Raw genomic sequence first — 57,671 nt, forward strand, 5'->3', positions numbered from 1 at the left:
GACGCGGGACGTCTTCAGGACGGCGAACCGTTCCTGGCCGGCACCGCGGTCAGCCCCGTGGTGCGCATGTCCGCAACCACGGCCACCGAACTCGGTGTGACACCGGGAGATCCGGTGACGGTGAGCACCGACCGCGGTGCTGTCACGCTGCCGCTCTCGATTGCCGAGATGCCCGACCGGGTGGTGTGGGTGCCCACCAATTCCCCGGGATCAGCGGTCCATCGCCAACTCGGGGTAACCGCCGGAGCACTGGTCTCGATCAGGCGGGCCGAGTCATGACCTACCCCGACCCCACCCTGTTCGGTCACGACCCGTGGTGGCTGATCCTGGCCAAAGCGCTCGGGGTGTTCGTCTTCCTGCTCCTCACGGTGCTCTCCGCGATCCTGATCGAACGTAAGGTGCTGGGCCGCATGCAGCTGCGGCCCGGCCCGAACCGGGTCGGCCCCTGGGGACTGCTGCAGTCATTGGCCGACGGCGTGAAACTCGCTCTCAAGGAGGGCCTCACCCCCGCCGGCATCGACAGGCCCATCTATCTTCTGGCGCCGATCATCTCGGTGATCCCGGCGTTCATGGCGTTCGCGGTGATCCCGATGGGCGGCGAGGTCTCGGTGTTCGGTCACCGCACCGCGCTGCAATTGACCGATCTCCCCGTGGCGGTGCTCTACATCCTCGCCGTCACCTCCATCGGGGTGTACGGCATCGTGTTGGCCGGCTGGGCGTCCGGATCCACCTATCCCCTGCTGGGTGGCCTGCGGTCGAGCGCCCAGGTGATCTCGTACGAGATCGCGATGGCCTTGTCGTTCGCCGCGGTGTTCCTCTACGCGGGCACCATGTCCACCTCCGGCATCGTCGCGGCCCAGGATCGCACCTGGTACGTATTCCTGCTGCTGCCGTCGTTCGTGGTGTATGTGACCTCGATGGTGGGCGAAACCAACCGGGCCCCTTTCGATCTGCCCGAGGCCGAGGGAGAACTGGTCGGCGGATTCCACACCGAGTACTCGTCACTCAAGTTCGCCATGTTCATGCTCGCCGAGTACGTGAACATGACCACGGTCTCCGCCCTGGCCACCACGATGTTCCTCGGCGGCTGGCATGCACCGTTCCCGTTCAACCTGATCGACGGCGCCAACAGCGGCTGGTGGCCGCTGCTGTGGTTCACCGCCAAGGTGTGGGCGTTCATGTTCCTGTACTTCTGGCTTCGGGCGACCCTGCCCCGGTTGCGTTACGACCAGTTCATGGCATTGGGCTGGAAGGTGCTCATCCCCGTGTCCCTGGTCTGGATCATGGTCGTCGCGGTCACCCACAGCCTCCGCGAGCAGGGCTACCACAACTGGGCCACCGGCCTGGTGACCACTGCGGTGGTAGTCGTCGCGGTGCTGGCCGTCGCGCTGTGGAAGGCACTGCGGGGCAGAACTGTTCAGCCGATACCGCAGCAGAGCACCGGGGCCTATCCGGTACCGCCGCTGCCGAACGCTGGGAAGGAGGCCGTCGATGCCTAAATTCCTCGACGCCCTGGCCGGATTCGCGGTCACGTTCAGTTCGATGTTCAAAAAGACACTCACCGAGCAGTATCCGGAGAAACCTGGTCCGGTGGCACCGCGCTATCACGGCCGCCATCAGCTCAACCGCTACCCCGACGGCCTTGAGAAGTGCATCGGCTGCGAGTTGTGCGCCTGGGCCTGCCCGGCCGACGCCATCTTCGTCGAAGGCGCCGACAACACTGACGCCGAACGGTTCTCGCCGGGTGAGCGCTACGGCCGGGTGTACCAGATCAACTACCTGCGCTGCATCGGTTGCGGATTGTGCATCGAGGCATGCCCGACACGCGCCCTGACGATGACCAACCAGTACGAGATGGCCGACGACAACCGGGCGGATCTGATCTGGGGCAAGGACAAGCTGCTGGCCCCGCTGCAACCCGGCATGCAGGCGCCCCCGCATGACATGGCGCCGGGCAGCACCGACGACGACTACTACCTCGGCCGGATCAACCCCCTGACCGAGGACGTCCAGTGAGCCCCGACGTCGTGCTACTCGCCGCGAGCACGTCGACGTCGGAGGCAGTTCTGTTCTGGATCCTCGGGATCGTCTCGGTGCTGGGCGCCATCGGAGTGGTAGCCGCGCCGAAAGCGGTGTACTCCGCGGTCTTCCTGGCCTGCACCATGATCTCGCTGGCAGTGCTGTATATCGCCCAGGGCGCCCAGTTCCTCGGGGTGGTCCAGGTGGTGGTCTACACCGGCGCGGTGATGATGCTGTTCCTTTTCGTGATGATGCTCATCGGAGTCGATCTGTCCGAATCCTTCGCGGAAACACTGCGCGGCCAACGTCTTGCGGCGCTCGCCGCCGGTACCGGATTCGGGATCCTGTTGATCGCCGGGATCGGCAACGTATCGGTCACCGGCTTCACCGGGCTGGCGCAGGCCAACAGCGGCGGCAATGTGGAGGGGCTCGCCGCGCTGATCTTCACCCGCTACCTGTGGGCGTTCGAACTGACCAGCACACTGCTGATCACCGCGGCGCTGGGCGCGATGGTGCTCGCACACCGGGAACGCGTCGAGCGCCGCAAGACCCAGCGCGAACTGGCCGTCGAACGGTTCCAGGCCGGAGGGCATCCGACCCCGCGGCCCAACCCCGGTGTCTACGCCCGCCACAACGCGGTCGACGTTCCGGCCCGGCTGCCCGACGGCTCCGACGCGGCGTCGTCGGTCAGCGCCATTCTGCCGCACCGCACGATGAGTAACTCGGCGAACGGGGAGGGGTGATGCCGTGAATCCCGACAACTATCTGTACCTGTCGGCGTTGTTGTTCACCATCGGCGCGTCAGGAGTGCTGTTGCGACGCAATGCCATCGTGATGTTCATGTGCGTCGAACTCATGCTCAACGCCGCCAATCTGGCGTTCGTGGCGTTCTCCCGCATGCACGGTCAGCTCGACGGCCAGGTGGTGGCGTTCTTCACCATGGTGGTTGCCGCCTGCGAGGTGGTGGTGGGCCTGGCGATCATCATGACGATTTTCCGCACCCGCCGTTCGGCCTCGGTCGACGACGCCAGCCTGCTGAGGCACTAAGGGCGACATGACGATTCCCATATGGCTCGTGATCGCCCTTCCCGCCGCCGGAGCCGTTGTGCTGTTGTTGAGCGGCCGACGTTCCGATCGGTGGGGACATCTGCTGGGTTGCGCTACGGCGCTGGGCGCGTTCGTACTCGGGGCAGTGCTGTTCGCCCAGATGCTGGGCCGCGACGGCGAGCACCGTGCGGTCGGCGAATCCCTGTTCTCCTGGGTGCCGGTGGCCGGCCTGCAGGTCGATTTCGGATTGCAGCTCGATCAGCTGTCGGTGTGCTTCGTGCTGCTGATCACCGGCGTCGGGTCCCTGATCCACATCTATTCGATCGGGTACATGGCCGAAGATCCTGATCGGCGGCGGTTTTTCGCATACCTGAATCTGTTCTTGGCAGCCATGCTGCTGCTCGTCCTCGCGGACAACTACCTCGGCCTGTACGCCGGGTGGGAAGGCGTGGGCCTGGCCTCATATCTGCTGATCGGGTTCTGGTCGCACAAGCCCTCGGCCGCCGCCGCGGCCAAGAAGGCGTTCGTCGTCAACCGCGTCGGCGACATGGGACTGGCCATCGCGCTGATGATCATGTTCGCCACCATCGGGTCGATCTCGTTCGCCGGGGTCTTCAGCGCCGCACCGTCATTGAGCGAGTCCACGCTCACCGCGATGGGACTGCTGCTGTTGTTGGGTGCCTGCGGCAAATCAGCCCAGGTGCCGCTACAGTCCTGGCTCGGAGACGCGATGGAGGGCCCGACCCCGGTTTCGGCGCTCATCCACGCCGCCACCATGGTCACCGCAGGCGTCTACCTAATCGTGCGGTCCGGGCCGATCTTCGATCTGGCCCCGGGCGCCCAGACCGGTGTGGTCATCGTCGGCGCCGTCACGCTGCTGTTCGGTGCGATCGTCGGCTGCGCCAAGGACGACATCAAGAAGGCCCTGGCCGCGTCCACGATGAGCCAGATCGGCTACATGGTGTTGGCCGCCGGGCTCGGACCGGCCGGTTACGCGTTCGCGATCATGCACCTGCTCACCCACGGCTTCTTCAAGGCCGGTCTGTTCCTGGGCGCCGGGTCGGTGATGCACGCCATGGACGACGAGGTGAACATGCGCCGCTACGGCGGGCTGCGCAAGCTCCTGCCGATCACGTTCGCCACCTTCGGGCTCGGCTACCTGGCCATCATCGGGGTACCGCCGCTGGCGGGCTTCTTCTCGAAAGACAGCATCATCGAGGCGGCGCTGGGTGCCGAGGGCATCCGGGGCGTGATCCTCGGCGGGGCAGCAATTCTCGGCGCCGGGATCACCGCGTTCTACATGACCCGGGTGATGCTGATGACCTTCTTCGGCGAGCCGCGCTGGGATGAACAGGCACATCCGCACGAGGCCCCGGCCGTGATGACCTGGCCGATGATCCTGCTCGCGGTCGGCTCGGTGGTCTCCGGCGGTGCGCTGGCCGTCGGCGGCACGCTGTCGCATTGGCTCGAGCCGGTGGTCGGCGCTCACGAGGCGCACCACGCGATCCCGGCGTGGGTGGTCACGGTGATGGTGCTCGCGGTCGTCGCGGTCGGCATCGCGGTGGCCTACCGGATGTACGCGCGGCGGCCGGTCCCGGCCGAGGTGCCCGGCGGGTCTGCGCTGACGGTGGCCGCGCGCCGCGATCTGTACGGCGACGCATTCAACGAGGCGGTGTTCATGCGAGGCGGCCAGACCCTCACCGAGGCGCTGGTCGCCGTCGACGACAAGGTGGTCGACGGCACCGCCGGCGGGCTGGCCGCACTGGTGAGCCGAACGTCGAATGGACTGCGCCAGTTGCAGACCGGCTTCGCCCGGTCCTACGCGTTGTCCATGCTCACCGGGGCGGCTCTGGTGGTGGCGACGATCCTGGCGGTGCGACTGTGGTGAGCACATTTCCGTGGCTGACGGCGCTGTGGGCGCTCCCGACGGTGGGGGCCGCGGTGGTGATGCTGCTGCCGGCCGCGCAACGGACACTGGCGAAATGGCTGGCACTGGCGATCTCGCTGGCAGCACTTGGCCTGGCGGGCGTGATCGCCGTCGGCTTCGATCCGGCCGGCGAGCAGTATCAGTTCGTCGAATCCCACCGCTGGATCCCGTCGTTCGGTACCGGTTACATCCTCGGGGTCGACGGGATCGCCCTGGCCCTGGTCGTTCTCACGGCGGTGCTGCTGCCGCTGCTGATCATCGCGGGCTGGAACGATGCTGCCCGCCAGACCGGGCTGGGCGGCCGGGGCGTGCAGGCCTACCTGGCGCTGACCCTGGCCGTCGAGGGCATGGTGTTCATGTCTCTGGTGGCTCTGGACATCCTGCTGTTCTACGTGTTCTTTGAAGCCATGCTGATCCCGATGTACTTCCTGATCGGCGGGTTTGGCGGACACCGAGCTCAAGCTTCCAAAGCAGCGGTGAAGTTCCTGCTGTACAACCTTTTCGGTGGCCTGGTCATGCTGGCCGCGGTGATCGGCCTGTACGTGGTCACCGCGGGCAGCGACGCATTCGCATCGGGCACCTTTGATTTCCGGGCCATCGTCACGGCGGTCTCCTCGGGCGAGTTCGTGATCAACCCCGCGGTGGCGAACTTCTTGTTCCTGGGTTTCATGTTCGCGTTCGCGGTCAAGGCACCGCTGTGGCCGTTCCACCGTTGGCTGCCCGACGCCGCGGTCCAGGCGACCCCGGCCAGTGCGGTGCTGATGATGGCTATCATGGACAAGGTCGGCACCTTCGGCATGCTGCGCTACTGCCTGCCGCTGTTTCCCGATGCCTCAACCTATTTCCGTCCGCTGGTCATCACCCTCGCGGTGATCGGCATCATCTACGGTGCCGTCCTCGCGATCGGTCAGACCGATGTGATGCGCCTGATCGCCTACACCTCGATTTCGCACTTCGGTTTCATCATTCTCGGCATCTTCGTGATGACCAGTCAGGGCCAGGCCGGGTCGACGCTATACATGATCAATCACGGGATCTCCACGGCCGCACTGTTCCTGATCGCCGGGTTCCTGGTGTCGCGACGCGGCTCCCGCTTGATCGACGCCTACGGCGGCGTGCAGAAGGTCGCCCCGGTGCTCGCCGGAACGTTCCTGGTGGCCGGCCTGGCGACGTTGTCGCTGCCGGGTCTGGCGCCCTTCATCAGTGAATTCCTGGTTCTCATCGGCACATTCACGCGCTACCCGGTGGTCGCGGTGTTCGCCGCCACCGCGCTGGTGTTGTCCGCGGTGTACATCCTGTGGATGTACCAGCGGATGATGACGGGTCCGGTCCGCGACGGACTACTCGACGGTGACGACGGTGTGCGTGGCTTACATGATTTGGTGCCACGCGAACTCGTCGTCGTGGCACCGTTGATCGCGCTGCTACTGGTGTTGGGCATCTATCCCAAACCCGCGCTGGACGTGATCAATCCGGCCGTGCAGCACACCTTGACCACCATCGGACAGAGCGATCCGGTACCGAGCGCACCACCGACCATCGCCGAGGGGGGCCGCTGATCATGGTGACGCCGAGCATCGAGTACGGCCTGCTCTCCCCCATGCTGATCGTGTTCGGGATCGGGGTGGCCGGTGTGCTGGTCGAGGCCTTCCTGCCCCGTGCGGCCCGGTATCGGGTACAGGTCACCCTTGCGCTGGGTGGTTTGGTGGCCGCAGTGGTGGCGGTCGCGCTGCTGGCCCGCGAGCTGCACGGCACCCCCGGCAGGCCCGCGGTACTGGGCTCGGTGGTGCTCGATGCCCCGGCGTTGTTCTTGCAGGGCACCATCGCCCTGGTCGGCATACTGGGCATCCTGCTCATCGCCGAACGCCAGCCTGCCTCAGAGACTTCCGGCGATCCCCGCGGTCTGGACGGCTTCGCACCGCAGGCGTCCGCGGTACCGGGAAGTGTGGCCGAGAAGCTGGCTACGAAGACCGGCGTGATGCAAACCGAAGTCTTTCCGCTGACCATGTTCGCCATCGGCGGCATGCTGCTGTTCCCGGCCGCCGACGATCTGCTGACCATGTTCATCGCGCTGGAAGTGCTGTCTCTGCCGCTGTATCTGCTGTGCGGGCTGGCCCGCCGCCGCCGACTGCTGTCGCAGGAAGCGTCGCTGAAATACTTCCTGCTGGGCGCATTCTCGTCGGCGTTCTTCCTGTACGGCGCGGCCATGCTGTACGGCTACGCCGGGACGCTGGACCTGAACGGCATCGCCAACGCCGTTGTCACCAAGGCACCCAACACCCCGCTCGCGCTGATCGGTATCGCCCTGCTGCTGGTCGGGGTGTTGTTCAAAGTCGGTGCTGTTCCCTTCCATTCATGGATCCCCGACGTGTACCAGGGTGCCCCCACCGCGATCACCGCGTTCATGGCCGCGGCCACCAAGATCGCCGCGTTCGGCGCCATGCTGCGGATCTTCTACGTCGCGGTACCGCAGTTGCGCGACGATTGGCGGCCGGTCCTGTGGGCGATCGCGATCCTGACCATGGTGGTCGGCACCATCACAGCCGTCACCCAGACCGACGTCAAACGCATGCTGGCCTACTCCGCGGTCGCACACTCGGGTTTCATCCTCACCGGTGTGATCGCCGCCAACCCTTCCGGGGTGTCCGCGACGCTGTTCTATCTCTTCGCGTACGGCTTCAGCACGTTGGGGGCATTCGCGGTCGTCGGTCTGGTCCGCAATGCCACCGGCGAGGAGGCCACCGGGATGGCCCAGTGGGCCGGGCTGGGTCGACGCTATCCGATTGTCGGCGTGGTGTTTTCGCTGTTCCTGCTGGCGTTCGCCGGGATTCCGCTGACGAGCGGGTTCGTCAGCAAGTTCGCGGTGTTCAAGGCCGCGGGTGAAGGTGGGGCGATCCCGTTGGTCATCGTCGGCGTCATCGCCAGTGCTGTGGCGGCGTACTTCTACGTGCGCGTGATCGTGCTGATGTTCTTCACCGATCCACCCGACGACGCACCCGAGGTGGTCGTCCCCAGCGGGCTCACCACCGCCGTCGTCACCGTCACCGCGGCCATCACGTTCGCGCTCGGTGCATTGCCCCAGCCGCTGCTCGATCTGGCCAACAACGCCGAGACCTTCCTGCGCTGAGCACGTCGCGCGAGCAGACACATATGTACCCGACACGCCCGGAAATCAGGGACATTTGCGTCTGCTCGCGCGGGGAAAACGATGACGACCGTCCTGACAGCTGACCACGGCGCGGTCCGGGTCCTCACCCTCCATCGCCCAGAGGCGCGGAACGCTTTGGGCAGTGAGTTGATCGAGGAGCTCTACCACGCCCTGGACGACGCCGATGCAGACGAGACGGTGCGAGTCATCGTGCTCACCGGGACCGACCCCGCGTTCTGCGCCGGTGTCGACCTCAAACAGGCTCAGACGCTGGGCATGGAGTATTTCGCGAAGTTCCGGTCCCACAACTGCATCACCAAGACCGGCGAGCTCCGCACCCCGATCATCGGGGCGATCAACGGCGCGACGTTCACCGGCGGGCTGGAGATGGCCCTGGGTTGCGACTTCCTGATCGCCTCTGAACGCGCGGTGTTCGCCGACACCCACGCCCGGGTCGGGATACTGCCCGGTGGTGGGATGACGGCACGGCTCCCTCATGTTGTCGGCGCCGCGATGGCCCGCCGGCTCTCGATGACCGGAGAAGTCGTCGACGCCGCCCGCGCCGAACGCCTGGGTCTGGTCACCGAGGTGGTACCACACGGGCGGTTACTGGACCGGGCGCTGGAGTTGGCCGGTCAGATCGCCGAGGTTCCGGGCCCGACCATGGCCGGCCTCAAGGAGATCTACGCACGCGGCAGCGATCCCCTCATCAGGCCGGCACTCGCCGCCGAGCAGGCCATCGCCGGTGCGCAGACGCGCGACTTCGACGGCCTCGGCGAGCGTTATCGCGCTGTGGCCCAACGGAACCGAGGGCAGATCGACGACTAGCCCGCCCGAGCGGGTTCGATGATCGTCATTCCCGGCCCCGTGGGTGCATCCATGGCGGCCATCGCCGCACCCGCGTCGTCCAGCCCGACCCGCCGGGTGACCAACAACTCCGGCTGCAGCGCGCCGGACGCGAGAAGGTCGAGCATCGCCGGATAGTCGACGGCGGGCATACCGTGCGACCCGAGGATTGAGAGTTCCTGGGCGATCACCCGGTCCATCGGGAAGGCGGTCTGCGCCGCGTCACCCAGCAGCAGCCCCACCTGGACATGCCGGCCCCGGCGGCGCAGCGCGCAGACAGAGGCTGCCGCGACGGCGGGATGGCCGATGGCATCCACCCCGATGTGCACACCGCCTCCGGTCCTTTGAACGACTTCGGCTGCGACATCGGGGATCTCGGTACCGTTGATCAGCTCGTCGGCTCCGAGGCGACCGGCGGTGGCGAGCGCCTGCGCGTCGCGGTCGACGGCAACAACCCTGGCACCGAACGCTTTCGCGATCATCACCGCCGACAGGCCCACTCCTCCGCACCCGTGAACCGCCACCCATTGGCCGGGCCGCACCCCGCCGTGGGTGACCACGGCTCGGAACGACGTCGCGAAGCGGCACCCGAGCGACGCCGCCGCGACGAACGAGACGCTGTCGGGCAGCCGCACGAGGTTGGCCTGGGCCCGCGGCACCGCGACCCGTTGCGCGAACGAGCCCGGCAGGGTGAACCCGGGCTGCAGCTGGTTCGGGCAGACCTGGGCATCACCGGCCGCGCAGAATTCGCAGTGCCCACAGCCCAGGACGAAGGGTGCGGTCACCCGGTCACCCGCCTGCCAGCCCGATACGCCAGGACCGACCGCCACGATGGTTCCGGCGAATTCATGCCCGGGGATGATCGGCAGGGCTACCGGATCATGCCCTCGCCAGGCGTGCCAGTCAGACCGGCACACACCGGTGGCCGCGACCTCGACGACCACTCCGTCGTCGGGACATTCGGCGTCGTCCATCTCGACCACCCCGGGCAGCACACCGACCTGGGAATACATCACAGCACGCACAGCTGTGATCGTAGGCCGCCGCCCGCCAGGCTCAGCGATGCCGCTTGACGATGAAGCCGACGGTTCGCGCGCCGAGTCCCGGTAGTGCCGGTGTCGACATCTCCACCTGCCGGCGGGCCTGTTCGACGACGGGTGTCTCCGGGTCGAGCACCGACAGGTAAACCTCGTGAGCAGCAAGGGAATTCACTGCCACATCGGTATAGCCGTCGACCACCTCGCAGTGCGTCGGGTCCGGCCCGTTCTCGAAGAGCCAGGTGGGCGCATCGGCCAGACCGTCGTAGGCAGCCGCGACCGCGTGGGCGAACTCGACGTGATCACGCTGGTTCGGCGCACCGGGCGCCCACGCCGGACCGCTGTAGATGGTGATCACCACATCGGGCCGAAGCGCGACGATGGCCTCCGCGATCTTCGCGCGCAGCTCAGGGGTATCGCGGATGTTGCTGTCCGGAAAGTCCCAGAACGCCACGTCGTCGACCCCGACGATGGCGGCCGACCGACGCTGTTCCCCCTCCCGCAGCGGCCCGGCCTGCTCCGGAGGCATGCCGGCGATACCGACCTCGCCCCGTGACGCGAGCGCGTAGTGCACGGTCTTGCCCGCGGCGGTCCACTTCGCGACCGCCGCGCCGACCCCGTACTCGGGGTCATCCGGGTGCGGCACCAACACCAGCGCGGTCTGCCAATCGGCGGGAAAAGGTCGCACCGCCACCGCTAGCTCACCCGCGTGTTGTGGGCGGAGCGGATCAGCCAGCGCCCGTCGTGTTCGACGACGACATAGCTGATGATGCCGCTGCGGTCTTCCGGCTGCGCTCCCGCCTGCACGTGGTCGGGCCAGTCCCAGCGAGTGTGCACCAGCGCCACGCCCGGGGCGATCTCGGCGATGGCCTCGACCCGCTGGGTGTAGTTGCGCTTCTGGCGGACAACGGATTCCGGCACATCCAGGTGCCCCTCGACATTGTCGTCGCGCGAGGTCCACCACAGGCCGCTGTGCGCGACGAAGTCGGCATCCTCGGTGAAATACCGGCCCCAGCCCTCCATGTCGTGCGCTACCCACAGGTCGGTGGCGGCACTCATGACGGCCCTGATGTCCTGTTGATCCTTCGCGTTCACCAGACCAGTGTCGGACCGCAACATTGGTTCATGTCAACCCCAGCCCTGCGGCCGATAGGCCGCGCCCGGATGCCCAGGAACCAGCAACGGCCCGGCCCCGCCGAGCCGCTCGCGCAGGGTGGTCCGCTCAGCCTGGTCGGGTAGCCGGCCGCGACGACGCAACTCGGGTACGACATGGCGGGCGAAATCGACAAAGGTGCCCGGCGTCGTGACGTAGGCCAGGTTGAACCCGTCGACACCGGCTTCGTCGACCCACCGCTCGAGTTCATCGGCCACCTCGGTGGGTGAACCCACCACGACCGGGCCCCGACCACCGAGACCGACCTCGTGAGCCAGTTCCCCCGCCGTCCAGTTCCGGTCCGACGTGGTGAACGATGCCAGCGCAGAACGATTGGCCTCGGTCTGGACGTACTTCAGAGGTTCGTCGGGCCCGAGCTCGGCCAGATCCACGCCGGTCCAGCCGCCGAACAGCGCCAATGCCCCGGCTGCGCTGACAAACTGCCGGTACTCGTGCAGCTTGGCGACAGCCAGTTCCCGGGTCTCGGCGACGATCGGCGTCACCATCGTGAACACCTTGATGGACCGGGGATCTCGTCCGTGTTCGGCCGCGGCCGCACGCAGCGCCTTGACCGGCTTGGCGACGATCTCGGGCGTCGGGCCCGACACGAACACCGCCTCGGCGTGAGCCGCGGCGAACTTGACCCCTCGCGGCGAGGCGCCTGCCTGGAACAGCATCGGGGTGCGCTGCGGAGACGGTTCGCACAGGAACGGCCCCGGGACGCTGAAGTAGCGGCCCTTGTGCTCGATGTCATGGACTTTCGCCGGATCGGTGAACACGCCTCGTTCCCGGTCGCGGACGACGGCGTCGGGTTCCCACGATGCCTCCCACAGCTTGTAGCAGACCTCGAGGTACTCCTCGGCGATCTCGTAGCGCTCGTCGTGCGGGATCTGGGCATCCAGCCCCAGATTCCGGGCGGCACTGTCGAGATAGGAGGTGACGATGTTCCAGGCCACGCGGCCGTCGGTCAGGTGGTCGAGTGTCGAGAACCGCCGTGCCAGCGCATAGGGCTGCTCGTAGGTCAACGACACCGTGACACCGAACCCCAGGGTCTCGGTGACGGCCGCCATGGCCGAAACGGCCAGTGTCGGGTCGTTGACCGGTACCTGTGCGGCATCGGCCACCGCGGCATCCCGCGATGCGCCGTACACGTCGTAGACGCCGAGCACGTCGGCCAGGAACAACGCATCGAAGCCGCCGGCCTCCAGCGTGCGGGCCAGATCCGTCCAGTACTTGAGCTCGCGGTATCGGTAACCCTGGTCTTCGGGGTGGCGCCACAAACCCGCGGACTGATGTCCGACGCAGGCCATGTCGAAGGCGTTGAGATAGATCCTGCTCATCGCGCGTCCCCGATCTCATCCCGATGCGTTTCCCGCGCGAAATAGGCCGCCGCGAACGTGATCGCCGTCAGCACTACGAAATATCCGACGATCAGCCACGGGGTGCCGCCACCTGCGACCAGCAGCGCCGCCGCGATCAGCGGTGCGAAACCGCCCGAGAGCACGGCACCGATCTGATACCCCAACGAGGCACCGCTGTAGCGCACCCGGGTGTCGAACAATTCCCCGAACCAGGCGGCCTGCGGCCCGTACATGGCGTCGTGAGCGATGTTGACACCGAACACGATCGACAACATGATCGCGATGTGGGACCCGGTTCCCGCCGCGACGAAGAACAGGATGAGGGCCACCACACCGGCCACCGCACCGAACAGATACGGAGGCCGCCGGCCGATCCGGTCGGACAGCATTGCCCATGCCGGCGTACTGACCAGGCCGATGGCCGACGCGATCAAGACTGCCGTCAAGCCGACCTGACTGCCCGCGGACGACGAATCCTGCAGGTAGGTCAAGGAATACGTGGTCAGCAGGACAAACAGGGCGATCTGCGAGAACCGCAGCCCGGTGGTGATCAACACATTGCGGGGTTGGGTGCGCAGCACCTCCAGCACAGGCAGCCGCGCCACCTCACCGCGGTCTCGGACCTCGGTGAAAACCTCGGCGTCGGTGAGCCGCAGCCGGATCACCAGACCGATCACGACCAGGACGGCACTGAGCAGGAACGGGATTCGCCAACCGTAGGCGAGGAAGGCTTCGGGGCCTGCGACGGTTCTCGTCACGTAGAAGATCGCCGTCGAGAGCAACATGCCGGCCGGGGAACCCAATTGGGTGAAACTGCCGAACAGGCCGCGGCGACCTGGCGGTGCATGCTCCACCGAAAGTAGTGCCGCACCGCCCCATTCGGCGCCCACCGCCAGGCCTTGCAGCAGCCTCAGGCCGACCAGCAGCACGGGCGCGAGCAGCCCGATCTGGGCGTAGGTCGGCAGGAGTCCGATCGCGAAGGTGCTCAGCCCCATCCCCACGAGCGCGGCGACCAGAACCACCTTGCGCCCCAGCCGATCTCCGTAGTGACCAGATATCAGGGCGCCCAAGGGCCGGGCACCGAACCCCGCGGCGTAGGTCGCGAACGAGGCCAGCGTGCCCGCCGTCGACGAGATGTTCGGGAAGAACAACGGTTTGAAGACCAGGGCCGCGGCCGTGGCGTACAGGTAGAAGTCGTACCACTCGATCGTCGTGCCGACCGCACTACCCAGCGCGACGGTGCGCGCACTCGGCTTGGCGGGGGGCGCTGAACGCGGGTCGGTAATAGTCACGTGGCCGCAGGCTATGCGGGGTCGGACCGGCCCGGAAGATTTGTCCTCAGCCTGACGCAAAGGCGTCGGACGTTACTTTCCGACGGTAGCCCCGTGCACCAGGATCGCCGCCGTCTGCGCCACCCACTCGTCGTCGAGTTCGCGTTCGGGCCACAACAGCATCCGCAGCATGGTCGACCCGCCGATGAGCTCCACCAGGCGGTCCGGGTCGACATCCGGTTGGACCTCACCCCGCACGATGCCGTCGACGATCCGGGCGCGCACGGTGACGAAAGTCCCGGCGAACCGCTGCATCACCCGGGCGTTCAGGTCGGTGTCGGCGACGACGTCGGCGACCAGTCCGGGCAGCGCCGCACGCATCACCGGACTGGTGAACACATCGCGGGCGGCACCGATCATCGCCCGGATGTCTGCGGCGATGTCGCCCGCCGGCGCCGTCAACGCGGTCGCGGCAGCGGGGAACACTGCCTCGTGCACCAACTCCGCTTTGCTCGACCACCGGCGGTACAGCGCGGTTTTCGTGGTCTGTGCCCGCTCGGCGACCGCCGCCATGGTCAGGTTCGCGTAGCCGATTTCGACAAGCAGGTCCGCGGTCGCCTGCAATATGGCAGCGTCAATGCGCGGGTCGCGGGGGCGTCCCGCTCCGGCACTCTTGCCAACTGATGATGGCTCTGCTTTCATAACGCTACTAACAGTATCGTAATTGTGGCCGTAAGGAACAGTTGAATGGCAAACGAGGCCGTGGACGCTCCTGTGGAGAACGTCGACCACCTGCAACGCTCCAGCCGTGACGTCACCACCCTGCCAACGGTGCTGTCCAAATGGCTGTCCACCGTGATGCCGGGCGGCATCGCCCCTGAGATCACCGTGGAGAGCGGAGTCGACTCCAACGGCATGTCCTCGGAGACGATCATGCTGACCGGGCGCTGGGACGAGAACGGCGAGCCGAAGGAGCAGAAGTGGGTGGCCCGCGTCGCCCCCACCGCCGACGACGTCCCGGTGTTCTCGTCGTACCGGCTTGATCACCAGTTCGAGGTCATGCGTCAGGTCGGCGAACTCACCGATGTGCCGGTCCCCAACGTGCGCTGGATGGACACCACCGGCGAGGTGCTGGGCACTCCGTTCTTCCTGATGGACCGGGTCGACGGCCAGGTGCCGCCCGACGTCATGCCCTACACCTTCGGCGGCAACTGGTTCGCCGATGCCCCACTCGAACGCCAGCGCGAACTGCAGGACAGCACGGTCGAGGTGCTCGCGAAACTGCACGCGATCCCGGACGCCGCAGAACGGTTCGGGTACCTGTCCGAGATCGATCCACCCGGCGACACCCCGCTGCACCGGCACTTCGGCTGGCTCAAGGGCTGGTACGAGTACGCGGTACCCGATATCGGCCGTTCCCCGTTGGTCGAGCGGGCGCTGCAGTGGCTTGAGGACAACTTCCCCGAGGACGTGGCGGCGACGGACTCCGTGCTGATCTGGGGCGACTCCCGCATCGGCAACGTGCTCTACGACAACTTCCGGCCGGCTGCAGTGCTGGACTGGGAGATGGCCACCATCGGCCCTCGCGAACTCGATGTCTCCTGGATCATCTTTGCGCACATGGTGTTTCAGGAGCTGGCGGGCATGGCGGGGCTGCCGGGCCTGCCCGACGTGATGCGCGAGGAGGATGTCCGCGCCACCTACCGCGAGTTGACCGGGGCAGAACTCGGCGACCTGCGCTGGTTCTACATCTACTCGGGCGTCATCTGGTGTTGCGTGTTCATGCGCACCGGCGCCCGGCGGGTGCACTTCGGTGAGACCGAGAAGCCCGACGACGTCGAAACGATGTTCTACCACGCGCCGTTGTTGCGGCGTCTGATCGAGGAGTCCTAAATGCTCGGCCCGATGGACGAATTCCCGGTCCACCAAGTCCCCCAGCCGATCGCCTGGCCCGGGTCTTCCGACCGGAACTTCTACGACCGTTCGTATTTCAACGCCCATGACCGCACCGGCGACATCTTCGTCATCACGGGCCTGGGCTACTACCCCAACCTCGGGGTGAAGGACGCCTACTTCCTCGTACGGCGCGGCGATGAGCAGACGGCGGTACACCTGTCCGACGCGATCGATCAGGACCGGCTCAACCAGCACGTCGGCGCTTACCGGGTCGAGGTCACCGAGCCGCTCAAGAAGATCCGCATCGTGCTCGACGAGACCGAGGGCGTCGCCGCAGACCTCACCTGGGACGGGCTGTTCGATGTCGTCCAGGAACAGCCGCATCTGATGCGCCAGGGCAACCGGGTCACCCTCGACGCCCAGCGCTTCGCCCAATTGGGTTCCTGGAGTGGCCATCTCGAGATCGACGGCCAGCGCATCGACGTCACCCCAGACACCTGGATCGGCTCGCGCGACCGGTCCTGGGGCATCCGCCCGGTCGGTGAGGCCGAACCGGCCGGACGTCCGGCCGACCCGCCGTTCGAAGGCATGTGGTGGCTGTATGTGCCGATGGCTTTCGACGACTTCTCGATCGTCTTCATCATCCAGGAGGACCCCAGCGGGTTCCGCTCGCTCAACGACTGCAGCCGCGTCTTCAAGGACGGCCGCGTCGAGCAGCTCGGCTGGCCGCGGGTGAAGATCCACTACCGCTCCGGCACCCGGATTCCGACCGGGGCCACCATCGAGGCCACCGCGCCCGACGGCACGCCCGTCCGGTTCGACGTGGAATCCAAACTGCCCGTGCCGATTCACGTCGGCGGCGGCTATGGCGGCGACGTCGACTGGATCCACGGCGTGTGGAAGGGCGAGAAGTTCATCGAGCGCCGCACCTACGACATGAACGATCCGGCGGTTGTCGGCCGGACCGCGTTCGGCGTGATCGACCACGTCGGACGGGCCCTGTGCACCGAGGGCAACGGTGCGCCGGTGGAAGGCTGGGGCCTGTTCGAGCACGGCGCACTCGGCCGACACGATCCGTCCGGCTTCGCCGACTGGCTCACCGTCGCCCCGTAGCCACTTTCAGGCAGCCCAGAACAGCGCCGCCGCGCCGATCGCCTCTACGAGGCAGTAGAACCAGTTGGGGTAGAAGGCCGTCCGTTCGTCGAACACCGCCGAGACGGCACGGCCGACTGCCATTCCGGCCAGTGCGGCACCGACGGTGATCAGTACCCCGGTGCGCACCTCCCCCGGCGCCACAGCCGCGTATGCCAGCACCGCGGCGATGGCAAGACCGAAGCCGCCGTACACGCCACGGACTTCCGCGCGGGCCGCGGCAGTCCTCAGGTCGTAGTCGAAGGGACGCAGAATCGCCTTCGGAGCTGCCAGCGCGTACACACCCATGCCGAGGAAGAACACCCCGGCCACGACGATCACTGCGATGACCACGGTAAGCCTCCTGTTCACGTTGTCCCGCTCAGCATGCAGACTGAACCCGTGCCTGCGCTTCCACAAACCTGCTGCCCCACGGTGTGGCTGTGGCCGGGGCAGGCGCTCTATTCCGGGCCCGGTCTCGGTCTGCAGCCGCATTCCGGATCCGTGTGGTGCTTGGCCGTCGGGGTCGACGGACCGCTGACGGTGACGGTGCAGGGCACCGCGATCGTCGCACGCAGTGTGTTGATTCCACCGCGGCTCACCCATCACCTGTCGATGCAGGGTGGGTTGGTGTCGTGCTATCTCGATCCCAGTTCGCAGCGCAGCGCGTCGTGCCGTGAGCAGTTCGGCTTCCGCGGCGGCATCGGCGTCGGTCACGCCGCCGAGGCCGTCCTGACGGCGAGGCCGGGCGACGACGATGCCGCCCGGCGCTGGCTGGACCTGGCCGCACCGGATACACCTCATCGGATCGATCCCCGGATCGAGCTGGTGGCCAAGCAGATTCGCGAAGATCCGGCGGCAGCGGTGTCGGCGCGTGAGTTCGCGGCCGCCGCGGGGTTGTCCGAATCGCGATTCCTGCATCTGTTCCGGCGTGAGGCCGGCACCAGCCTCCGCCGCTACCGGATGTGGAGCCGGCTCGTGTCAGCGGGCGCCGCCGTGGCAGCAGGGCAGAATCTGACCACAGCGGCGGCCGATTCCGGATTCGCCAGCCCGTCGCACCTGGCCGACACCTTCAAGACCACGTTCGGGCTGTCGGCGACGCAGCTGCTGACGACGGGCCTGCGCATCCGAACCCCCTGACGAGCGACCGCGCAGGTACGCGAGATACGGCGTGTCGGCGTACAGACACGGTCGCTCGCGGTGATCAGGCCACGGCGACGGGTGCGCGGCCGAAGACCATCGACTCGTCGATCCGGTCGAAGCGGTGGTCGATCGCGTCGAGCACATAGTTGTGCCGCACGTGCCAGGGCCGTTTGGTGCCCGAACGCGGCAACGCGTGCTCGGAACGCTGGATGTAACCGGCCTCCAGATCCCACGTGCGCTTCTCCGGCATGGGCGCCGCGCCCTTGTGCGGATAGGCATGGGTGTAGCCGTGAAGACCCATGTACGCCAACAGGTTCGCGAAGGCCCGGGCGGTCATGTCGGCCCGCAGCGTCCACGATGCGTTGGTGTAGCCGATGCACCAGGCCAGGTTCGGAACGTCCTCGAGCAGGAACTCCTTGTAGACGAACCGCTCGGTCGGCTTGACCTCCTGCCCGTCCACCGTCAGCCTGATGCCGCCGAGCGCCTGCAGTTGCAGGCCGGTCGCGGTGACGATCACGTCCGCGTCCACCCGCGCACCGGATTTCAGCACGATGCCCGCGGCGTCGATGTGATCGATGTGATCGGTGACGACCTCGACCCGGCCGTCACTGATGTGCGCGAACAGATCACCGTCGAGCACAAGGCACAACCGCTGATCCCACGGGTTGTAGCGCGGCTTGAAATGCACGTCGACGGGATAGCCCTCCGGCAATGCCGCCACGATCTGCTTGCGCAGGTAACTGCGACCGAGACCGGGGGCCTTGCGGAAGAAGAAATAGCTCAGCACGTGGATCATCGCGTTGCGGAACCGCACAACTTGATGGGATAGCTTGCGCGGCAGAATTTTCCGGATGGTCTGCACCGACGGAACAACGCGGTCCGCCGCCACCATGTAGGTCGGTGACCGCTGCAGCATCGTCACGTGGCCGGCCTGTTGCGCCAGCGCGGGCACCAAACTGACCGCGGTGGCCCCGCTGCCGATCACCACGACTCGCTTGCCGGAGTAGTCCAGCGATTCGGGCCAGAACTGCGGGTGCACCACGTCGCCGCCGAAGTTCTCCATCCCGGGGAATTCCGGTGTGTAGGGCTCGTCGTAGTTGTAGTAACCGGTGCCGAAGAACAGGAACCGGGCCCGGTACGTGACGGCCTGACCGTCCTGTTCGGCCTGAACGGTCCAGGTGTCGGTGTCCGAATCCCAATCCGCCGACAGCACATGGGTGTTGAACCGGATGTGGCGATCGATGCCGTGCGCCCGGGCAGTCTCGGTCAGATAGTCGCGGATGTCGTCACCGTCGGCCACGTTCTCCGGCTTGGTCCATGGCTGGTACGGGAAGCTCAGCGTGAAGATGTCACTGTCGGAGCGGATCCCCGGGTAGCGGAACAGGTCCCAGGTGCCACCGATCCGCTCCCGGCGTTCCAGCACGGTGTAGGTCAGCCCGGGGCTCTTCTCATGGACGCGGTAGGCCGCGCCCAACCCTGATATCCCCGCCCCGATGATGAGCACATCCGAGTAGTCCGGATCCGCAGCGCGACGTGCACCGTCCATGGCGAACCTCCTTTGGTCCCGCGCAGTACCACCACCCTATGTGCTCAGTCGCGCAGTGCGTCGACGATCTGGGCAAGTGAATCCACCGCGATCGGACCCGGTTGGTACAGGCAGATCCGGTCGGACACCCCGCCCACGCGGTCACGGATGTGGGCGGCGATGTCGGCTGGACTACCGCAGGCCGCGATGGTGTGCAGCACCTCGTCGTCGATGAGCGAACCCATCTCCTGCCACCGGCCCTGCTTGGACAGTGCGTTGAGCTCGGGCTGCAAATCGCCCCAGCCGTGCACCTCCAGCACAGGGCGATAGGCCGGGGTCGAGCCGTAGAACGCCAGCAGCCGTCGCGCCGCGTCGTGGTCGTCGCCGGCCGACACGATGATCTCCGGGACGATTGCCAGCTCGCGCTGGTCACGGCCGGCGGCGGCGAGCCCGTCACGCACCGCGGGCAACGTCGCCTCCTGCAGGAACCGCTTGGACCCGAACGGCATCACCAGCAGGCCGTCGGCGAACTGCGCGGTGGCCCGGGTCAGCCTCGGCCCCAGAGCGCCGACATAGATCGGCGGCGGACCGTACGGATTGTCCCGGGGAGTGAACGTCGGAGTCATCAGGGTGTGCCGGTAGTACTCGCCGCGGAAGTCGAGCCGCTCGCCGGTGTCCCAGGCCGCGAAGATCGCCCGCAATGCCGCGACGAACTCGGACATCCGGGCCACCGGCCGGTCGAACTCCGCACCGAACCGCTTCTCGATCTGGGTGCGGATCTGGGTGCCGAGCCCGAGGGTGAACCGCCCACCAGACAGGATCTGGTGGTCGATGGCCTGGTGTGCCAGGTGAATCGGATTGCGGGGGAACGCAATTGCCACATTGGTCATCAGGTCGAGATCCCCGACGGTGCTGGCCAGCGTCAGCGGGGTGAACACATCGTGTGGCCCCTCGAACGTGAACACCCCGGTGGCACCGGCCTCACGTAGGGCTGCGGCACGGCCGATCGCGTCTTGCGGCCCGAACAACGCTGTCATGACCTTCACGCGTGAGAGCCTAGACAGGTGAGCATCCCAACCAGCACCGACGTCGTCGTTGTCGGCGCCGGCTTCGCCGGCCTGTCCGCCGCCCGCGCCCTGGTCCGGCTCGGGCACCAGGTGGTGGTGTTGGAAGGCCGTGACCGCGTGGGCGGACGCTCGTCGACCACCGAGATCGCCGGGGTGCCGGTCGACCTGGGCGGCACATTCGTCGGCCCCACTCAGGACGCGGTGCTGGCGCTGGCCGACGAGCTCGGGTGCGCCACGGTGCCCACCTACGACCGCGGCAAGAACCTGATCCGGTGGCACGGGAGGGTGCGGGCCTACCGCAGCACCATCCCTCGCCTGTCGATGATGGAACTCTTCGACGTCTCCCGCATCCAGTGGCGCTTCGAACGGCTCTGCCGGCTGATCCGGGTCAATGAGCCGTGGAAGAGCCCGAACGCGCAGAAACTCGACGAGCTCACACTGGAGGAGTGGCTGCGCTCGGCGGGAGCCAACGCATCGACGCGCAACCTCATGGCGATCATGTCCCGGGTCACCTGGGGCGCCGAACCCGACGAGGTGTCGATGCTGCACGCCGCCCGCTACGTCAAGGCCGCGGGCGGGCTGGACCGCATGCTCGACGTCCGCGGCGGCGCCCAGCAGGACCGGTTTCCGGGCGGTACCCAGCAGATCGCGTGCAAGATCGCCGAGGAACTCGGAGATCGGGTGGTGCTGAGCTCCCCGGTGGGCCGCATCGAACGCCGGCCCGACGGCACCGTGGCGGTGAGCTGCGCGGCCGGCGAGGTGCGGGCACGCGCGGTGATCGTGGCGATCCCGCCCCAGCACCGGACCGGGATCGAGTTCAGCCCGCCGCTGCCCGAGCCCTACGCCGACCTGGCGGCGAACTGGCCGCAAGGCAACCTCAGCAAGGCCTACGCCGCCTATGACCGACCGTTCTGGCGTGCCAACGGCTGCTCGGGCGAGGCATTGTCCGATGAGGGGCCGGTGTTCATCACCTTCGATGTCAGCCCGGGCGACGGTGGCCCCGGCATCCTGCTGGGGTTCACCGATGCCCGCACGTTCGACCGGTTGTCGCCGGATCAACGACGCGAGCAGGCCCTGTCCGGGTTCGCGACCCTGTTCGGCGATGCGGCGCTACAGCCGACCGATTACGTCGACCACTGTTGGAGCACAGAACAATTCGCACCCGGTGGGCCGACTGCGGCGGTGCCGCCGGGCTCGTGGACGCAGTACGGCCGGTGGCTGCGCGAACCGGTGGACGCCATTCACTGGGCCGGCACCGAAACCGCAGATGTGTGGACCGGTTTCCTCGACGGGGCGGTGCGGTCGGGACAGCGAGCCGCAGACGAGGTGGCCGGGCTGCTGGCCGGCTGATTCCGCATCAGCCGATACGGCGCTGTGGCGCAACGGATTCGGTAAGACGACGCAGGTGGGCGCTGACCTCGCCCGGCCGCTCGAGGATCGCGCAGTGACCTCCCGACAGCTCCACGAACGAGGCGAGGTTCGGCGCGTCGGTGGCGATGCGGCGTGAGGCGACGATCGGCAGCAGCCGGTCTTTGGTGCTGCCGATCACCAGCGTCGGGACGACGAGGTTACGCAGCGAGATGTGCGTGGGCCCCAAACTGTCCACGAGAGCGCGGGCCCAGCCGCCACGACTGGCCGGTGGCGTGGCGGCGAAAAGTTGGTGCACGAACTCGGCGACCCACGGTTCGGCGTCGCGGCCCACGGCCAGATAGGCCACAAACCGCTTGTTCGGCCCGTCGGCGAGGCGGGGCACCGGCGTGGCACCGAAGGTCTTGAGGAAGGTGCCGGCCGCGCGGATGCGCGCCGCCGACAGCGGGGCGGGGACGGGCGCCAGTTGCACATGGCGCAGCAGGTCCCCGGTGGTGGTGTTGATCAGCGCGACCGCGTCGGCGCGGGCCGCCACCCGGGTCGGATAGCGCTGCGACCATGAGGTGATCGCGATGCCGCCCATCGAATGCCCCGCGATGATGGCCCGCTCACCGGGCTTCAGCGTGGCGTCGAGTACCGCGTCCAGGTCGGCGGCGAGGTGATTGAGGCTGTAGCGGCGACGTCCGTGCGGAGTCTCGCTGCGGCCGTGCCCGCGATGGTCGTAGGCGATGACGCGGTAGTCGGTGGCCAGATCGGCGATCTGGTGGGCCCAGACCCCGATGGCACAGGTGATGCCGTGGGCCAGCACGATCGGGTAGCCATCCTGGGGCCCGAACACCTCGGCATGCAGCCGCACTCCGTCGATGGCGCGAACCTCGACGTTGCGTCCCGGTGGTAGCTGAGGAAGGGTCATGCTGCTCCGATCATAGGCGTCGTCGCCAAGTGAAACTGGTGATTCATGAGCTTGCCGCGCCGGCGATCAGCACGGGTTTGACCACGTCAGCGGCCTTAGCGGCAGCCCAGGCGCGGTCGAAGTCGTCGAACGGGTACCGGCTCACGAACTTGTCGAGCGGAAGTTCGCCACAGCGGTGCAGATCGACGAGGCGCGGGATGAAGGTCTGCGGTTCACTGTCCCCCTCCACCACGCCGCGCACGGTCAGGCCCTTGCCCATGATGGCCGCGACGGGCAGGTCGGCGGTCAGCGCACCGAGGCCCAGCAGCGCCAGGGTTCCGCGCTCACGCAGCACGCCCACCGCCGCGGCGAGAACATCGGGCCGCGCGGTGGTGTCGACCGCGGCGGCTGCTCCCCCGGTCAGCTCGAGGATGACCGCGGCGGTGTCGGATGCGGTCGGGTCGATCGTCGCGGTCGCGCCCAATTCGCTTGCCAGCGTGCGCCGCTGCGCGATCGGGTCGACGGCGATGATGGTCCGACACCCCGCGATGCGGGAGCCCATGACCGCCGAAAGCCCGACAGCGCCGGCGCCGAACACCACGAGCGCGTCCGCGGGTCGCGGCGCGAGCACATTGAGCACGGCGCCGACACCGGTCTGCACGCTGCAACCCAGCGGCGCCGCCAGCGCCGGGTCGATCGGCTCGGGCAGGACCACCGCGTTGCGGCTGCCCGCGATCGCATAGGTGCAAAAGCTGGACTGGCCGAAGAATCCGCCCCCGATGGGCGCACCGTCTGCGTACAGCGCGCTGGACTCGTCGCGGCGGCCACCGCGCATGTTGAGGTCGGTCGACCGCTCGCAGTACGCCGGAGCATCAGCCTGGCAGTTACGGCAGGCGCCGCAGCTGGCGAAGGTGAGAACCACCTGGTCGCCGACCCGTGGCCTGGCATCCTGCCCGACCTGCACCACGGTGCCCGCGCCCTCGTGGCCGAACACCATCGGCAGCTTGCGGAAGCGCGCGGCCACACTCACGTCGGTGTGGCAGATGCCCACCGCGTCGATGCGGACCAGCACTTCGTCGCCGAGCGGTTCCCGGATCTGAACGTCGGTGAGCCGTGGATCGGCTCCGGCGTCGAGCACCACCGCGGCGCGGGCGTTGAGCATCCGGTGATGCTAACCACCGATTTGACACCTGTCACAATTGGCTGGCGACCCCACCTGAAGGAGACCCCGATGCGTGCAGCACAGATCACCCGGCTCGACGGACCCGACGCTGTGCGGGTGGCTGAGGTGGCGGAACCCACTTCTGACAACACCGTGGTGATCGACGTCCACGCGGCCGGCGTCGCCTTCCCGGACACCCTGCTGACCCGTGGGCTCTACCAGTACAAGCCGGACCTGCCGTTCACCCCGGGTGCCGAGGTCGCGGGCGTGGTGCGTAGCGCCCCGGCCGATGCCCATGTCCGCGCCGGCGATCGCGTGCTGGGCCTGACCATGTTGTCCGGCGGCATGGCCGAAGTCGTGGCGCTGCCCGCCGAGCGGGTGTTCGCGCTGCCGGACGTGGTGTCTTTCGAGGCCGGCGCAGGCATCCTGTTCAACGACCTGACGGTGCAGTTCGCGTTGCGCACCCGCGGCAGGCTGGCCGAGGGCGAGACCGTCCTGGTGCACGGCGCGGCAGGCGGGATCGGCACCTCGGCCCTGCGCCTGGCGCCGGCGCTGGGGGCCTCGCGCACCATCGCGGTGGTGTCCACCGAGGAGAAGGCCGAGATCGCCAGGGCCGCAGGCGCATCGGATGTGGTGCTGGCCGACGGATTTCGCGACGCGGTAAAGGAACTCACCGGCGGTCGCGGCGTCGACGTCGTCCTCGACCCGGTCGGCGGGGACCGGTTCACCGACTCGCTGCGGTCGCTGGCCGTGGGTGGACGCCTGCTGGTCGTCGGGTTCACCGGCGGCGAGATCCCCACGGTCAAAGTCAATCGCCTGCTGCTCAACAACGTCGACGTGATCGGCGCCGGCTGGGGCGCCTGGACGTTCTCGCACCCCGGCTACCTGCAGGAGCAGTGGGCGGAATTGCAGCCGCTGCTGGCCTCCGGCGCGGTCGCCGCACCGCAGCCCGAGGTGTACCCGCTGGAGCAGGCGGCACAGGCCATCGCGTCGCTGGAGAACCGCAGCGCCAAAGGAAAAGTGGTGTTGAAGCTGCGCTGACCTCCGACGCAGACCACGCCGATCCGCAAAGTCGAGTAGTCGACTACGCGTGTCCCGGAAAGTTCGGCCCGCCAATACTTTAAGCGGGCACGGACGCCCCCCGGTTCGCCGAAAGGAACGGCCATGGACGAACAACAGGTTCCGTTGTCGCGCCAACTGTGCGCCACGATGGCCATCCACTACAACCTGCTCAACAAGAGCGAGAGTTACCGGCAACGGTGCGATCAGTTCGAGAACAGGGCGATGGCGTACGAGTCAGGGATGCGCGCACCCAGGCGCGGCATCGTGACCATTCCCGTCGTCGTCCACGTCCTCCACAACCCGGCGTCGCCGGCCGAGAACATCAGCAAGGAACAGATCGACAGCCAGATCGCCGTCCTCAACCAAGATTTCCGGGCCACCAACCCCGACCGGGTAGGTGTGCCGGCCGTCTGGACGCAGCTGATCGCCGACTGCGAAGTCGAGTTCGAGCTGGCAAGCATCGACCCTGAGGGCAACCCGACCGACGGCGTCACCCGCACCGCGACGGACAAGACGTTCTTCACCGCCGACGATGAAGACGTGAAATCGAGTGCGACGGGCGGCGCCGACGCCTGGCCGTCCTTGGATTATCTCAACCTCTGGGTCTGCGGTGAGCTGCGCAGCGGCGGGCAGGCCATCCTCGGTTACGCGCAATTCCCCGGTGGGCCACCCGAAACCGACGGCGTCGTGATCGCGCACACGTTCTTCGGCACCACCGGCACGGTCAGCGCCCCGTACGACCTCGGACGCACCGCGACCCACGAGATCGGCCACTGGCTGAGCCTGCGCCACATCTGGGGCGACGACGGATCCGGATGCAGCGGTGGCGATTTGGTGGATGACACACCCAATCAGGCCCGGGCGAATTTCGGCAGGCCCACGTTCCCCCACGTCACCTGCAGTAACGGCCCAAACGGCGACATGTTCATGAACTACATGGATTACACCGACGACGCGGGGATGTTCATGTTCACCGCGGGTCAGTCAGTTCGCATGTCGGCGGCGCTGGAGGGCCCGCGTGCCTCGTTCGTGGCGCGCACCGCCGCCCCGGCCGAGCCGGCGCAACCCCGGGTTCTGGTCGGCGCCACGGTCGGCAGCAATGGAGCCGAAGCCCCGCAGGCATCGCCGGAACCTGCCGTCGCCACCGCCCCGGCCACCGACACGGCCGACGCGGAGGTCGGTGAGCTACGTCGCGAGGTGGCACAACTGCGGTCCGTCCTGGCCCAGATCGCCACCCTGGTCGCCCGCAGCTAGCCGGAGCAGGCAGATGCGATGAAACTTGTGCTGTTCGACCTCGGCCAGACCCTCGAAGACGGCGATGTGCTGTTACCCGGGGCGTTCGAGGCGCTGACCGACATCGCCGAACTCCAAGACGGTGACGGCAACCCCGTGCTGCTGGGGCTCGCCTCGGACTTCGACGAACCCGCGCAGCAGTACTACGACATCCTCGAAAATCTCGGCATCCGCGCCTTTTTCGAACCGGTGGACACCCACGTCACGCTGTCGGGTGAAGTCGGTGTACACAAGCCGGCCAGGGAGTTCTTCGTCAAGGCCGTCGCCAAGGCGAACCCCGCGCTGACATTCGCCGACGTCCTGTTCATCACGGAGAACCCCGCGCACATCGCGGCCGCTCGCACGCTGGGCCTCAACGCCGTGCAGGTCCGGCCGCCCGGCGGAGGTGGTGGCGATATCGGATCACTATCCGAACTGCTGCCCCGGGTGCAGGAGTTCGCCGGTGCCGACTGGGTCCGATTGGGCGACACCGTACTGCGCCGCGACGCGGCACGCTCCGCATCACGAGCCCGCCCGGCGCAGCTGCGCCTGGTGGTTCAGCACGGCCGGCTCTACCAGAAGGCTCATCCCGACGTTGCCGTGCTCTCGGACAAGGGACGCTATCTGGTGGTCGACGTGGGCCCCGACCCGTCCGATGACGTTACCGACGACGATTTCCCGTGCTACAGCGTGCGCGACGTGCCCTGGGGCAGCGCCGTTTTCGAGACCAGACGGCGGATTACCCGCGAGCCCGACCCGGCGGTACAGAAATACGTCGACGCCGTGTCGGCCGAACGGTACGAGCTCGATCTGCGCAAGCTGGTCGAGTTCGGCACCCGGCATTCCACCAGCGCGCAGTTCGGCCAGTCGGCCGACTGGGCACAGTCCGAACTCGAAGCCGCGGGCTACCGCACCCGCACTCAGACCATTGACGTGGGAGGCAGGACCAGCCGCAACGTGATCGCCGAGCGCGACGGCTCGGCGCCCACTCCGCGGGACGTGGTGCTGGTGACCGCACACCTGGATTCGATCAATCTCGCCGGTGGCCCGGCCGCGCCCGCGCCCGGCGCCGACGACAACGGGTCTGGCAGCGCAGGTGTCCTGACCATTGCCCGCGCCGTCCAACATCATTCGGGCCGGCACGATGTGCGCTTCATCCTCTTCGGCGGCGAGGAGGAAGGGTTGTTCGGAAGCCTGGCCTACGTTGCGGGCCTGAGCGCGACCGAACGGTCACGGATCCGCGCAGTGGTCAACATGGACATGATCGCGACGCTCAACACCGCGGACCCCACGGTGCTGCTGGAGGGGGCCGCAGTGTCGCAGCGGGTGATCGACGGACTGGCCGACGCGGCACACACCTACACCGGATTGACCGTGCAGACCAGTCTCAATCCGTTCAACAGCGACCACGTGCCGTTCATCGATCAAGGGATTGCGGCCGTCCTGACCATCGAGGGCGCCGACGGCGCCAACGACCACGTTCACAGCGCCGCCGACACCATGGAGTTCATCGACATTCACCTGGCGGTCGAGATCCTGCGCATGAATGTGGCTTTCGTGACCGCGGCGCTGGGCTAGGCGTCTGTCACATTGTTGCCACGCGCGTCGTCCTTTCGGGCGAACATGAAATCGGCGACAACGCCGCAACCGGCCTCGAAGGGTGCCCGCCGTGATCGATGAAACTCAGATCCTGGGGTCGTGGACGCATTCGCACGAGGAGGACCGCGGAGCGACCCAGACCTTCCGGCCGGCGGACTATCCGCTGCCGCCGTCACGCGGGCGAACAACCTTCACCCTGCTGCCCGACCACGGCGCCGTCGTCGGTACACCGGGACCCGATGACCGCGGCGCACGTCGCTCCGGCAGCTGGTCCGTGGAGCATCAACCCGGGCGCGATGTGCTGACGATCTCGCTGCCCGACTGGAACGAGACGTTCTCCATCGTGACCGCGGAGGCCCGGCAACTCGTCCTCACCCCGATCACGCCGGGAGGTTGAGGCCGCAAGCAATCGGGGGCGGCGCGGAATAGCAGCGACGTGGCCGGTGTTGCGGGGTGCGTGAGTGAGCAAGCTGAACTGAGCCCGACTGACTGGGTACGCGACCAGACCCAACGCATCCTGGAACAAGGCACCACCGACGGAGTCGAGGTGCTGGACCGCCCGATCGTGCTGTTCACGACCACGGGCGCCAAGTCAGGCAAGAAGCGGTATGTACCGCTGATGCGCGTGGAGGAGGACGGCCGCTACGCGATGGTGGCGTCCAAGGGCGGTGACCCGGAGCACCCGTCCTGGTACTTCAACGTCAAGGCCAACCCGGCCGTGACAGTGCAGGACGGCGACAAGACCGCGTCGCTGACCGCTCGTGAGCTTTCCGGTGACGAGCGCGAGCACTGGTGGAAGCTGGCCGTCGAGGCCTATCCGCCGTATGCCGAATATCAGACCAAGACCACTCGACAGATTCCGGTCTTCATCGTCGAATGACGGCTACCACCATCCGAGGGCGTCGGACATCTGCCGCGCCAACTCGGTGGTGAGTGTGCGCACGTAGGCCGCCGACAGGTGGTGGGCATCGTGGTAGACCAGCACGTTGCCCTCCACAGCGCGGCAGATGGTGGGCCGGCACACCGCGTCGCTGAGGTCGAGGACCTTCATCAGCGGATAGTCGGCCAGGTAGTCGAGGGTCGGGTTGCGCTGGGCCAGGGCGTCTTCCCGCGGCAGCCCGCAGGAATCGGCATCGCCGCCCTTGGCCAGGCAGTCCACCGGTGAGAAGAACCATCCGTCCCGGATCATCCACGGCGTGTCACGCATGCCGAGCATCGGAATTCTATTGGCGGACAACTCATCCCAGATCCCGAGGTAGTAGTCGGGCACGTAGTCGCCCGGCCTGTTGAGGATCGGTCGCGTCGAGGTGAAGAACACATAGTCCGGCCGGTCTGCGATGATCTGTGCCAGTGCGTTGTCCGACCAGGTCCGGCACGACGGGTATGCCTCGAAGGATCCCGCGATGATCGGCACGCGTTTGGTGGTCAAGGGGCAGCCGAACTTCATGTAAGTGGTCACCTTGAAGCCGTGTTGACGCCCGATCTGATGCAGGGCGGTCAGCCAGTGCTCCGAATGCGACCCGCCGGCCAGCGCAATCGTGCGGGTGCCCTTGGGATCTCCGTACACGCAGGTGATGACCTCGGCACCGGTGAATCCCGTGACGCAGTGGTCGATCGACGACGGCGGGATGTCGTCATCGGCCTCCAACACAGTCGGACGCATCGGTAGCTTGGCGACCCGGCGATTCTCGATCAGCGCCTGTGCGCCCGGATAGTCGCGAATCGACAGCATGCCAAGTTCCGCGCCGCTGGCCCGGGCGAGTACGACCTGGCCCTGCCACATCAGCGACGTCGCCACGAGCACCATCACGACCAAAACGACCACGGCACTCGAGACCAGTCGCACGTCGGTCTCCCGGCGCCACGGCAGCTGGACCCACCGCGCGGTGAGCAATGCCAGCAGTACCGCCACCAGCAGGACCACTCCGCCGTCGACCAGGCCGACGGCGTCGTCGTTGATGGTGGCCAACCAGAAGATCAGCAGCGGCCAGTGCCACAGGTACAGCGGATAGGCCGCCGCCCCGATCGTGACCAGCGGGGTGCTGCGCAGAAATTCGTTCGTCCTCGGCGACGTCCCCTGGGCCGCGCTGACGATGACCAGGACGGTGGCCGCTACCGGAATCAACGTCCAGATGCCTGGAGACTGCATGGTCCGTTCCGTCAGGGCGCCGCACACCAGGATGGCCGCCAGCCCCGCCGCAGCCGCACCGGCCCGCAACCAGCCGGGCCACCGGAGCCGCCCCACCGGGCCGGCCACGAGAGCCGCGGCCAGCACTCCGACCAATACCTCCCAGGCCCGGGCGGCGGTGCTGTAGTAGGCGAGCATCGGATTGTCCGACTGCGTCGTGACCGCGTAATACAGCGACGCCGCCGCCGCGACACCAGACGTGGCAACCAGGATCGTGCGTCGCGCGCCACGACCCCGACGGACCGTCACCGCGATGACCGTGCCGGCAAGCACGAAGAACGCGAGCACGAACTGGCCCAGCGCCGAGATCGCCCACAGGTGATGGAGCGGGGTCACGGCCTCACCGGCCTGCACGTAGTCGTCCGCCGACTGGAGAAGCTGCCAATTCTGGTAGAAGCCCAGGCTGGCCAGGGTCTGATCCGCGAATGCCTCCCACCGGGTCTGCGGCTGGACGAGCACCGTCAACACCGCACTCACGACCACCACGAGAACCAGCGGCGGCACCAGCCAGCGCGCCGCCCGTCCCGCCTCGGCGGCCAAGGTCATCGGGCGCGCCGAACCGATGTGGCGAAGAACGCGGCCGCCGACGAAGAAGCCGGACAGGACCAGCAGGACATCCAGGCCGCCGCACGCCCGTCCGAACCAGAAATGGCAGACCACCACCAGCACGATGGCCACGCCACACAATCCGATCAGGTCATCACGAACCCGCCGCCGGAGGGCGGGGACCCGAACCGGATCGTCAACAATTACCTGCACGGTCAAACTTTCCCTGGGCTGTCTTCGCCGGTCACTGACGACGAGTTCACCCTGGGGCACGCCGTTCAACGCACCGACTATAGGCCACCGGAACAGGTGGTCAAGGTCGGTGGGCGGGCATCCCAGGCCGCCCTATCGGACAGCTTTGTCATCACCGTTGTACAAACCGGCCATAGGCATATTTGCCCGGCAAATCTAGCCTTGACTCATGACCGCCACCGCCGCACCGGCTGCCAAGAAGTCCACTTACCGGCCGCTGGAGCTGTTCGACACTGATCGGTTGCTCGATGACGACGAGCGTGACATCGCCGCGACGGTGCGGCAGTTCGTCGACACCCGGCTGCGACCCAACGTCGGCGAGTGGTTCGAAGAGGCCACGTTGCCCAAAGAGTTGGCCAGGGAGTTCGGCAAGCTCGGGGTGTTGGGCATGCATCTGCAGGGTTATGGGTGTGCGGGCACCAACGCTGTGAGCTACGGCCTGGCGTGTATGGAGCTGGAAGCCGGCGACAGCGGGTTCCGCAGTTTTGTCTCCGTGCAGGGCTCGCTGTCGATGTTCTCGATCTACCGGTACGGATCTGAGGAACAGAAGAACCAGTGGCTGCCCCGGCTGGCGGCCGGGGAGGCGATCGGCTGCTTTGGCCTGACCGAGCCCGACTTCGGCTCCAACCCCGCCGGCATGCGCACCCGGGCCCGCCGCGACGGCGCCGGAGAAAACGCGGACTGGGTGCTCAACGGCACCAAGATGTGGATCACCAACGGCAACCTCGCCGATGTGGCCACGGTCTGGGCCCAGACCGATGACGGCACCCGGGGCTTTGTGGTGCCCACCGACACCCCTGGATTCACCGCCAACGAGATCCATCGCAAGCTGTCCCTCCGGGCCTCGGTGACCTCCGAGCTCGTGCTGGACAACGTGCGGCTGCCGGCCTCGGCGCAACTGCCTTTGGCCCAGGGATTGTCGGCTCCGCTGTCGTGCCTGAACGAGGCCCGGTTCGGCATCGTGTTCGGTGCCCTGGGTGCGGCCCGCGACAGCCTGGAGACCGCGATCGACTACGCGGGTTCGCGTGAGGTGTTCGACAAGCCGTTGACCAGCTACCAGCTCACCCAGGAGAAGCTGGCCAACATGACTGTCGAACTCGGTAAGGGAATGCTGCTGGCCATCCACCTGGGCCGGATCAAGGATGCCGACGGCGCTCGGCCCGAGCAGATCAGCCTGGGCAAGCTCAACAACGTCCGCGAAGCCCTGGCCATCGCGCGCGAATGCCGGACCCTGTTGGGCGGCAGCGGAATCACCCTCGAATACTCACCACTGCGCCACGCCAACAACCTCGAATCCGTGCTCACCTACGAAGGCACCTCCGAGATGCATCTACTGTCCATCGGCAAGGCACTGACCGGCCAGGCCGCCTTCCGCTGATGACCGTCGCCATCGAGCACCTGATCGGCGGGCGATGGGTGCCCGGCACCGGCGACGCGCTACTGAGCGTGAACCCGGCACGGTGCTGCTGAGCACAGCGGACATCGTCGAACTCAACGGGGAACCGGCCGACGTATGGACCGAGGAGCTGTTCGGCCCGGTCCTGGCCGCCCGGCGGGCCGTCGAGCAGATCGACGTGGGCGTGCTGCACGTGAACTCCGAGTCGGCAGGCGCCGATCCGCACGTGCCATTCGGCGGCGCCAAGAAGAGCGGGCTGGGCCCCAAGGAACAGGGCGGCGCTGCCAGGGAATTCTTCACCCACACCACCACGGTGTACCTGCGCGGCGGGCAGGCGAGAGCATGAACGCCGGTGCGCTCGACGGAATCACCGTCATCGACTTCAGCCGCGTACTGGCCGGCCCGTACGCCACCATGATGCTCGGCGACTTCGGGGCCGACGTCATCAAGATTGAGCGGCCCGGCGTCGGGGACGACACCCGCGAGTGGGGACCGCCGTATGACGCGGACGGCGTGGCAACGTATTTCAACGCCGTCAACCGCAACAAGCGTTCTCTGGTGCTCGATCTCACCGATCCCGGCGACGTCGCCCGTGCCCGCGAGTTGGTCAGCCGCGCCGACATCGTGGTCGAGAACTTCCGGCCGGGGACCATGGAGAAACTGGGACTGGGCTACGAGGACCTGCGCGCGATCCGTCCCGATCTCATCTACTGCTCGATCACCGGATTCGGCCGCGGCGGCGGTGCCGAGCTGCCGGGCTACGACCTGCTGGTGCAGGCGGTCGGCGGGTTGATGAGCGTCACCGGCACCGAACCGGGCGATCCGACCAAGGCCGGGGTGGCGATGGTCGATGTGCTCGCCGGCCTGCACGCGCTGAGCGGGATCCTGGCGGCGCTGGCGCACCGCGACCGCACCGGCGCCGGGCAGCGCGTCGACACCAATCTGTTCTCGGTGTTGTTGTCCTCCATGGTGAACCAGGCGTCCGGGTATCTCGGTGCCGGTACGGTCCCGCAGATGATGGGCAATCGACATCCGAGCATCGCGCCGTACCAGACGTTCGACACCGCCGACCGTCCGATCGCGGTCGCCGTCGGCAACGACAAACAGTTCCGGGCCTTCGCCACCGCCATCGGTGAGCCGGCGCTGGCCGACGATCCCCGGTTCGGCACCAACCCACAGCGGGTCGCCCACCGGGATGCGTTGTGCGCCATCATCGAAACCGCGATGAAGAAGAACGGGGCCGATCACTGGTACTCGGTGTTGACCGCCGCGAGCGTCCCGGCCGGGCCGATCAACGACCTTTCCGAAGCGTTCGCGTTCGCCGGCGAGCTCGGGATCGAGGCGACCGTCCCGGTGCCCGGGACGTCCACACCCCAGGTGGCCAACCCGATCACGCTGTCGGCGACTCCGGTCACCTACCGCAGCGGGCCGCCCGCACTGGGCGCCGACCAGGTGGACGTCAGTGGCCTCACCCCGGCCGGCGAGACGCCAGCAGCTGCCAGGCCTTGAGGGCCAACCACAGCTGCGCCCGGGTATCGGCCGATTCCAGGTCGTCGCCCAACAACGCGGAGATGCGTCGCATCCGGTTTCGCATGGTGTGGCGGTGGACCGCCAGCTCGGCGGCCGCGGCCTCCATCTGACCGTTGCGCGCGAGGAACGCGGCCAGGGTGGGGATCAACTCATCCCCACCCGCGAGTGCATCCAATGGCGCTGCCAGCACGCGCAGTTCGGCGCCGCTGCGCCCCTCGAGCAGCACGCCCATCGGACTGAGTTCACCGAACTCGCTGAATCGCCCAGTGCTGGAATGCGCCGCAATGCGGGCCTGCTCGACCGCGGTATCCAGATCATCCAGACGGACCGGCCGGCTCATGCCGCCGCCGACCGCGATACCCGTCTGCCGCTCGAGCTCCTCGACAACGGTGCGGATACGGCCCCGGCTCCCGCCTGCCGGAACCACGATCACGATCTCCTCGCCCCTCGGCGCCATCAGAAAAGCTGTCAGCACACGGCCCAGGACGTGCTCGGCCGCCAACACCGGCCCCGCTCCGGTGAACGACGCCACCACAACGTCACCGTCCGGCTCAAAACCGAAGTAGCGCAACACCGCACCGTCGACAGCGCCTGAGCCGGTGAGCAGCTCGCGCGTCACCGCCGTTCGCAACAGTTGCTCGGCATCGACCACCCGGGCCGGCTTCTCGATCGCGATCGAGATGAGTGACACCGCGTGAGCGACCAACAGGCGGTCGGCGTTGGACATCGGGCCAGGTGTGCGCACCGCAAGCCGACCGCGAACCGGCTGGGCGGCCCGAAGGTTCTGGATCGTGACATAGGAGTCCCCGTCGACGGTGACGTGGGCACCATGCCGGCGCGAGGGCGGGGACTGCTCGCCCAGCACGGCGATCAACCTCTCCCGCTCACCTCCCCCGGCGGCCAACACGGTGCCGTCGGTGTCGACCACGACGACCGTCGCCGACAGAGAATCCGCCAGCGCGCCGACCACTCCCGGGATGCCGCCCCGCAGCGTCGCCCGGGCCAGTACCTCCTGGGCGTCGACCACGCGTTGCACCGAGCGCAGTTCGTCGGCCTTGAGCGCATCGATCACCACCCGCGCGATCGCGATGAACGGCGTCGAGGCCGGCACCTCGAGCACCGGCAGTCCGAATTCGTCGCCGGCAGCGCGCACGGCAGCGGGGACATCGGCGATCGTGGTGCCCGTGTCGACGGCCAGGGCGACCGTCCCGGCCGCGGCCAGGCGCGCAACGTAGGCGGATTGCGCGGCGGCGTCGGTACCGATGTTGATACCCGTGGTCATGACCAGCTCACCACCGGCCAGATACGGGGTCGGATCCGGCAGTTCGATCGCATGCGCCCAGGCGATCTCGCGGTCGGCGTTCCGCGCCCCGGCCACCACGACAAGGCCGAGGCTGTCGACCTCGGCCAGGTCCCGCACGGTGATCGCCACAGAAGCAGTCTTACTCCATTTCGGCGATCACCGGTGTCACCCCGGTAGGGAATTGTGACGGCGAGCACTTGCCGGCGGCGAATGAGGTTGAGCTGTAGCGAAACTCACACTCTAAGAATTGGTTTTAATCACCGCCGACCGGGAGCATGGAGGTGTCCACTTCTTCGGGCGATCCCCGATGTGGATGTCGAAACAACGAGTACCCGTGATCCGGGGCACTTTTGAGGAGTGAGAAGTATGTCGTTCGCACAGTTCCGTGCAAACCAGAAGCGGGCCAACATGCGGCGCCGCCTCTACGCGCGGATCAACGAACTGCCCAACTCTTCGGTTCGCGAAGAGTTGATCGCAGTGGTCCAGCGGTACGAGCTTCAGGACGCACAGCACTGAAGCACCGATTCCGCTTTACAGAGCCGGAGGCCCGAGGGCCCCGGCTCTGTTGCTTTTGACGGGGAACCGTCAGCCGCGGCCGAAGTACGGCATGGCCCGGGCCATCACGGTCAGCGACGGGACCGACACCTCCAGCGGCAGGTCGACGAGATGCGCTACGGCGCGGGCCACATGCTCGACGTCGAACGTCGGCTCGGCCGCCAGACTTCCGTCGGCCTGCAAGGTCTGGTGACTGAATCCGGCGGTCATGTCCGTGGCGGCATTGCCGATATCGATCTGCGTGACGCAGATGTCGAGATCGCGTAGGTCCAACAACATCGACGCGGTCAACCCGCTCATCGCGTGTTTGGTGACGGTGTAGGCCAGGCTGTTGGGGCGAGGCCGGTGCGCGGAGATCGATCCGTTGTTGATGATCCGCCCGCCCCTGGGTGACTGGGCGGCCATGACGCGCGCGGCTTCCCTGGCGCAGAACACCGCGCCGTCGACGTTGGTGCGCCACGTGGAGTGCCACTGCTGGTCGTCGATGTCGAGGATCGACGCCGACGGACCGAACACACCCGCGTTGTTGAACAGCACATCGACGCGCCCGAACGCGGCGACCACATCGACGAACAGCGCCTGCACCGAGGCGGAATCCGTGACATCCGTCGGGACAACACGGGCGTTCGGGTTCCCGTCGGCAACAGACACCAGCGGTTCGGACCGGCGACCCACCAGCACCACCCGATGCCCCGCATCCAACAGAACGCGGGCCGTCGCGCGGCCGATGCCACTGCCCGCGCCCGTGATGATCACGACTTTCTGCACGGGTTCGATTGTGCCCGACCTCGCCTCGGCGCATCCGGGATCGCCGGTTGCGCCGAGGCGAGGGAGTTCAGCGGAGCAGGTAAAGACCTACCGTGCCACCGTCGTTCACCGCGTAGACCGCCTCACCGGGGCCGGCGCCGGCAGCGTTGGCAGCCGCCACCGCCGACGGGGCATCGGCGTGGTTGCCGGTCCAGTTCCACGCACGGCCGCCGGTGCCGGTGTGGTTGTCGAATATGTATAGGCCGACGGTCCCGCCGTCATTGACCTCGAATATCGCCTCACCGGGGCCTGCTCCCGATGCGGTGGCCGCGGCCGCCGCCGACGGTGCGTCCCCGTGATTACCCGTCCATCTCCAGCTCATGTTGAACTCCTGCGTCGAGTGCCGATGCCCCCTGGTCGATGGGCCCTCCCACTGTCATCCGCGGTCACCGCCCCACGCACGCGTAGTGCGCTACTCCATCAGGACTCGGGCCTCAGTGCGTCGGGGAACCGCCCGCGGGACTCGGGCGCGGCGCGGTGAAGAACGCCGTGGCCACGGCAATCACGCTGATCACCGCCGCGGCCATGAATGCCGCATGCACACCGGGCAGATCAGGGGCCCCGCCTGATTGCGACGCCTTGGTCATGACCGTCACGAACAGGGCCGTACCGGCCGCGCCCCCGACCTGTTGCAGTGTCGTGAGGATGGCGCTGCCATGTGAATAGAGCCGGTCGGGCAGAACGCTGAGCGCGTCAGTCATCAACGGGGTGAACATCATCGACAACCCCACCATCATGATCGTCTGCAGGACAACCAGCTCCCAGACCGGCGACACCGCCGACAGCGTGGTGAATCCCCACAGCGCCACGCACAGCATCAACGACCCGGGCACAACCAGCACCCTGGCGCCGTGCCGGTCGTAGGCCCGGCCGACCAGTGGACCCGCCACGCCCATCAGAAGTCCGCCCGGCAAGCTCGTCAATCCGGCGACCAACGCGCTCTGCCCCAGCACGTCCTGCACATACAGCGGCACCATGATGATGGCGCCGAACAGCCCCATGAAGCCGAGGACCACCAGGCCAAGCGACACCGAGAACCGCCGATAGGTGAACGGCCGAAGGTCGAGGAACGCGCGGTCGCGCCGCTGCAGCTGTATCTGCCGCGCGCCGAACAGGGCCATCGCCACCGCGCCGATCGCCATCGGCACCCACGCGGGTATCCCCTGCCGGCCGTGGGCGGATTCGCCCATCAGCGACAGCCCGAACACCAAGCCCGCGAACGCAATAGCCGACAACGGTACCGAGACGGGATCGATCGGCGTCGGCTCCTGCCGCTCATCGTCGACCCGCAGCCAGGCGAGACCGGCGCTGAGCGCCACCAGTGCGATGGGCAGCACGATCCAGAACATCCACCGCCAGTCGAGCGAGCGCAGAATGAACCCGGACAGGGTCGGCCCGATCGCCGGGGCGACGGCGATGACGATCGAGATCGTGCCCATCATCTGCCCGCGCCGCTCGGCGGGGATCAACGTCATGACCGTCGTCATCAGCAGCGGCATCATCACGGCGGTACCGCACGCCTGCACGATCCGTCCCGCCAGCAGAACCGCGAACCCCGGCGCCAGCGCGGCCACCAGCGTGCCGGTGCAGAACAACGTCATCGACGCCAGGTAGATGCTCCGCACCGGGAAGCGCTGCAACAGCGAACCGGACATCGGGATGACGACAGCCATCGTCAACAGGAAGCCACTGGTCAGCCATTGCGCCGTGCTCGCCGAAATGTCCAGATCGACGATCAGGGCGGGCAGCGCGACGCTCATGATCGTCTCGTTCAGGATCATCACGAACGCCGAACCGACCAGCAGCCCGATGATGACGTTCGCGCTCGACTGGGTACGCGGCCGCGCCGCGATCTCCCCTGTGCTCGGGCCCGTCATCATTTCACTCCCCTTGCTCCCCCGAGCATCGACTGCGCAGCCACCCAGGGTAGGTGGGACACCCCGCGTCAGGGAAACCAGTTTTCGCCGTCGTCGCCCCGCCGGAAATTGACGTCGGCAGAAATTGGAGTAGTGCATTACTACATACGACGCGACGGCGAGCCGAGAGCATCAGGCAATGACCATCACCGACGCGGCACCGAACCTCGGCAGCACCGTCCCTTCATTCCCGCTGTCCGCCAATGGGATGCCACATACCCTCACCCTCACCGCAGCGCGTTTCAAGGCAGCGATGAAGTGCAGACCCGAGTTACCACCGCCTGTGACGCCCTGTCCGAGCAGATCCGCGTCCACTCGCAGGCCGGCTCTCCTGACGCCGACGAGATGGGCGCCTTTGTCCACCGGGAGACTTACCCATACCTGGGGTTGAGCACCCTGGTCGACCGCTCCTGCACCAAGCCACGGGGCCACGCCGGTGACTACCTGACCTTGCAGATGGTGTACGACGACCAGCCCGACGGCGTACGCAGGCTCGGTTCCTACATCGACCGGTGGTTTCTCGGCATACCAGCCTCGTGCGCGGTCAAGAATCGCCGACAGCTGTTGCGCGACATCATCATCGACACCGCGAATGCCTGCCGGGACAGGCCGATCGCGATCACGAGCCCCATCGACCGCGGCATCTATCGCAGCACCCCGGCCGACCGTCCACTGCGAGAGCGCTTCTGACGGACGCGCCAATCGGCATTCCCCTGGGCCCGCCGGGGGCTAGGGTCGCAAAATGAGCGACACACCGGTGGTACGCAGGCTGGCGGCGGCAGCGATCATCGTGTCGATGTCCAGCATGGGGACGGCATGCGCGTCAGACAATGCCGAGCCCGGGCAGACGACGACCATGAGCGCAACTGCGACCGCCGACGCCACGCCGTTCGCTGGTTTCGTCGAATCCCTCGACGGCACCGCGGGAACGGTCACCTACAAGGCGGAGCTTCCCCAACTGAAAGGCGGGGACGCCACGGTCCGCGACAAGTTCAACGCCGGGATGCGTGCCGCCCTCGACGACTACCTCAAGCCCACCGACGACAACGTCCCGGTGACCGTCGCGCCCGGGGTGCTCAACGAGGACGACCGCAGCGAGGTGAGCCACATCGGCACCGGTGCGGTGGCCGGTGTGCTGCTGCTCAACATCTTCGTCGACCACGCGGCGCATCCGTTCAACGCCGTCGCGACCACGGTGATCGATGCCCACACCGCCGAACCGATCATGATCACCGACCTGTTCGCCGACCAGACCGCCGGGTTGACCGCGCTGGTCGATGGGGTCAAGTCCGCGATGGCGACCGACGAGAAGCTGGCCAACCAGTCTGCGCCCGAACCGGTTGCGGATCAGCTCGCCAACTGGCTGCCCGACGACGACGGACTGGTCGTCTACATCCCGGTCGCCCACGTGCTCGGCGACTACTACCCGGTCACGGTGAGCTGGGACACTCTTACCGGCGTTCTCGCGCCTGGGATGCGGGAAAAACTCACGAAGTGAGCCGGCCCCGAACCAGCCCTCGATGTGAATGAAAATGGCCCCCGGAGTTTCCTCCGAGGGCCATTTCCTCTTGGTAGCGGGGACAGGATTCGAACCTGCGACCTCTGGGTTATGAGCCCAGCGAGCTACCGAGCTGCTCCACCCCGCGTTGCGAATACAAGGTTACCGGGGTCTTACGTACAGCTCCAAATCGGGTGCTCAGAGAGGTTTCTGGCCCGAAAACGACCGAAAATCAGCGCACGAGACGCACCACCTGACCGCACCGGAACACCCCTGCCGGATCGTGCCGCTCGGCCAGCGCGGCGAGCCAGTGCCGGGTTTCCTCGTCGTAGACCCGCACGGCCCGCCCCGGGTCCTCGGAGGGAGCGAAGTTGGCGATCTGACCGCCGCTGGACCATTGCGACAGCGCCACGATGAGCGCGCCGGCCTGCGGCACCACAAGCTCGGCGACCGGGGGCGCCAGAACCCCGATAACGGCCACCGAGAAGGCGGCGTCGCGGTGGCAGAACGCGCTGCGGTGTTGCGCCTCACGCTCCAGTGCCCCACCGAGCATCCGGACTTCGACGATCGTCTGCACCGAGCCCGAATCCGGGCCGGCCGCATCCAGCAGCACCTCCACCGTCTGCGGGGTCAATTCCCGCAACAGCGTGTGGTGTTCGTAGATCGGCATCGGGTCGACCGGATCGGCATGTACCGCACCGATTGCGGCATAAGGCATCACCGCGACGGTGTCGAGCACCGGGGTGGCGACCGCACGCATCGGCGCCAAAACGCGTTCAGCTTCGGCGAAGTCACCGATGGCGGCATAGCGCACCGCGACGGTGAACCGGCCGGCCAGCGGCTCCGGAATTCCGGGCAGCGGCGGAAGCTGCAGCAGCGCGATCGAAGTCGAGATCGACTCGGGCAGATCGGCACACCAGCGGGCCCACTCACGCAGTACCACTGCGGCATCCGCACCGTCGAAATACACCGCACCGCCGTAGAACTCAGGGATCGGCAGCAATTCGATCTCCACAGCGGTGACGATGCCCAGCGTCGCTTTGCCGCCGCGCAGTCCCCAGAACAGCTCGGCGTTCTCCTCCGGGGTGGCGCGCAGCAACTCCCCCGCGCCGGTGACCAACTCGAAGGACCGCACGTAGTCCGACGACAACCCCACACTGCGCACCAGCGGCCCGATCCCTGCACCGGTCAGGAATCCCACGACGCCGACCCGAGGCGAGGATCCACACAGCCCGGCCAGTCCGTGCGGCGCCGCAGCGTCGAGCACGTGCTGCCACGTCGCCCCGGCCGCCACCCGCGCGGTGCGGGCCACCGGATCCACGGTGACGTCGGTCATGCCGGAGGTCAGCACCAGGATCGTGTCGGAGGCGACGGACAGGGCACCGTGGCCGGTGGCCTGGACGCTCACGCGGTATCCCCGGGCGGCGGCGAAGCCCACGGTGTTGGCGATGTCGTAGGCGGATGTCGCCAGCACCACCGCGGCGGGCTCCACGGTGGCCGCCACATTCCACGGGGTGGCGCGCTCGTAGCCGGCCTCTCCCGGCAGAGCGACGGGGGCGGCGACGTGGGCACGCAGCCCCTCCAGCGCGTCGTCCAGGCCCTCGTGTGGAAGGTCGGTCAGGGTCATCGGGGTCCTCTCGGCAAAGTTGTGCGAATTCTCGGCGCACAGCATCACCGGGACCACTTGGCATCTACTTGGCGGCCAGTTCAAGAAGGCGACAAGCCGCAGGTCAGACGAGCTGCTGCGCCAGGGCTGCCAGGCCCAGCATTCCCAGCGCCCTGGCGTCGGCGGCCAGCCTGTGCGCCGCCGCGCGCGGTGCCGGGCCGTCTGTGTCGACCTCGAGATCGAGCCGACACCGCAACAGCGCACACCACAGTTTCGTGGGCTTGGCCCCGGTGCGATCGGCGATGTCCTCGGCCAGGGCCAGATCCACCAGGGCCCGCTCCCGATCGCCCCGGAGCGCGTGCAACCGGGCGGTGGCCAACGCCACCGGCCCGGCATGCCCGACCTGCCCGAGCACAGCGACACGGTCGACGAACGGCTCCAGCACCGCCAACAGGTCGCCCACGTGGTCGACCAACCTGTAGTCGGCGGCAAGATGCGCCATCCACGCGGCCTGCCCCAATCCGGTCCACACCTGTCCCCGGCCGAGCTCCGCACGCCACTCGTCAAGACGCGCGACAGCCTCGGCCATCGAGCCCTCGACGGCCGTGAGCAGGACGGTGTGCACCAACGCCTCCATCCCCTGCCCCCCGCTGTCGATGTCGGCCTGCGTGGCGGTCAGACCCGCCCCGACCGGCCCACCCGTCTCGTGCAGCAAAGTCACCTCGGCCAGCAGACCGCTTCCGGCGCCGTAGAGTTCGGTCTGCTCGTGCACGCGCGCCGCGATGGCGTGGTGCGCTCGCGCCTCGGCGAAGTCCCCCCGCCAGATCGCCAACACCGCCTGCATCCAACGTAATTGGGCGCGGAGCACGGGAAGTTGCAGCTCCTCACTCCCCGCGATCCCCGCGCGCAGATGCCGCTCCGTCAGGTCGATGTCACCCAAGTTGAAGGCCGCCATCGTCGCGACCGAGTGGGCGATGACGGCATCCTCACGGGACCTGCTGTGCTGCAGAGAATTCAGGCGATCGATCCAGCCGAAGGTCGCGGTACTGAACTCGGCCACACCGGAATAGGTGATGAGCCTTCCCATCAGGGTGTCAGCGATGACATCGGGGTCACCTGTACTGTCGGCCAACTGGTCGGCCCTCCGCAGATAGCCGGCGGCCAGCGCGGGATCCGGGTGATAGCAGCGTCCGACGGCCAGCGCCGCCAGCACCCGCGCGCCGGCCGCCGGGTGAGCGGACGCCATCGTCGCGGCCTGCTCCAACAAGGACAACAGCGGACCCGGATCCTCCCCGGGCGCCAGCCAAGGCCATCCCCCACTGGCCCGCAGTAGCGCGCTGGCCACCCTACCGGCGGTATCGGCCCGCTCGCTGCGCAACGCATCAGCCAGGTTTCGCTCGACGGCACCGAGCACCAAGCGTCCCCGGCCCGCACGCGAATGCGCATCGAGCATGGCCACCGTCAACCCATCTCGTTCGGCATCGTGGCGCACGGAACCCGGCAACCGGTTGTAGGCATCGAGTGCCGCCTGCCACCACCGCGCCGCGATATCCGAACTCCACCGTTGGGTGGCCTGCTCAGCGGCCAGCCGGCACGCCGCCACCACCTCCTGCGGATCGGCCAGCGGTTGGGCGGCCACCAGATGCTGGGCGCGCCGGGTCACCGCCTCCTCGGATGCGCTGTCAGCCAACGCGTCCGCCACCTGCAGGTGCAGACGCTGGCGGCGCATCGCCGGTAGGCCGGCGAGAAGGTGGTCACGCAGCAGCCCGTGGGCGAACGCATAACCGTCACCGGCGTGCGCGCTGACCACGATCCGCTCGTCGGCCGCCACGTCGAGATGGTCGGCGAGGCTGTCGAAGTCGAGACCGGCCACCTGTGCAAGCACGGGCACTGCGTCGGCGTCGATGGTGTCACCGATCACCGCGGCCACCCGCATCAACCCCAGCACCTCAGGTCCCAATCCGGCCAGCCGGCGGTCCAGCACCGACTTCACCGCAACCGGGATCTCGCCGCGTTCGGAGCGAGGAAGCCGGGCGTATTCGGAGACGAAGAAGGGGTTGCCCCCGGTGCGTTCTGCGAGGACTCCCGCCTCGGTGTCGTCGACGAAATCCTCGGCAATCTGATTGGCCAGTACCGCAACATCTTCGGACGACAACGCAGACAGCGTCAGTTGCCGGTTGCCGGCACCGCGGGCTACCGTCGCTAGCAGGCGCGCGACGTCGGTGATGTGTTCACCGTCACGGACCGTGAGAACCACGGCAACCGGATGACCCCACAGCGCGCCCGCGATGTACGCCAGGCAGGCCGCCGATGTCGAATCCGCCCACTGCACATCGTCGATCACGACCATGAGCGGCCGGCGCGCCGACTCCAGCAGGGTCTGCACCCGTTCGTAGACCCGGAACCGCGCGGTGTCGGGGTCGGCGTCCGCCGGCACCTCGAGCACCTCGTCGGCATCACCACCCAGCCCCCGGACGAGTTGGCGCATGGGCCACCACGGTGGGGTCGCCTGCTCGTCGGGGCAACTCACCCAGACCGCTTCGCCGTAGAACCGATGGTCGATCTCCTCGGCCAGGCGGGTCTTGCCGATCCCCGGCGGACCGGACAGCACGAGCCACCGCGTCTCCCCCGCCTGCACTTCGGCGAGAAGCTCTGCAGCGAAGTTCAATTCGCGATCGCGCCCGATCAGCACGGCCCTGCCGGCGTCCGGGACCGAAGCCTGGACCGCAGACATCTCCGGGGTGGACACCTCGCCGGCGCCGGACCACTCCGGGGAGCGGGGCCACGCCGCGAGTTCCGGTGCCTGACGCAGGATCGCGGTCTGCAGTTCCCGAAGCTCGACCCCCGGCGTCAGACCCAGGTCCTCGTCGAGCAGCCGGGCATAGCCGGCGTAGATCTCCAACGCCTCCGAAGCCCGGCCCGACCGGTATTGCGCCAACATGTGAAGCCACACGCCGCGATCGGAGAACGGTTCGGCCGAACGCAGTTCGGCTACCGCGGACACGGCCGTCGGTACCTGTCCCAGCGCCAGTAGGGCCGTGATCCGATGGTCGAGACATTCGGTGCGCAACTCCCGCACACGGGCCGCCTCCTGGGTGACCCAGTCCTGATCCCCCAGGTCGCTCAGCAAATCCCCTCGCCACAGCGCCAACGTCTCATCGGCAACTGTCAGCGCTTCTGTCCAGCATGCCCGGCCCACGGCCGCCGCGGCCCTCGCACAGCCGGCGGCGAACACCGTGACGTCGACGGCGTCGGCGGCGGGCACATCGAGGTAGTAACCGGGCGGTTGACGCACGATCGGCGAGGCCACCGGCGAACCGTCCCGCAGGGCCCTGCGCAGGTTGGAGATGTACACCTGAAGGCTCGCAGTAGCGCTGGCCGGCGGCTCGTCACCCCACACCGCGTCGATCAGCCGGTCGACCGAGACGACCCGGCCGCGCGCCAACAACAGCAGTGCCAAGACCGTGCGCTGCTTGGGTCCGCCGACATCCACGGTCGCACCGGCGTGCACCACCTGCAGCGGCCCGAGCAAACGAAAGTGCACCGACGCAGCTTAATTGTCGGCACCGCAAACCGGCGAGCAGACGCCACTCACTTCTTTTGCGGCGTACAAACCCCTGCGAACTCCTTGCCTTCTTTCTCGGCGACGCCCGCGGGGTCGAGCCAACCGACGCCTTCGAAGAAGAAGGTGTCGGCCGGGTGACTGTTCGATCCGGCGACGACCTCGGCCGTCCGAGCGGTAGCGGGATACCCCCCGGGCGTGGACTGCACATTGAGGAACAAATATTCTTCTGTGCGCCAATCGAAGTCAGGCGGCGGCGCTTCCGTCACGGTCAGACCCGGATAGGGTCCACCGACGGTGAACCGGTCGAGAGTCGCCGTACCGGAGGTATCGGTCAAAACGAGCTTCGGGCCAAATCCAAACCCGACCTCCAGCGACCGCACCCCGCCGCAGCCCGGCGGCATCCAGATCTCCAGCTTGCCGTCGGTGACCCGGGCACCGAACGCCGGCCGCATCGGGGCGGCGAACGGCGCATCCGACCACGGGCGGTCCCCGGTCCGGCAAGCGGTGAGCCCCGCCGCCACCAGCAGCGTCAACAGCACGGCCAGCCAGGACCTCACGAATAACCCCCGTCGGACAAGCCGGCATCGCGTTCCAGCGGGTTGATGCCGGTCTTCTGTTCGATGATCGCACCCAGCCCGTAATCCCTTGCCATCCAGGCGAATCCCTTCTGGGCCCACTGTTCGGAATGGCGCTCCTCGTGGTGCAACAAGCGGTCGAGGTCGAGGGTGCTCTGGAACGGCACACCGCTGTTATCTTGTCCCCAGTTGGCCCCCGATTGGATGATCTTGCTCAGCTGGTCTGCCGGATCCTTGGAGCCGTCGATGTTCATCACGAACACATCGCCGTAAGTCGTCCCACCGTGGACGCCGATCTTGTCCATCACCGGCCCACCCAGCCCCATCAGCATGCCGTTGGGTGTCGTGGCCAACGATCCGCCGCCGCCCTTGTCGAAAATCTGGTCATAGCTCCACGAGTTCGCGTTCTGTCGGTCGATGATGCGCTGCACCTCGGATGCCGAGTAGGGCGTTTCCTCGAAATCGTTGTGCACGTCGTCGGCGGTGCCCAGCTTCCCGTCCGCACCGGCCTCGGCGGCGTCGTAGTCGGTGCCGGCGTTGAGGATGTAGGTCATCACCACCGCCTTCTTCGCGTCCTCCTTGCTGGTACCGGGCGGCAGGATGAAGAACGACTTGCCGTCCTTGTCCTTGACTTCCTGCAGTCCGTTGAGCACGTCGAACGATTGCGGGGTGATGTTCTGCTGGCGGGCGATGTCGACCATGGTCTGCGGATCGACCCCGTGCTTGGACGCATTCTCCAGCCACTGAGCGTATTTCGAACCCGGCACCACCGGTCCGGTGAGGAGCCCGGCATCTCGCAACGCTCTCTCATACTCACTGACCGGCGGATGCTCGCCGAGATCGGGTAACTCGGCCGTGCCGGTGAAATCGATGCGTTCGGCCGCCTCGTCGTCGCCGCGCTCGTAACGGTCGGCGGCCACCCGCAGTTTCTGCGCGTACACCGTCACATCGCCGCCGAGTAACTTCGCCTGTTCGGTGAGTGTGGAGCCGATCTTCCCGCAGGCCGCCCCGACCGCCAGCGACGGCATCGCCCCGGCCGCACCGGAAATGGCCGAGCCGCCGCGATTGCCGCTGACGTCATGACCCGCACTGTCGAAGGTGGACGCCGTATCGCGCATCGTCTGTTCATCGACGTACAGCGTGGCGTCACTCATTTCACGCAGCCGGCGTCCCGGGGCTTCATTTCACGAGCCCCTTGTTGATCCGGTCCATCTTGTTGGCCGTCGACTTGTCGGCCGCGTCGAATTCGGCCAACGCGGTCTGAATGGCCGTCTGCAACGCCAGCCGCCGCATCCCCCACTTCAGCGCCAGTACCGGGTAGAGCGCCACCAGGGCCTTCAGCCGCCATCCCAGCGAGACCCGGCCGTCGTCGGAGATGTCGAACAGGTCCGCCTCCGGACTCGACACCAGATCCGACACCCGGCTGCGGATGCCGCCGAGCTCCTGACCACCGGACGACATCGCTGTGTGCAGCGACTTGAGCCTGTCGCGGTAGATCTCCTGATCGCCGAACATCTCGTTGGCGTGGCCCTGTGCGGTGTCGGACGCGGTGCCACGCCAGTCCGACGCCAACCTGGTCAACTGCATGCGCTCGCGAGCGATCTGATTGTCGATGTCACCCGCCGCCGAGGCCACGTCACCGGCGGCTGACACCAGTTGCTCGGGATGGCTGCCCAGCACTTGCGAGATCGTCACCGCCACCAGCGACTCCTCATCCACCCGTCATCCGCCGAATACCGGTCCATTGTCACCCGCCGGACGGGCCCGGCGACGCACCAATATTCGGCGCGGCGGCTACCACGAGAAGACGCGTAGGTACCCGAAATCCCGAGATCTGGGGTACCTATGCGTCTGTTCGCGGTGAAGTGGAGAGCTACTTAGACGAGTTGAACTTGTTCATCGCGTCGTTCAAGCGCTGCAACGCCTCTCCGTACTTGCCGAAGTCACCGCTGCGCTGCGCATCCTGCGCCGCAGACAGCGCCGACTCGACCTCCTTGAGCGCGCCGGCCTTGGCCGGAGACAGCTGCACAGACTCACCCGGCGGGACCGCCGCGGCCGGCGGCGCAGCGACCTGCGGCGCCTGACCATCGGCATTGGCCGGCGGCTGGGCGGCCGGCGGCGCTTCCGGAGTGCCCGCGGCAGCCTGCGGCTTACCGTCGGTGGGAGCCACATTGGTGGCGGTGGCGCCGGCCCCCGGCCCGAACAGTTCGGTGAGGGCGTCACTGACGGTCGGGCCGTAGCCGACCTTGTCGCCGTAGAGCATGGCCACCCGGATCAACCGCGGGTAGGTCGACGCCGCGTCGCTGGTGCCCGGCGATGCGTAAACCGGTGCCACATAGAGCAATCCGCCATCGGCCACCGGCAGGGTCAACAGGTTGCCCCAACGGATCCGGTTCAGGTTGTCGCGTCCGATCACACCGAGGTCCTGTGTCACGGCCGTGTCGGTACTGATGGCGTTGAAGGCCTGTTTCGGGCCCTTGACCTCACCCGGAATGGTCAGCACGGTGATCTTGCCGTAGGTCGACGGATCCGAGCTGGCACTGACGTAGGCGGCCAGGAACTCGCGCTGCAGCCAGTTCAGCGCGCTCGTCAACTGGAACGACGGTGAACCATCGTTGTTCACAAGGTCCTTGGCGACGATGTAGAACGGCGGCTGATAGCTGCTTGCCGTCGGGTTGGGATCCAGCGGCACGTTCCAGAAATCGGCGTTGGTGAAGAACTTCACCGGATCGTCGACGTGGTACTTGGTCAGCAGGGACCGCTGCACCTTGAACAGATCCTCGGGGTAACGCAGGTGCGACTGCAACTCCGGGGAGATGTCCGCCTTCGGTTTGACGGTGCCCGGGAACACGCTCATCCAGGCCTTGAGCACCGGATCCTGCTCGTCCTGGGCGTACAGCGTCACGGTGCCGTCATAGGCGTCGACGGTGGCCTTGACCGAGTTGCGGATGTAGGACACCTGCTTGTCCGGAGCCAGCCGGTTGACCGCGACCTCGTTGGAATCGGCCGTCGCACTCGACAGTGTGGTCAGCTCCGAGTACGGGTAGTTGTCCAACGTGGTGTAGCCGTCGACGATCCAGACCATGCGCTTGTTGACGATCGCCGGGTACACGCTGGTGTCGGTGGTCAGCCACGGCGCCACCGCTTCCACCCGCTCGGCCGGATCGCGGTTGAACAGGATCTTGCTGTTCTCACCGATGACGTTGGACAGCAGGAAGTTCCGCTCGGCGAACTTGGCCGCGAACACCGTCCGGGCCAGCCAGTTGCCGATCGACACACCGCCGGTGCCCGAGTACGTGTAGTTCTTGGTGTCGGTGTTGGTTTCGTAGTCGTACTCGCGGTCGACGTCACCGTTCTTGCCGACGATCGCGTAGTCGGCCGAGGTATCGGCGATCACCGGACCGAAGTAGACCCGGGGCTGGTCCAACGGCGCCGGTCCGGGTGAGACCACCTTGCCGTTGGCGCCGACGACGCTGGCGAGGAACTCGGGGTAACCGCCGTTCTGGTTGGGGTCGTTGGCGATACCGCGCACCGTGTTGGCCGGGGACGCGATGAATCCGTTGCCGTGGGTGTAGACGGTGTGCCGGTTGATCCAGTCGCGCTGGTTCTCGATCAACCGGTCCGGGTTGAGTTCACGTGCGGCGACCACGAAGTCGCGCAGACCGCCATCAGGTCCGGCATAGCGGTCGATGGCCAGCTGATCCGGGAAGAAGTAGAAGTTCTTGCCCTGCTGGAACTGGGTGAATGCCGGGCTGACGATCGTCGGATCCAGCAGCCGGATGTTGGACGTGGTCGCCCGGTCCGCCGCCACCTGCGCGGCCGTCGTCTGACCGTTGCTCTCGTAATTGCGGTACGTCACCGTGTCGTTGGTGAGCCCGTAGGCCTGCCTGGTCGCGGTGATACTTCGGCTGATGTACTCGCTTTCCTTCTGCGCGGCGTTCGGCTTGACGCTGAACTGCTCGACGATCAGCGGCCACCCGGCACCCACCACCATCGAGCTCAGCAGCAGCAGCACCACACCGATGGCGGGAATCCGCAAGTCGCGCAGCACGATCGCCGAGAACACCGCCACCGCGCAGATCAGCGCGATGGCCAACAGGATCAGCTTGGCCGGCAGCACGGCGTTGATGTCGGTGTAGCCGGCACCGGTGAAGGGCTTGCCGGCGCGGGTATTGCTCAGCAGCTCGTAGCGGTCCATCCAGTACGCGAATGCCTTGAGCAGGATCAGGAAGCCGACCAGGCTGATCAGCTGGATGCGCGCGGCACGGCTCAGCGCTCCACTGCGACCGGTCAGGCGGATCCCGCCGAACACGTAGTGCCCCAGCAGATTCGCGACGAACGCCAGGAACGTCGCGACGAACAGGTACGTCAGCACCAGCCGATAGAACGGCAGGTCGAACGCGTAGAAGCCCAGATCCCGGCCGAACTGGGGATCGGCGATCCCGAAATCGCTGCCGTGCAGGAACAACTGCACCCGCACCCAGTAGCTCTGCGCGATCACCCCGGCCAGCAGGCCGATGAACACCGGCACCCCGATCCCGAACAGCCGCAACCGGGCCAGCACCGTGGTGCGGTAACGCGCCACCGGATCGTTCGGGCCTGCGGTCGGGACGAACACCGGACGGCTGCGGTAGGCCAGCGCCAGCCCGGCGAACACCACCACGCCGATGAGCAGCCCCACCACCAGGAACACGATGAGCCTGGTGGCCAGCACAGTGGTGAACACCGAGCGGTACCCCAGCTCGCCGAACCACAACCAGTCGACGTACCCGTCGACCACCCGAGGTCCGATCAACAGCGCCAGCACCGCCACCAGTGCCAGCCCGATCAGTACCCGGCTACGCCGTGTCAGCTTCGGCATCCTCGCCGCGGGCCGCATCCCCACTCGTGAACTCCCGTTTCAGCCTCGGTGGACTCGTGACATGCCCGGCGGGGCCGCCCGATTTTCTACAACTCTAGCCATCCGCGGGCCGCGTGCGGTCTAGCAACGAGGTGGTTCGCCACCGGCAGAAATCGTGTGCAACGCGTCGACCGCCTGAGTCAGCGTGTCGACCCTCACCAGATCCATGCCGTCCTGGGGTTCCGAGCGCGCCTCGGTGCAGTTGTCGGCGGGCACCAGGAACACGGTCGCCCCGGCCTCTTTGGCGGCCAGCATCTTGTGCGTGATGCCGCCGATGGACCCGACCTTGCCGTCACCGGTGATGGTTCCTGTGCCGGCGATGAACTTGCCGTCGTTGAGGTCACCGGTGGTCAGCTTGTCGACGACCGCCAGGCTGAACATCAGCCCAGCCGACGGGCCACCGATGTTGGCCAGGTTGAAGTCGATGTCGAACGGCGCCCACGGGGCATCGAGCACACCCACACCCAGGAACCCGTAGTCCCGGTCGGGATTGTCGCCGAGTGTGATGGTCGCGACCCCGGGCGGCGCATTCTTGCGACGGAAGTCGATCACCAGCTGGTCACCGGGCTTGGTCTTCTTCAAGATCGCCTGGAACTCGTCGAGGTTGGCCACCGGGGTGCCGTTCACCCCGTCGATCGCGTCGCCGTCATGCAGCTTGCCCGCCGAAGGACCGGGATCGGTGACACTCTGCACGGTCACCGCCACCGGGTACTTCAGGAAGGACAGAGCCGCGTACGCCGCACTGTCCTCGGACTTCTTGAAATCGGAGTTGTTGGCCTCGTCGATCTCGTTCTTGGACTTGTCCGGCGGGTACACCAGGTCGCGCGGAACCAGCTGCTCACGGCCCGACATCCACAGCGCCATCGCCTGGCCCAGGGTGAGGCCGTCACGCTGCGACACCGTGGTCATGTTCAGATGCCCCGTGGTGGGGTGCACGTGAGCGTCCAGTCCTTCGATGTCGACCACCTGCTTGCCCTCGACCTCGCCGAGGGTGTTGAAGGTCGGACCGGGCCCCAACGAGACGAAGGGCACCGTCACCACCGACAGCAGCACGCCGAACGCCACGATCGGCACCAGCGCAACCAGTAGCGTCAAAATCCGCCTGTTCACGCCGCCCACAGTAAAGCCTTCGCCGTCGTGTTCACCCACAGCGTGACCCGCAGCCGCACCCGGGCACCCGGTGATGAGTACCGTTGTGGGTATGGCTGACCTGCCCTTCGGCTTCTCCGCCGGGAATGACCCCGACCGAGACAAAGATAAGAAGGACCCCGATTCGGGATCCGGTTCCGGCAACTCCGGACCAGGTCCGGGATCGGATCCGTTCGGTTTCGGCATGGGCGGAGCCAACTTCGACATGGGCGATCTCGGGCAGATCTTCACCAAGCTCGGCGAGATGTTCAGCGGCGCAGGCAGTGCGATGGGCGGCGGCAAACAGTCCGGTCCGGTGAACTACGACCTGGCCCGGCAGCTGGCGTCCAACTCGATCGGGTTCGTCGCCCCCGTGCCGGAGAAGACGGTCGGAGCGGTCGCCGACGCCGTGCGGTTGGCCGAGACGTGGCTCGACGGGGTCACCCCGCTGCCCGCGGGCACCACCCGGTCGGTGGCGTGGACTCCCAGCGACTGGCTGGACAACACCCTGGACACCTGGAAGCGGCTGTGCGACCCGGTGGCCGAGCAGATCTCGTCGGTGTGGGCGTCGGCGTTGCCCGAAGAGGCCAAGAGCATGGCCGGTCCGCTGCTGGCGATGATGTCGCAGATGGGCGGTATGGCGTTCGGCTCCCAGCTGGGCCAGGCACTGGGCAAGCTGTCCCGCGAGGTGCTGACGTCCACTGACGTCGGCCTGCCGCTGGGCCCCAAGGGTGTCGCCGCGCTCATGCCCGAGGCCATCGAAACGCTGGCCGAGGGGCTCGAACGTCCGCGCAGCGAGATCCTGACCTTCCTGGCCGCCCGTGAGGCCGCCCACCACCGGCTGTTCAGCCATGTGCCGTGGCTGTCCAGCCAGCTGCTCGGCACGGTCGAGGCCTTCGCCAAGGGCATGAAGGTCGACATGACGGGCATCGAGGACTTCGCCCGCGGATTCAACCCGGCCTCCCTCAGCGATCCGTCGGAGATGGAGCAGCTGCTCAACCAGGGCATCTTCGAGCCCAAGGCCACCCCCGAGCAGGAAGCCGCCCTGGAGCGGCTGGAAACCCTGCTCGCGCTCATCGAAGGCTGGGTGCAGACCGTCGTCACCGCGGCACTGGGCGATCGCATCCCCGGCACCTCGGCACTGGCCGAGACGCTGCGTCGGCGTAGGGCGACCGGCGGGCCCGCCGAACAGACCTTCGCCACGCTCGTCGGCCTGGAACTGCGCCCCCGCAAGATGCGCGAGGCCGCGGTGCTGTGGGAACGGCTGACCGAGGCGGTGGGCACCGACGTCCGCGACGGTGTCTGGCAGCACCCGGACCTGTTGCCGAGCTCGGCCGATCTCGACGAGCCGGCAGGCTTCATCGACCGGATGATCGGCGGCGACACCAGCGGCATCGACAGTGCCTTCGAACAGGCCATCGCCGATCTCGAGAAGGAGCAGGGCAAACGCCGCGACGAAGACGGCGACAGCGAGTCCTGAGCCCCGCACGGCCTGTGGATAACTGAAACGGCCTCCCCCGCTGCCGTGGCACAGTCATCGGATGACGCGCTTCGTGCTGGCCGCGGACAGGCCGATCCTGCTGCGTCCCGACGGGGCGGTGCAGCTGGGTTGGGATCCGCGGCGCGCGGTGCTGGTGCGTCCCCCGCGCGACATGACCCAGACACAACTGGCGGATCTGCTGCGCGCACTGCAGGTCGGCACCACCCGGGACGAATTGGGCACGGCCGCAGAATCATTCGGTGACGCGGCGGCCATCGATGAGCTGCTCGACGCCCTCACCCAGACCGGAATACTCACAACGCAGGCCGCCCCGGGCGCACGGCGGACCCGCTCGGCCTCCATCCGCGTGCACGGCCGCGGCCCGCTGTCAGAGCTGCTGGCCAACGGCCTGCGCTGCTCGGGTGCCAAGGTCAGGCACAGCACGAACCCGCACACCAGGAACGTGGCAGCCACCACCGACCTGGTGGTGCTGGCCGACTACTTGATCACCGACCCGCGGCTGCTGCGGGAACTGCATCACGGCGGCATCGCCCACCTGTCGGTGCGGGTCCGTGACGGCGCCGGGTTGGTGGGCCCACTGGTGATCCCTGGCCTGACCAGTTGCCTGCACTGCGCTGATCTGCACCGCACCGATCGCGATGCGGCGTGGCCGGCGGTGGCCACCCAACTCCGGGGCGCCGTCGGCAGCGCCAGCCGGGCGACCATCCTGGCCACCGCCGCGTTGGCGATGCACCAGGTGGACCTGGTGATCCGGGCGGTCGGACACACCGCCGACGGCCGGCCCGCGCCCGAAGTACCGCCGACGCTGAACACCACCCTGGAACTCGACGCCGACGGATACTCGATCGTCGCGCGGCACTGGTCCCGCCACCCCGACTGTCAGTGTTGAAAACGTTTGTTGCCAGTTGGTTGTGGGCGATTCAGGCGAGTCATGGATGATGGTCTGGTGTCTGACATCAAACGTGGAAGCGTGGCACGGAATGCGAAGCTCGCCGGCTTGGCCGGCGGCATGGCGGGTCGGGCCGCGCTGGGCTTCGGCAAGCGTCTGACCGGCAAGTCCAAGGACGAAGTCACTGCCGAGTTGATGGACAAGGCCGCTCAACAGCTGTTCGCCGTGCTCGGCGAGCTCAAGGGCGGGGCGATGAAGGTGGGCCAGGCACTGTCGGTGCTGGAGGCCGCCATCCCCGAGCAGTACGGCAAGCCGTATCGCGAAGCGCTGACCAAATTGCAGCGCGAGGCCCCGCCGCTTCCGGCCGCCAAGGTGCACCGGGTGCTCGATGCGCAGCTCGGCACCAAGTGGCGGGAGCGGTTCACCTCGTTCGACGACACCCCGGTGGCCTCGGCCAGCATCGGTCAGGTGCACAAGGCCGTCTGGTCGGACGGGCGTGAGGTGGCCGTCAAGATCCAGTACCCCGGCGCCGACGAGGCGCTGCGCGCCGATCTCAAGACCATTCAGCGCATGGTCGGCGTGTTCAAGCAGCTAGCCCCCGGTGTGGACATCCAGGGCATCGTCGACGAGTTGCTCGAACGCACCGAGATGGAGCTGGACTACCGGCTGGAGGCGGACAACCAACGCGCGTTCGCCAAGGCCTACCGCGACGATCCACACTTCGCCGTGCCCGCGATCGTCGCCAGCGCACCGAAGGTCGTCATCGCCGAATGGATGGACGGCATCCCGATGTCGGTGATCATCCGCGACGGCACCCCCGAGCAACGCGACCTGATGGGCACCCGGTTGTCCGAACTCACCTTCGACGCCCCCAAACGCCTGCAGATGATGCACGGCGATGCCCACCCCGGGAATTTCATGCTGCTGCCCGACGGTCGGATGGGCGTCATCGACTTCGGCGCGGTCGCACCGCTGCCCGACGGCTTCCCGACTGCCCTGGGTGAGTGCATCCGGCTGGCCCGGGACAAGAACTACGACGAGTTGCTGCCCACCATGGAGGAAGCCGGTTTCATCCAGAAGGGCGAACAGGTTTCGATCGAGGAAGTCGACGACATGTTGCGTCAGTACGTCGAACCGATCGAAGTCGACGTCTTCCATTACAACCGCCGGTGGATTCAGCGGATGGCGGCCGGGCAGATGGACAACTGGGTGGCCCAGATCAGAACGGCCCGCCAGCTCGACCTGCCGCCGAACCTGGCCATCCCGCTGCGGGTGATCGCCTCGACCATCGCGATGTGCTGCCAGCTGGACGCCCATGTGCCGGTGAAGGCGATTGCCACCGAACTGGTTCCGGGTTTCGCCGAAGAAGCGGCCTAGCGCAACGGATTTCGCTGCACGCCGAAGCACCGAACGGCGCCGAGTGTCTCGCACTCGGCGCCGTCGGTGTCTTCAGACGTCATGCGGCGGCCGGGTTACCCGCGGCGTTCTTCCGCGGACGCCCACGCGGCCGCTTGCGGGCCACGATGGTTCCGCGGTCGAGGATCTCGCCGCCCCAAACGCCCCACGGCTCCTGCCGTTCCAGCGCGGCGGCCAGGCATGCGTTGCGGATCGGGCAATCCGCGCACAACGCCTTGGCCTGCTCCAGATCGACTGGGCTCTCGGCGAACCACAGATCGGGATCCCCGATGTGGCACGGCACCGCCGGCAGCCGCTCCTCGCATGTCAACGGCGCGACGCTCACCTCCGGAGCGGTCATCGCAATGGACATGTGCTTATCCCCCTACTTCCTGGTCGTAGTTTGTCTGCGATCTGTCTTTCGATGGATCTGCGACCAGGTTTCTGGGGGTGGAGAACGACTCCCAAAAAAATTGGCCACGGATCCGTTTTGACTGCGGTCCGTGGCCATTTGGCTGGTGATGGGAGCTCTACCTAGTAGGGGCTCCGATCCACGGACGTGCCAGTCGCGGCGGCGGCACGGCGCTTGTGCTGCGGTGCAAAAGCAGCGGCGCCAGCCAGCCATCCGGCGGCGGCGGGGGCAGCGGGTGCGGCGTGCCGGCGAACTGCCGGGGAAACCGCGGCAGCGGCGACGGCGAGCACGGACGACGGCATGCCAGCAACCGCTACACCGCTGAATTCGATGTTGTTATCCATTGCGGGCACCCTCCTTCCGTCTCGTCACCAGAGCTGTGTTACGAGGCTAAAGCCTAACAGCCGAATCGCACAACCTATTTTCTACCTGCGGTTTTGGCTCGATCTTTACGAATTTTGGCGGCCGCGGACCAACTCGAGAACGTCCGGGCCGTACTGCTCGAGCTTGCGCGCACCGATTCCGGGGAGCGCAACCAGCGCGGCCTCGTCGGCGGGCATCGACTCGGCGATGGCGATCAGGGTGTTGTCGGTGAACACCACGTACGCCGGCACTTTCATCTCCTTGGAGACGCGCAGCCGCCACTCCTTGAGCTCGGCGAGCAGCTCCTCATCCAGGTCCGACGGACAGGTTTCGCAGCGGCGCAACATGATCGCCGGCGGCGTCGACAGCGGGGCATTGCACACCCGGCACCGCGGCGCCGGGCCGCGCGGACGACGCGCCCGGTCCGGGCCTGTGCCTGCGGAATTCTGCAGTTGCGGTGCGATGCCGTTGAGGAACCGCGACGGTCGCCGGCCCTGGCGCCCGCCAGGGGTGCGGGCCAGCGCCCAGCTCAGCCCGAGGTGCACCCGTGCCCGGGTGACCCCGACGTAGAGCAGACGACGCTCCTCCTCCACCGGCTCGCTGTCGGGACCGTGCGCGAGGGCATGCGAGATCGGCAAGGTGTTGTCGGCGAGGCCGACCAGGAACACCGCATCCCACTCCAGGCCCTTGGCCGCGTGCAGCGACGCCAACGTCACGCCCTGCACCACGGGTGGATGCCGGGAGTCGGCCCGCTGGCGCAGCTCGGCGACCAGGGCCCGCAGATCCAGCTCGGGACGAACCGCAACCTCTTCGTCGACCAACTCGGCCAACGCCGTCAGCGCTTCCCAGCGATCGCGGGCCTTGGTACCGGCGGGTGGTTCGGCGGTCAGGCCGAGTGGCTCGAGCAATTCCCGCACGAGCGCGGGCAGGTCGTCCTCGGGGATGTCACGTTCGGCGAAGCGTTGCATCGCCACCAACGCCTGGCGGATCTCCTGACGGCTGAAGAAGCCCTCACCGCCGCGCACCTGGAAGGCGACCCCGGCCTCGGTGAGCGCCTCCTCGTACACCTCGGATTGCGCGTTGATCCGGTAGAGCACAGCGATTTCAGCCGGCTCCGTTCCGTTTTCGATCAGCTTCTTGATGGACCGGGCAACGGCATTGGCCTCGGCCACCTCGTCGGGATACTCCGAGAACGTCGGCTCCGGACCGGGGTCGCGCTGCCCCACGAGGTGCAGCTTGCTGCCTGCCATCCGGCCGCGGGCGGCCGCGATCACCCGGTTGGCCAACGAGACCACCTGCGGTGTGGAGCGGTAGTCACGCTCCAGCCGCACCACGGCGGCGTCCGGGAAGCGCCGCGAGAAATCCAACAGGAAACGCGGGGTGGCCCCGGTGAACGAATAGATCGTCTGGTTGGCGTCAC

Annotated in this window: 52 protein-coding genes, 1 tRNA gene and 1 pseudogene (1 of these 54 running past the window's edge); 27 read left to right on the plus strand and 27 right to left on the minus strand. The window is 67.3% G+C overall.

Going from position 1 to position 57,671, the window contains the following annotated elements:
* The 9 genes from EH231_RS21970 to EH231_RS22010 form a co-directional block, all read left to right on the plus strand.
* On the plus strand, nt 1-279 hold a 279-nt coding region (locus tag EH231_RS21970; RefSeq protein ID WP_277425612.1), incomplete at its 5' end, for a molybdopterin dinucleotide binding domain-containing protein.
* Nucleotides 276-1,499, plus strand: a complete 1,224-nt coding sequence (gene nuoH / locus EH231_RS21975) for an NADH-quinone oxidoreductase subunit NuoH (RefSeq protein WP_090433890.1) — start codon at nt 276-278, stop codon at nt 1,497-1,499. The genes EH231_RS21970 and nuoH, both read left to right, overlap by 4 nt.
* A complete protein-coding gene (gene nuoI / locus EH231_RS21980) occupies nt 1,492-2,016 on the plus strand; it encodes an NADH-quinone oxidoreductase subunit NuoI (protein WP_090433888.1) in 525 nt (174 codons plus the stop codon). The genes nuoH and nuoI overlap by 8 nt, the downstream gene beginning before the upstream one ends.
* Complete coding sequence (locus EH231_RS21985; RefSeq protein WP_124713330.1) at nt 2,013-2,762, plus strand: NADH-quinone oxidoreductase subunit J; 750 nt, start codon at nt 2,013-2,015, stop codon at nt 2,760-2,762. Before nuoI ends, EH231_RS21985 begins: the two co-directional genes overlap by 4 nt.
* 4 nt (nt 2,763-2,766) lie before the next feature.
* Nucleotides 2,767-3,066 carry an NADH-quinone oxidoreductase subunit NuoK gene (gene nuoK, locus EH231_RS21990; protein ID WP_044516943.1) on the plus strand — a complete coding sequence of 100 codons (300 nt, stop codon included), beginning with the start codon at nt 2,767-2,769 and terminating at the stop codon, nt 3,064-3,066.
* Between the two features lie 7 nt (nt 3,067-3,073).
* Nucleotides 3,074-4,954 carry an NADH-quinone oxidoreductase subunit L gene (gene nuoL, locus EH231_RS21995; protein ID WP_124713331.1) on the plus strand — a complete coding sequence of 627 codons (1,881 nt, stop codon included), beginning with the start codon at nt 3,074-3,076 and terminating at the stop codon, nt 4,952-4,954.
* Entirely contained in the window at nt 4,948-6,552 is a 1,605-nt protein-coding gene (locus tag EH231_RS22000; RefSeq protein WP_090433883.1) for an NADH-quinone oxidoreductase subunit M, read from the plus strand. The genes nuoL and EH231_RS22000 overlap by 7 nt, the downstream gene beginning before the upstream one ends.
* A gap of 2 nt (nt 6,553-6,554) precedes the next feature.
* A complete protein-coding gene (nuoN, locus tag EH231_RS22005) occupies nt 6,555-8,120 on the plus strand; it encodes an NADH-quinone oxidoreductase subunit NuoN (RefSeq protein WP_090433881.1) in 1,566 nt (521 codons plus the stop codon).
* A gap of 81 nt (nt 8,121-8,201) precedes the next feature.
* Nucleotides 8,202-8,969: an enoyl-CoA hydratase gene (locus EH231_RS22010; RefSeq protein WP_090433879.1), complete on the plus strand. Its 768-nt coding sequence runs from the start codon at nt 8,202-8,204 to the stop codon at nt 8,967-8,969.
* Here EH231_RS22010 and EH231_RS22015 read toward each other — a convergent pair.
* The 6 genes from EH231_RS22015 to EH231_RS22040 form a co-directional block, all read right to left on the minus strand.
* Nucleotides 8,966-10,012: a zinc-dependent alcohol dehydrogenase family protein gene (locus tag EH231_RS22015; RefSeq protein WP_090433877.1), complete on the minus strand. Its 1,047-nt coding sequence runs from the start codon at nt 10,010-10,012 to the stop codon at nt 8,966-8,968. The genes EH231_RS22010 and EH231_RS22015 overlap by 4 nt on opposite strands.
* Before the next feature lie 31 nt (nt 10,013-10,043).
* Nucleotides 10,044-10,718 (minus strand): PIG-L deacetylase family protein, encoded by a 675-nt coding sequence (locus EH231_RS22020; RefSeq protein WP_090433875.1) that lies wholly within the window; start codon nt 10,716-10,718, stop codon nt 10,044-10,046.
* Between the two features lie 2 nt (nt 10,719-10,720).
* Nucleotides 10,721-11,119, minus strand: a complete 399-nt coding sequence (locus EH231_RS22025) for an SgcJ/EcaC family oxidoreductase (RefSeq protein WP_090434187.1) — start codon at nt 11,117-11,119, stop codon at nt 10,721-10,723.
* A gap of 33 nt (nt 11,120-11,152) precedes the next feature.
* Nucleotides 11,153-12,517, minus strand: coding sequence for an LLM class flavin-dependent oxidoreductase (locus EH231_RS22030; protein WP_124713332.1), 1,365 nt, complete (start codon nt 12,515-12,517; stop codon nt 11,153-11,155).
* Nucleotides 12,514-13,830, minus strand: coding sequence for an MFS transporter (locus EH231_RS22035; RefSeq protein ID WP_124713333.1), 1,317 nt, complete (start codon nt 13,828-13,830; stop codon nt 12,514-12,516). The genes EH231_RS22030 and EH231_RS22035 overlap by 4 nt, the downstream gene beginning before the upstream one ends.
* Nucleotides 13,831-13,902: 72 nt before the next feature.
* Nucleotides 13,903-14,511, minus strand: coding sequence for a TetR/AcrR family transcriptional regulator (locus EH231_RS22040; RefSeq protein WP_090433868.1), 609 nt, complete (start codon nt 14,509-14,511; stop codon nt 13,903-13,905).
* A 45-nt stretch (nt 14,512-14,556) separates the two neighbouring features.
* On the opposite strand from EH231_RS22040, the gene EH231_RS22045 reads away from it, so the two are divergent.
* Together EH231_RS22045 and EH231_RS22050 are read left to right on the plus strand one after the other, a co-directional pair.
* Nucleotides 14,557-15,702 (plus strand): phosphotransferase family protein, encoded by a 1,146-nt coding sequence (locus tag EH231_RS22045; protein ID WP_090433866.1) that lies wholly within the window; start codon nt 14,557-14,559, stop codon nt 15,700-15,702.
* Nucleotides 15,703-16,818 carry an Rv3169 family protein gene (locus tag EH231_RS22050; protein ID WP_124713334.1) on the plus strand — a complete coding sequence of 372 codons (1,116 nt, stop codon included), beginning with the start codon at nt 15,703-15,705 and terminating at the stop codon, nt 16,816-16,818.
* A 6-nt stretch (nt 16,819-16,824) separates the two neighbouring features.
* On the opposite strand, the gene EH231_RS22055 is transcribed toward EH231_RS22050, so the two are convergent.
* A complete protein-coding gene (locus tag EH231_RS22055) occupies nt 16,825-17,190 on the minus strand; it encodes a DUF4345 domain-containing protein (protein WP_205263108.1) in 366 nt (121 codons plus the stop codon).
* Between the two features lie 33 nt (nt 17,191-17,223).
* On the opposite strand from EH231_RS22055, the gene EH231_RS22060 reads away from it, so the two are divergent.
* A complete protein-coding gene (locus EH231_RS22060) occupies nt 17,224-17,976 on the plus strand; it encodes a helix-turn-helix domain-containing protein (protein WP_124713335.1) in 753 nt (250 codons plus the stop codon).
* A gap of 64 nt (nt 17,977-18,040) precedes the next feature.
* Here EH231_RS22060 and EH231_RS22065 read toward each other — a convergent pair whose 3' ends face one another.
* Together EH231_RS22065 and EH231_RS22070 are read right to left on the minus strand one after the other, a co-directional pair.
* A complete protein-coding gene (locus EH231_RS22065; RefSeq protein WP_090433860.1) occupies nt 18,041-19,525 on the minus strand; it encodes a flavin-containing monooxygenase in 1,485 nt (494 codons plus the stop codon).
* Between the two features lie 44 nt (nt 19,526-19,569).
* Nucleotides 19,570-20,541, minus strand: coding sequence for a TIGR03617 family F420-dependent LLM class oxidoreductase (locus tag EH231_RS22070; RefSeq protein ID WP_164481236.1), 972 nt, complete (start codon nt 20,539-20,541; stop codon nt 19,570-19,572).
* A 27-nt stretch (nt 20,542-20,568) separates the two neighbouring features.
* Here EH231_RS22070 and EH231_RS22075 point away from each other — a divergent pair, with 27 nt between their 5' ends.
* Nucleotides 20,569-21,921 carry a flavin monoamine oxidase family protein gene (locus EH231_RS22075; RefSeq protein ID WP_090433856.1) on the plus strand — a complete coding sequence of 451 codons (1,353 nt, stop codon included), beginning with the start codon at nt 20,569-20,571 and terminating at the stop codon, nt 21,919-21,921.
* Between the two features lie 7 nt (nt 21,922-21,928).
* Here the strand turns inward: EH231_RS22075 and EH231_RS22080 are convergent, their stop codons facing one another.
* Together EH231_RS22080 and EH231_RS22085 are read right to left on the minus strand one after the other, a co-directional pair.
* The gene (locus EH231_RS22080; RefSeq protein ID WP_090433853.1) at nt 21,929-22,852 is read right to left on the minus strand and encodes an alpha/beta fold hydrolase; all 924 of its coding nucleotides are present in this window, start codon (nt 22,850-22,852) and stop codon (nt 21,929-21,931) included.
* Between the two features lie 43 nt (nt 22,853-22,895).
* Nucleotides 22,896-23,993, minus strand: coding sequence for an NAD(P)-dependent alcohol dehydrogenase (locus tag EH231_RS22085; protein ID WP_090433851.1), 1,098 nt, complete (start codon nt 23,991-23,993; stop codon nt 22,896-22,898).
* Nucleotides 23,994-24,062: 69 nt separating this feature from the next.
* Here EH231_RS22085 and EH231_RS22090 point away from each other — a divergent pair, with 69 nt between their 5' ends.
* From EH231_RS22090 to EH231_RS22110, 5 genes are all read left to right on the plus strand, one after another.
* Complete coding sequence (locus EH231_RS22090; RefSeq protein WP_124713336.1) at nt 24,063-25,034, plus strand: NADPH:quinone oxidoreductase family protein; 972 nt, start codon at nt 24,063-24,065, stop codon at nt 25,032-25,034.
* A gap of 123 nt (nt 25,035-25,157) precedes the next feature.
* Nucleotides 25,158-26,309 (plus strand): zinc metalloprotease, encoded by a 1,152-nt coding sequence (locus EH231_RS22095; RefSeq protein ID WP_234941156.1) that lies wholly within the window; start codon nt 25,158-25,160, stop codon nt 26,307-26,309.
* Between the two features lie 18 nt (nt 26,310-26,327).
* Nucleotides 26,328-27,905, plus strand: a complete 1,578-nt coding sequence (locus EH231_RS22100) for a M20/M25/M40 family metallo-hydrolase (RefSeq protein WP_124713337.1) — start codon at nt 26,328-26,330, stop codon at nt 27,903-27,905.
* A gap of 91 nt (nt 27,906-27,996) precedes the next feature.
* Nucleotides 27,997-28,323, plus strand: coding sequence for a hypothetical protein (locus tag EH231_RS22105; RefSeq protein WP_124713338.1), 327 nt, complete (start codon nt 27,997-27,999; stop codon nt 28,321-28,323).
* A gap of 60 nt (nt 28,324-28,383) precedes the next feature.
* Nucleotides 28,384-28,806, plus strand: coding sequence for a nitroreductase family deazaflavin-dependent oxidoreductase (locus tag EH231_RS22110; RefSeq protein WP_044516906.1), 423 nt, complete (start codon nt 28,384-28,386; stop codon nt 28,804-28,806).
* Nucleotides 28,807-28,809: 3 nt separating this feature from the next.
* Here EH231_RS22110 and EH231_RS22115 read toward each other — a convergent pair whose 3' ends face one another.
* Nucleotides 28,810-30,873, minus strand: coding sequence for an acyltransferase family protein (locus EH231_RS22115; protein WP_124713339.1), 2,064 nt, complete (start codon nt 30,871-30,873; stop codon nt 28,810-28,812).
* A gap of 208 nt (nt 30,874-31,081) precedes the next feature.
* Here EH231_RS22115 and EH231_RS22120 point away from each other — a divergent pair, with 208 nt between their 5' ends.
* The 3 genes and pseudogenes from EH231_RS22120 (at nt 31,082) to EH231_RS22130 (ending at nt 33,817) form a co-directional block, all read left to right on the plus strand.
* Nucleotides 31,082-32,290, plus strand: a complete 1,209-nt coding sequence (locus EH231_RS22120) for an acyl-CoA dehydrogenase family protein (protein ID WP_124713340.1) — start codon at nt 31,082-31,084, stop codon at nt 32,288-32,290.
* A 103-nt stretch (nt 32,291-32,393) separates the two neighbouring features.
* A pseudogene (locus EH231_RS22125) lies at nt 32,394-32,654 on the plus strand (aldehyde dehydrogenase family protein); the annotation flags it as partial.
* Nucleotides 32,651-33,817, plus strand: a complete 1,167-nt coding sequence (locus tag EH231_RS22130) for a CaiB/BaiF CoA transferase family protein (protein ID WP_124713341.1) — start codon at nt 32,651-32,653, stop codon at nt 33,815-33,817. The pseudogene EH231_RS22125 and the gene EH231_RS22130, both read left to right, overlap by 4 nt.
* On the opposite strand, the gene EH231_RS22135 is transcribed toward EH231_RS22130, so the two are convergent.
* Nucleotides 33,777-35,270: a PucR family transcriptional regulator gene (locus EH231_RS22135; protein WP_090432867.1), complete on the minus strand. Its 1,494-nt coding sequence runs from the start codon at nt 35,268-35,270 to the stop codon at nt 33,777-33,779. The two genes, EH231_RS22130 and EH231_RS22135, sit on opposite strands and share 41 nt — an antisense overlap.
* A gap of 237 nt (nt 35,271-35,507) precedes the next feature.
* Here EH231_RS22135 and EH231_RS22140 point away from each other — a divergent pair, with 237 nt between their 5' ends.
* A complete protein-coding gene (locus tag EH231_RS22140) occupies nt 35,508-35,657 on the plus strand; it encodes a hypothetical protein (RefSeq protein WP_019348586.1) in 150 nt (49 codons plus the stop codon).
* A gap of 69 nt (nt 35,658-35,726) precedes the next feature.
* Here the strand turns inward: EH231_RS22140 and EH231_RS22145 are convergent, their stop codons facing one another.
* From EH231_RS22145 to EH231_RS22155, 3 genes are all read right to left on the minus strand, one after another.
* Nucleotides 35,727-36,473: an SDR family oxidoreductase gene (locus tag EH231_RS22145; protein WP_090432865.1), complete on the minus strand. Its 747-nt coding sequence runs from the start codon at nt 36,471-36,473 to the stop codon at nt 35,727-35,729.
* Nucleotides 36,474-36,531: 58 nt separating this feature from the next.
* Complete coding sequence (locus EH231_RS22150; protein ID WP_044516894.1) at nt 36,532-36,825, minus strand: hypothetical protein; 294 nt, start codon at nt 36,823-36,825, stop codon at nt 36,532-36,534.
* 112 nt (nt 36,826-36,937) lie between these two features.
* Nucleotides 36,938-38,383 carry a DHA2 family efflux MFS transporter permease subunit gene (locus tag EH231_RS22155; RefSeq protein WP_090432863.1) on the minus strand — a complete coding sequence of 482 codons (1,446 nt, stop codon included), beginning with the start codon at nt 38,381-38,383 and terminating at the stop codon, nt 36,938-36,940.
* Nucleotides 38,384-38,677: 294 nt separating this feature from the next.
* Between EH231_RS22155 and EH231_RS22160 the strand changes: the two genes are divergently transcribed.
* Complete coding sequence (locus tag EH231_RS22160; RefSeq protein WP_090432862.1) at nt 38,678-39,109, plus strand: hypothetical protein; 432 nt, start codon at nt 38,678-38,680, stop codon at nt 39,107-39,109.
* Nucleotides 39,110-39,161: 52 nt separating this feature from the next.
* A complete protein-coding gene (locus EH231_RS22165) occupies nt 39,162-39,917 on the plus strand; it encodes a DUF3298 domain-containing protein (protein WP_090432861.1) in 756 nt (251 codons plus the stop codon).
* A 71-nt stretch (nt 39,918-39,988) separates the two neighbouring features.
* Here the strand turns inward: EH231_RS22165 and EH231_RS22170 are convergent.
* The 8 genes from EH231_RS22170 to EH231_RS22205 form a co-directional block, all read right to left on the minus strand.
* Nucleotides 39,989-40,065, minus strand: a tRNA-Met gene (locus EH231_RS22170).
* A gap of 84 nt (nt 40,066-40,149) precedes the next feature.
* Nucleotides 40,150-41,544 carry an FAD-binding oxidoreductase gene (locus tag EH231_RS22175; protein WP_124713342.1) on the minus strand — a complete coding sequence of 465 codons (1,395 nt, stop codon included), beginning with the start codon at nt 41,542-41,544 and terminating at the stop codon, nt 40,150-40,152.
* A gap of 103 nt (nt 41,545-41,647) precedes the next feature.
* Nucleotides 41,648-45,067 carry an ATP-binding protein gene (locus EH231_RS22180; protein ID WP_241177788.1) on the minus strand — a complete coding sequence of 1,140 codons (3,420 nt, stop codon included), beginning with the start codon at nt 45,065-45,067 and terminating at the stop codon, nt 41,648-41,650.
* Between the two features lie 47 nt (nt 45,068-45,114).
* Nucleotides 45,115-45,645 (minus strand): hypothetical protein, encoded by a 531-nt coding sequence (locus EH231_RS22185; RefSeq protein ID WP_124713343.1) that lies wholly within the window; start codon nt 45,643-45,645, stop codon nt 45,115-45,117.
* On the minus strand, nt 45,642-46,817 hold the full coding sequence (locus EH231_RS22190; protein WP_090432855.1) for a WXG100 family type VII secretion target: 1,176 nt from the start codon (nt 46,815-46,817) through the stop codon (nt 45,642-45,644). Before EH231_RS22190 ends, EH231_RS22185 begins: the two co-directional genes overlap by 4 nt.
* A 25-nt stretch (nt 46,818-46,842) precedes the next feature.
* The gene (locus EH231_RS22195) at nt 46,843-47,382 is read right to left on the minus strand and encodes a WXG100 family type VII secretion target (protein ID WP_241177789.1); all 540 of its coding nucleotides are present in this window, start codon (nt 47,380-47,382) and stop codon (nt 46,843-46,845) included.
* Nucleotides 47,383-47,536: 154 nt separating this feature from the next.
* Nucleotides 47,537-50,548: a UPF0182 family protein gene (locus EH231_RS22200; RefSeq protein ID WP_090432853.1), complete on the minus strand. Its 3,012-nt coding sequence runs from the start codon at nt 50,546-50,548 to the stop codon at nt 47,537-47,539.
* 96 nt (nt 50,549-50,644) lie between these two features.
* Nucleotides 50,645-51,673, minus strand: coding sequence for a YlbL family protein (locus EH231_RS22205; protein WP_164480980.1), 1,029 nt, complete (start codon nt 51,671-51,673; stop codon nt 50,645-50,647).
* 91 nt (nt 51,674-51,764) lie between these two features.
* On the opposite strand from EH231_RS22205, the gene EH231_RS22210 reads away from it, so the two are divergent.
* The 3 genes from EH231_RS22210 to EH231_RS22220 all read left to right on the plus strand — a co-directional run bounded on the left by EH231_RS22210 (nt 51,765) and on the right by EH231_RS22220 (nt 55,458).
* Nucleotides 51,765-53,171 carry a zinc-dependent metalloprotease gene (locus EH231_RS22210; protein WP_124713345.1) on the plus strand — a complete coding sequence of 469 codons (1,407 nt, stop codon included), beginning with the start codon at nt 51,765-51,767 and terminating at the stop codon, nt 53,169-53,171.
* Nucleotides 53,172-53,232: 61 nt separating this feature from the next.
* Nucleotides 53,233-54,081 (plus strand): cyclodehydratase, encoded by an 849-nt coding sequence (locus EH231_RS22215; protein WP_124713346.1) that lies wholly within the window; start codon nt 53,233-53,235, stop codon nt 54,079-54,081.
* A 42-nt stretch (nt 54,082-54,123) separates the two neighbouring features.
* Entirely contained in the window at nt 54,124-55,458 is a 1,335-nt protein-coding gene (locus EH231_RS22220) for a macrolide-binding ATPase MABP-1 (protein ID WP_164480981.1), read from the plus strand.
* A gap of 79 nt (nt 55,459-55,537) precedes the next feature.
* On the opposite strand, the gene EH231_RS22225 is transcribed toward EH231_RS22220, so the two are convergent.
* The 3 genes from EH231_RS22225 to EH231_RS22230 all read right to left on the minus strand — a co-directional run.
* On the minus strand, nt 55,538-55,849 hold the full coding sequence (locus EH231_RS22225) for a WhiB family transcriptional regulator (protein ID WP_090432845.1): 312 nt from the start codon (nt 55,847-55,849) through the stop codon (nt 55,538-55,540).
* A 161-nt stretch (nt 55,850-56,010) separates the two neighbouring features.
* Complete coding sequence (locus EH231_RS33970) at nt 56,011-56,232, minus strand: hypothetical protein (RefSeq protein ID WP_164480982.1); 222 nt, start codon at nt 56,230-56,232, stop codon at nt 56,011-56,013.
* A gap of 105 nt (nt 56,233-56,337) precedes the next feature.
* Nucleotides 56,338-57,671, minus strand: partial view of an ATP-dependent DNA helicase UvrD2 gene (locus EH231_RS22230; protein ID WP_277425613.1) — the 3' portion only. It continues 790 nt past the right edge of the window; only the last 1,334 of its 2,124 coding nucleotides appear in the window; its start codon lies beyond the right edge, outside the window; the stop codon is at nt 56,338-56,340.

Source organism: Mycolicibacterium nivoides (assembly GCF_003855255.1).
In the GTDB taxonomy this organism is placed as follows: Bacteria; Actinomycetota; Actinomycetes; order Mycobacteriales; family Mycobacteriaceae; genus Mycobacterium; species Mycobacterium nivoides.

Bases quoted from the DNA above. Each gene is read 5' to 3' on its own strand.
- EH231_RS22155 (WP_090432863.1), bottom strand. From the start codon at position 38,383: ATGATGACGGGCCCGAGCACAGGGGAGATCGCGGCGCGGCCGCGTACC.
- EH231_RS22175 (WP_124713342.1), bottom strand. From the start codon at position 41,544: ATGACCCTGACCGACCTTCCACACGAGGGCCTGGACGACGCGCTGGAG.
- EH231_RS22215 (WP_124713346.1), top strand. From the start codon at position 53,233: ATGACGCGCTTCGTGCTGGCCGCGGACAGGCCGATCCTGCTGCGTCCC.
- EH231_RS22140 (WP_019348586.1), top strand. From the start codon at position 35,508: ATGTCGTTCGCACAGTTCCGTGCAAACCAGAAGCGGGCCAACATGCGG.
- EH231_RS22210 (WP_124713345.1), top strand. From the start codon at position 51,765: ATGGCTGACCTGCCCTTCGGCTTCTCCGCCGGGAATGACCCCGACCGA.
- EH231_RS33970 (WP_164480982.1), bottom strand. From the start codon at position 56,232: ATGGATAACAACATCGAATTCAGCGGTGTAGCGGTTGCTGGCATGCCG.
- EH231_RS22060 (WP_124713335.1), top strand. From the start codon at position 17,224: ATGCAGACTGAACCCGTGCCTGCGCTTCCACAAACCTGCTGCCCCACG.
- EH231_RS22150 (WP_044516894.1), bottom strand. From the start codon at position 36,825: ATGAGCTGGAGATGGACGGGTAATCACGGGGACGCACCGTCGGCGGCG.
- nuoH (WP_090433890.1), top strand. From the start codon at position 276: ATGACCTACCCCGACCCCACCCTGTTCGGTCACGACCCGTGGTGGCTG.
- nuoI (WP_090433888.1), top strand. From the start codon at position 1,492: ATGCCTAAATTCCTCGACGCCCTGGCCGGATTCGCGGTCACGTTCAGT.
- EH231_RS22040 (WP_090433868.1), bottom strand. From the start codon at position 14,511: ATGAAAGCAGAGCCATCATCAGTTGGCAAGAGTGCCGGAGCGGGACGC.
- EH231_RS22085 (WP_090433851.1), bottom strand. From the start codon at position 23,993: ATGCTCAACGCCCGCGCCGCGGTGGTGCTCGACGCCGGAGCCGATCCA.
- EH231_RS22045 (WP_090433866.1), top strand. From the start codon at position 14,557: ATGGCAAACGAGGCCGTGGACGCTCCTGTGGAGAACGTCGACCACCTG.
- EH231_RS22130 (WP_124713341.1), top strand. From the start codon at position 32,651: ATGAACGCCGGTGCGCTCGACGGAATCACCGTCATCGACTTCAGCCGC.
- EH231_RS22190 (WP_090432855.1), bottom strand. From the start codon at position 46,817: ATGAGTGACGCCACGCTGTACGTCGATGAACAGACGATGCGCGATACG.
- EH231_RS22225 (WP_090432845.1), bottom strand. From the start codon at position 55,849: ATGTCCATTGCGATGACCGCTCCGGAGGTGAGCGTCGCGCCGTTGACA.
- EH231_RS22165 (WP_090432861.1), top strand. From the start codon at position 39,162: ATGAGCGACACACCGGTGGTACGCAGGCTGGCGGCGGCAGCGATCATC.
- EH231_RS22010 (WP_090433879.1), top strand. From the start codon at position 8,202: ATGACGACCGTCCTGACAGCTGACCACGGCGCGGTCCGGGTCCTCACC.
- EH231_RS22070 (WP_164481236.1), bottom strand. From the start codon at position 20,541: ATGACAGCGTTGTTCGGGCCGCAAGACGCGATCGGCCGTGCCGCAGCC.
- EH231_RS22065 (WP_090433860.1), bottom strand. From the start codon at position 19,525: ATGGACGGTGCACGTCGCGCTGCGGATCCGGACTACTCGGATGTGCTC.
- EH231_RS22030 (WP_124713332.1), bottom strand. From the start codon at position 12,517: ATGAGCAGGATCTATCTCAACGCCTTCGACATGGCCTGCGTCGGACAT.
- nuoN (WP_090433881.1), top strand. From the start codon at position 6,555: ATGGTGACGCCGAGCATCGAGTACGGCCTGCTCTCCCCCATGCTGATC.
- EH231_RS22220 (WP_164480981.1), top strand. From the start codon at position 54,124: ATGGATGATGGTCTGGTGTCTGACATCAAACGTGGAAGCGTGGCACGG.
- EH231_RS22080 (WP_090433853.1), bottom strand. From the start codon at position 22,852: ATGACCCTTCCTCAGCTACCACCGGGACGCAACGTCGAGGTTCGCGCC.
- nuoL (WP_124713331.1), top strand. From the start codon at position 3,074: ATGACGATTCCCATATGGCTCGTGATCGCCCTTCCCGCCGCCGGAGCC.
- EH231_RS22095 (WP_234941156.1), top strand. From the start codon at position 25,158: ATGGACGAACAACAGGTTCCGTTGTCGCGCCAACTGTGCGCCACGATG.
- EH231_RS22120 (WP_124713340.1), top strand. From the start codon at position 31,082: ATGACCGCCACCGCCGCACCGGCTGCCAAGAAGTCCACTTACCGGCCG.
- EH231_RS22050 (WP_124713334.1), top strand. From the start codon at position 15,703: ATGCTCGGCCCGATGGACGAATTCCCGGTCCACCAAGTCCCCCAGCCG.
- EH231_RS22090 (WP_124713336.1), top strand. From the start codon at position 24,063: ATGCGTGCAGCACAGATCACCCGGCTCGACGGACCCGACGCTGTGCGG.
- EH231_RS22100 (WP_124713337.1), top strand. From the start codon at position 26,328: ATGAAACTTGTGCTGTTCGACCTCGGCCAGACCCTCGAAGACGGCGAT.